Here is a 57224-nt window from a genome sequence, read left to right as displayed (position 1 = left end):
GCCGGCAGCCGGTGCAGCCCGCCACTGCTCGGATTCGAACGCGACGTCGGGCGCCCCGGTGTGTGCGAGAGCCGACAGATACCGCTCGTCGCCGAGCAATAGGGTGGGCGCGGCCGTGGCCAACTGGGCAGCCTGTTCGGCCGGGCTGAGACGCTGATTGATCAGGGTCAGGATGCGCCCACTGCGCGGCACCCCGTAATACAGCTGGGCATAGGCAGCGCTGTTGTCGGCGACCACGGCCACCCGGTCACCCGGGGCGGTACGGGCAGCCACCCAGCCTGCGACGCCGAGGGTCTGCCGGTCGAACTCGGAAAAGGTCGCGGTGGTGCCGTCGTCGGTCACCACGGCCGGGCGGTGGGGCGTCCCGGCGGCGGCCGCCGAAACCAGCTCGTGCAGAAGGCTCATGCCGGATCCCCCTGGGGCAGATCGAACCGGTCCAGGTAGCGGCGCACGAAATCCTGCGCCTGGGTATGCCCACGGCTGATCCCCAGCCCCTGCTCCAGCACCAGGATGCGGGCCAGGCTCGCCACGATCATCGACATCACCACGGGCGGGAACTCGTCGGTGTCGACCCCGTGCGCCTGTAGCGCCGAGGACATCGCGGCCTCCTCGAGATCGCGGAACCGATCGGCGTAGCCGGCGATCTCGCTGCGGATGGCCTTGCGGTGGTTGGCCAGCGCCATGAACTCCATCCACAGCGCCGCGCCCTGGGTGTTGTTGAGTTCCCACAGCGCATGCAGCGGGGAGTCCTCGGCGAAGGCCTCCTGCTGAGTGCTCAGGTTGGCCTCGGCGCCGGCCGCCAGGACCGCGATGAACAAGTCGTCCATGCTCGGGAAGTAATAGTGCACCAGTGCGGGTTTGACCCCGGCCTGAGCGGCCACCCGCCGCGACGTCGCCGCGGCGTACCCCTCCTCGAGCATGACCTGGGCGGTGGCCCGGATCAGCGCTCGGCGGGTGGTGCTCGGCGGACTCATCGCACCCTTGACCACGCGCGGCGGCGGCTGCTAGACATGGCCTGAGTGTAATTATTGGGCGATCGCCCAAAATCGGCGGAGGGTGGGCGATGACAGGACGGGTCGACGGCAAGGTCGCACTGATCACCGGAGCGGCCCGGGGACAGGGCCGCAGCCACGCGGTGCGGTTGGCGGCCGAGGGCGCCGACATCATCGCCGTGGACATCTGCGCAACCTTCGACCGGTCACCGGCATCGGGAGCGACGGCAGAGGATCTGGCCGAAACCGCCGATCTGGTGAAGAACCTCGGCCGGCGCATCGTCACCGCCGAGGTCGATGTACGCGATTTCGGCGCGCTCAAGGCCGCCGTCGACAGCGGCGTCGAGCAATTGGGCCGACTGGACATCATCGCCGCGAACGCGGGCATCGGCACCACCGGGGTGAAGCTGGACCGGATGGACGAGGACCTCTGGCAGGAGATGATCGACGTCAACCTCAGCGGTGCCTGGAAGACGGTGAAAGCCGGTGTGCCCCATATCCTCGCCGGTGGTCGGGGCGGGTCGATCATCCTGACCAGCTCGGTGGCCGGAACGAAGGCCTACCCGTTCACCGGGCATTACGTCGCGGCCAAACACGGTGTGGTGGGCTTGATGCGCAGCTTTGCCGTTGAACTGGGCCAACATTCGGTCCGGGTGAACTCGGTGCACCCCACCCATGTCAACAGCCCGATGCTGATGAATGACAAGACCTACCGAATGTTCCGGCCGGACCTTGAGAACCCGGGGCCGGACGATCTGGCGCCGATCTGCCAGACGTTCCACATGCTGCCGATCCCGTGGGTCACTCCCGAGGACATCAGCAATGCGGTTTTGTTCCTGGCGTCGGACGAAGCCCGCTACATCACCGGGGTCACCCTTCCCGTCGATGCCGGCAGCTGCCTGAAATGACCGTGTACTACGACCCCTATGACGTCGGGATCGTCGCCGATCCCTATCCGGTCTACGCCCGGCTACGCGACGAGGCACCGATCTACTACAACGAGCGCTACGACTTCTGGGCACTGTCCCGGCACGTGGACGTAGAGAAAGCACTGTCGGACTGGGAAACATTCTCCAACAGCCGAAGTGACATCCTCGAACTGGTCAAGTCCGACTTCGACATGCCGCCGGGCGTGATGATGTTCGAGGACCCGCCCATGCACAGTCTGCTGCGCGGACTGATGTCGCGGGTGTTCACTCCGCGGCGGATGGCTGAGATCGAGGATCAGATCCGGCAGTTCTGCGTGCGCTGCCTGGACCCGTTGGTCGGCTCGGGCGGATTCGACATCATCGCCGAACTGGCCTCGATGATGCCGATGCGGGTGATCGGAATGCTGCTCGGCATACCGGAATCCGAGCAGATCGGGGTCCGTGACGCCAACGACGCCAATCTGCGCACCAAACCGGGCGCACCGATGAAGGTGGTACAGGCCGACCGCATCGCCGACGGCCGGATCTACGCCGACTACGTCGAGTGGCGGGCCAACAACCCCTCCGACGACCTGATGACGGCCCTGCTGAACGTCGAGTTCACCGACGAGTTCGGGGTCACCCGCAAGCTTGAGCGCAAGGAAGTGCTGCACTACACCCAGGTGGTGGCGGGTGCGGGGAACGAGACCACCGGCCGGCTCATCGGCTGGCTGGCGAAGGTGCTCGCCGAGCATCCCGGCCAGCGTCGCGAGGTGGAGCGGGACCGGTCACTGCTGACCCGCGCGGTCGACGAGACGCTCCGCTTCGAACCCACCGGGCCGCACGTGGCACGTTGGGTGGCAAAGGATTTCGAATACGACGGCACCACGGTGCCCGCCGGCAGTGCGATGCTGCTGCTGTTCGGGGCGGCCAACCGTGATCCGCGCCGCTACCGCAACCCCGACACCTTCGACATCCACCGCGACAACATCAGCCACCTGACCTTCGGCAAGGGTCTGCACTACTGCCTGGGTGCCAATCTGGCACGGCTCGAAGGCCGAGTGGCCCTCGACGAACTGCTCAACCGTTTCCCCGAATGGGAGATCGACTACGACAGTGCGCAACTGGCACCGACCTCGACGGTGCGCGGCTGGGAGAAACTGCATCTCGTGGTTGGTTGACTGTGGTGAACTTGCTGCCGTGAGCATCTGGATCGGGCAGGCCCGGCGCAGCGTCAGCGGTGAGGTGGCCGCACCGCCGGAACAGGTCCGGGCGTTCTACGTCGACCTGGACCACATCTCGCAGGTGCACCCACTGGTGCAGTGGGTGCGCAGCACCTCCCGCGTGGACCTGGCCGACGGATACCGGCAGGACTATCAGGTGCGCGACCGAATCCCGTTGGGGCCGTTGAGTCTTCCGATAACGTATCGGGCCCGGCTGATCGTCCCCGCCGCCGGTGTGGTGACCGCACAGGCCAGACAGTTCCCGCAGGTGCGGCTGGACAGCCGGGTGGACTTCACGCCGATCGACACCGGCACGCGGATCACCGAAGAGCTGACCATCGCCGCGCCCAGGCCGTTGTTGGCGATCACCGTGGAGCAGGCGGTCGCCGCCCACGCCACGATGCTTGCCGCCATCGGGAAGTTGTTCGCGTCCTGAACTCCGGCCTACGGGGTGCTGACCGCCTCGGCGTGCTCGGTGGCCACCGACTTTGCCCATCGGTAGTCGGCTTTACCGGCGGGGGAGCGCACGATCTGCGGTGACCGGACGAACGCCTTGGGGATCTTGTAACGCGCGATCGCGCTCTCGCACACCTTCACGAGTTCCTCGTCGGTGGCCGAAGCGCCCTCGGCGAACTGCACCACCGCGACGACTTCACTGCCCCAACGCTCCGAGGGACGGCCGACCACCACCACGTCGTAGACGGCCGGGTGGGCGGCGATGGCCCGCTCGACTTCCTCGACGAAGATCTTCTCGCCGCCGGAATTGATGGTCACCGAATCGCGGCCCAACAACTGAATCCGTCCGTCTTCCAAGACGTTTGCGCGGTCGCCCGGAACCGACCAGCGCACCCCCTCGATAGTGGGGAAGGTGCGTGCGGTCTTCGCCTCGTCGCCCAGGTAACCCAGTGGGATCAGGTCCCGTCGAGCCAGCCAACCGCCGCCCTCACCGGGCCCGAGAACCCGGGACAGATCCTCGGCGACCACTCCGGTGTCGGACTGGGCGTTGAAGGTGGCGGCCTCGGATGCACTGCCCGCGGTGGAGAAGGTGCTCATCTGGGCGCCCGACTCCGATGCGCCGACGGCATCGAGCAGGGTCAGGTGCGGCAGCGCGGTCAGGATCCGCTCCCGCACGGTCGGCGACAGCGGCGCGCCACCGTTGGTGATCGTGAACAGGCCCGACAGGTCGTAGTCGCCCTTCTCGATCTCCTCGACCAGTGGCCGGGCGATCGCATCGCCGACCACCGGGATGCTCAGTACCCGTTCACGTGCGGCGAGCTGCAGCACGTTGTCGGGACGCATGCGCACCACATCGTCGGGGATGACGAGCTTGCCGCCCATGGTCACGGCGTTGTAGGCGGCCCACTGTGCGGCGCCGTGCATGAACGGCGGGATCATCAGCAGCGACAAACCGCCGCCTGCGTTGGCGGCCCGCTCGGCGAGTTCCTCGTACGAACCGATGAAGGTGTCGCTGCCGAACGGCCGGCCACCCATCGAGGACAGGAAGATGTCGTGCTGGCGCCACAGCACGCCCTTCGGCATGCCGGTGGTGCCGCCGGTGTAGAGGATGTACAGGTCATCGCCGGACGGTGTCGGCATCCCCGCCTGCGGCGCAGGCGTTTTCAGGATCGTCTCGTAGTCCACGGCACCCGGCAGAAGTTCGTTGCCGGACTCGTCGGCGACCTGGATGAGGACCTGCAGGTTCGGCAACTGGTCGCGGATCGCGGCCACCCGCGGCGCGAACTCGGCGTTGTAGATCACCGCGCGGGCGTTCGAATCGGTCAGCAGGTAGAGGAGTTCCTCTTCCACGTAGCGGTAGCTGACGTTGAACGGTGCCACCCGTGCGCGGTAGCTGCCGATCATCGACTCGAGGTACTCGTTGCCGTTGCGCAGGTAGATGCCGAGGTGGTCCTGACCCGATTCGTGCCCGGCCAGCGCGTCGCGCTCGGTGTGCGTGCCGAGGCCCGCCGAGACGAGGTAATGGGCGAAGCCGTCGACGCGGGCGTCGAACTCGCTGTAGGTCAACCGGCGGTCCCGCCACACCAGGAAGGTCTGGTCGCCGATGGCTTTCGCCACCGTCGAGAACACTGTGGACAGGTCGAACTTCACGTCAGCGCTCATGGCACTCCTGGTGTGCACGGATTCGGGCCCCACGACCATACATGGAGCACTTAGCTGTATGGCCGCGGGGATGTGACCCGCGCCTCAGACCGGGAAGAAGCCGTCTCCGGTCAGCACGCCCGGCTGCCACCCTTGCTCGCCGAGGCACAACATCGGCCGGCCGTCAGTCGACTGAGCCGCCTCTTGCGGCCCCGGGCACGGCGACCCGATCTCCTGCACGCCGTTCAGCGGATAGGCGTAGGTCCAGAAGCCGGTGTAAACCGGGGGCCACTGGTTGGGAATCCACTTGCACTGCATGGCCGTGCCGCCCGGGCCACGACCGAAGACGTTGCGTTCCCAGCTGAAGCACGGTGCGCCGTTGGAAGCCTCGTAGCTCATCCCAGGGACATCGGTCGGATAGTGCCCGGGATTGTCCGGATACATATTGCTGTTGTCGTCGGCAAGAGCACCCGGCGCCGCGGAAATCGCTGTTGCCAGTGCCGCCGCGGCGACTGCCGTCGTGGCGAAGAGTTCGCGAATCATGTCCCACCCTCAGCATTGCCGGCCGCCGGTCGAATCAGGCCGGGCAGTTCGTTGACTTTGGGCCAGAATCCTAGCCGGTCCCGAAGGTCGGCAGACGACATTTCGGTCCGTTGTTACTCGCCGGTATCGGCGTCGAGCACGCTGACCGCGATGCCGTAGGGCAGGAACCGGACCCGGCGGCCGGGATCGGTATTGCCGGCATTGGCCCGCAGGGCCTCGAGCTCGCTGGGGTACACCTGCTCGATATGGGCGCCACCGGCCTCGTCGACGGAGTAGATGGCCCATACCCCGTCGCCCTTCTCGCCTGTGGTCTCCGGCTCCGTTCTGGGCTGGGAGAACCGGGCGAACTCATCGAGCAGTCCCGCCCAACCGCCGGCCTGGCCGGGCCTCGCGATGAACTTGCTCAACCCGTCGAGGGCATCGCGCAACCCTTCGCCGGCCTCACGTGCGACGCGGTCGAAGTCCTCAGGGTCGAATCCGAACGGTCCACTGCCACTCATGGCGCTCTCCTCGGTGGTTGTGGGCAATCTCAAGGTGTCAAACACCAGTGTGCGCGCACGCGGCGGCGGGCGGGATGGTAAACGAACCATATGGCCTTCACACGGGACGATCTGCTAGCCACCGTCGAATTGTCACCGCAGGCAGCGGGTGCACACGACCGCCAAGGATGGGTGGGACTGTTCGCTGCGGGCGGACAGGTCGAGGACCCGGTGGGGTCCCAGCCGCATCGCGGACCCGCCGCAATAGAGCGGTTCTATGACACCTTCATCGCTCCGCGCGACATCACCTTCCACCGCGACGTCGACCTCGTCGCCGGCTCCACGGTGATCCGCGATCTCGAGCTCGAGGTCGTCATGAGCCCATCGGTCTCCATGCGGATTCCGGCCTACCTGAGGTATGCCGTCACGCCCGGCCCGGCCGGGCCGGAGATCGGCCAACTGCAGGCGTACTGGGAGCTGCCCACGATGATCGGACAGTTCGCCCGCGCCGGACTCGGCGCCGTGCCGGTCGGGCTGCGCCTGGCCGGGGCGTTGCTGCGCAATCAGGGACCTGCGGGCGCCGTGGGCTTCGCCAAGGGAATGGCCGGTGCCGGGCGGGCAGGCCGGCGGCTGGTCTCCGGGCTGCTCGACGATCTGTGCGCGGGCGACACGGTGGCGGTGCAACGGCGGCTGAACGCTGACACCGACATCTATTCCGATGACGACACCCCGCTGAGTACCTCCGCGTTGGTGGATCGCACCTCGGGTGCCTCCTGGCGCAAGCTCATCGCGTCGGGGCACAGCCTGGTGGCCGGGCTGGACCGCGACGGACGCCGGGCCGTACTGATCGCCGATCTCAGCAGCGGGCCGCTCGCTGTCGCCCGGTTGCGGTACTTCGCCGACGAGGCATGAACGACGCGACGTGAACGCGGATTACGGCCCGGCTTCACCATCGCCACACACCGGCGTGAGACCGTAGAAGGATCATGGCTGATCACGCTTACATCACCTACGAGGAATTCGGGCGCCGGTTCTTCGAAGTGGCGGTATCCGAGGACCGGGTCGGCGACGCGATCGGCTCGATCGCCGGCGACGCGTTCGAGATGGGTCCGATCGGCCAGGGGCCGGGCAAGATCGCCAAGGTCACCGCCCGGGTCAAGATCCAAAAGCCCCGGGTGAGCCGCATTGTGGGCGAAACCATCACGTTCTCCATCCGGATCCCCCTGGAGATCGACATGGTGATCGACCTACGCATCGACCGGCCCAAGTTCATGGTGTTCGGTGAGATCGCCCTGCGGGCGTCGGCGTTGGCCGCCGAGCCGCTCCTGCTGATCCTCGATGTCAAGAAGCCGCGGCCGTCCGACATCTCGATCCACGTCACCTCCACGTCGCTGCGCGCCGAGGTGTTGCGCATACTGGCGGGCGTCGACGCGGAGATCAAACGGTTCATCTCCGCGCACGTTGCCGGTGAGATCGACAGCCCGGCGTCGGAGCAGGCCAAGGTGATCGACGTCGCCAAGGAGCTCGATTCCGCCTGGGGCGGGATCTGACGGACACCGGGGCCGGCCGGCTGGGTGACGGCCCGTAGGATTCTTGCCATGCAGCGCACTGTGTTTCGGTCCGGTCGGGTGCTCGCCGCCGTGGCGGCGATGGGTGCCGCGGCGGCGATGGGTGCCACGCCGGCCCACGCCGATCCGATCGATCAGACCTTCGTCAACGCGCTGAGTCAGGCGGGCGTGGGCGCGGCGGATCCGGCCCAGGCCGTGGCACTCGGGCAGTCGGTGTGTCCGATGCTGGCCGAACCGGGCCAGAACGCCGCCGACGTGGCCGCCAAGGTCGCCGACACCGGCGGCATGTCCCTGGGGCCGGCCACGATGTTCACCGGGATCGCGATCTCCACGTTCTGTCCCGCGATGGTGGCCAGGGCCGGCGAAGGCAATCTGACCGGCGGGCCGGCCGACCTGGCCTGGTCGATCCTGGGCTTCGGTTAGGCGCTCAGACACATCAGGGCCGGCCGCCGGGCTGAACGACCCGTGCCTCCCGACTGGCCGCGAAGGTGACGCCACAGCCACGGCATGAGCATGTTCTGCGTCCACAGCACCTGTGAGTAGGCCCGGGACCGAAACGACTGGGTCTGGTCCGGGCCGGTTGCCAGGGCCCAATCATGGTTACTGTCAGGCAATCCGAGCGCTTCGGCGGCCGCGGCGGCGAACAGGCCGTGTCCCTTCGCCGACCCGTGGACCCGGTCCGGGCTCCAGGTTTCCGGTTCGCGCATCGAGGGGGCCGAGTACAGATCGACGAGGTGGAACCCGTACCGATCGGCTGCGTCGTTGATCACGTCGTTGATCCGGACCACCCGCTTCCCGAGTAGTCGGCCCACCGGCAGGATCTGGGTGATGTCAGGGAACGTCGTGGTGACGACGGTGGCACCGGTTGCTGCGAGCGCGCGGTACGCGGTGTCGAGGTCGCCCAGCGCGCGGGTGAACGAGCGCCCGGGTCGGGTCACGTCGTTCATGCCGATGCAGACGGTGACCAGATCGGGTCGCATCGACAACGCGGTGGGGAGTTGGGTGTTCAGCACGTCGCCGATGCGGTGACCGCGAACGGCAAGGTTGGCGTAGCCCAACCCCGGATAGAGCCCGTCGAGGCGGACCGCGAGGCGGTCCGCGAAGCCCATCAGGCCGACGCTGTCATCGCCATCCCACAGCCCTTCGGTCTGGCTGTCGCCGAGGGCGACATATCGGGTAAAACGTCGCACGTTGGCGACTCTAGCGCGGACCGGCCGGGCCGCTTCGCGCGGACACCAAGGAGGGGCGCCCGAAAAGGACGCCCCTCCTTGATGTTTCGAGATGTTTGGGCTTACTTCACATCTACGTAAACTGTCTTGTTGAGCACGGTCGTCTGCAAATCGCCGCCCGGGCTGCTGGAATCCGTCCGGCTGTAGGTCTGTCCCGGTCGCACGGCAACCACGGTGGCCTTGTCCAACGGGGTGGAACCGACGTGGTTGACGATCACCTTGTAGCCCTGAGCCTGCAATTGACTGATGGTCTGCTGGGCGTTGCCCGGGCCGGTCGGTGCCGCCTGGGCCGGTGCCGCCAGGCCGATCACCGCTGCGGCAGCCGCGCCTGCAAGTGCCGTGGCAAGTCCGATCCTCATCATCTTTGGTGCCTTCTTTCGCTCTTCTGTTGTTTCGCGTGTGATACCGACGTCGGCTGCCCGCCCCAGCGCCGTCGTCAGCTCCGTTTGAGTGTTACTCAATAGTTAACCGGGAGTTCACAATTTAAATTCCGGCTGGCCGAAGATGTTGACGAGTTGTGCGTCACACTTCGGAACTCGGCATCCGCGTAGCGTGCACGGAGTGGCCAAGCTGAGCGCAGGTGTCCTGTTGTACCGTCTCGCCGGGGCGGAGGTGGAGGTTCTGATCGCCCACCCGGGCGGGCCGTTCTGGGCCCGCAAGGATGCCGGGGCATGGTCGGTGCCCAAGGGGGAGTACGTCGACGGCGAGGACCCATGGTCGGCGGCGCAACGCGAGTTCACCGAGGAACTCGGCTCGCCCCCGCCCGCAGGCCCGCGCATCGACCTGGCCCCGGTGCGGCAGGCGGGAGGCAAGGTCGTCACCGCGTTCGCGGTGCGCGGGGACTTCGATCCCGCCACAGCCGTGAGCAACACGTTCAGCATCGAGCTGCCGAAAGGGTCGGGGCGGCTCGTCGAGTTCCCCGAAATCGACCGCGTCGCTTGGGTTTCGGTGGCGGTAGCCCGCATCAAGCTGCTCAGTGGACAGCGTCCCCTGTTGGACCAGCTGATGGCCGCACCCGAGCTGGCCGGCTACGGCGAAGGCGCCTCGGAGGACGGGTAGCGACTCAGAGGTCGAGCGTCAGCGGGTGCCCGGCCTCGGCCCGCGACACACAGGTGAGCAGATACCCGGCGTCGCGCTCCGGGTCCGTCAACAAGGTATCGCGGTGTTGCACGGTCCCGTCCGTTCCCGGCAGGGTCCGAATTCGGCAGGTGCCACAGAAACCCTGCTGACATGAGTACGGGGCACTCACCCCGGCCCGGACCAACGCGGCAAGTAGGGTCTCGTCGGCTCCCACCGTCACGGTGGCGCCGGTAGACGCGACAGTCACCGAGAACTCCGCACCGTCGACAACCGGTGGCGCCGCGAACCTTTCGAAATGCAATTCCACGTCGTCACGGCCGGCGAGCGCGGTCCGGATTCCCGTCAACATCGGGGCCGGACCGCAGGCGTACACCGTGGTGCCGTCGGGGCAGTCGCCGAGAAGGTCGTCGGCTCCGGGCAGCCCGTGGACGTCGTCGGTGCGGATCTCGATACGGTCGCCGAACCGGGCGAGCTCGTCCAGGAACGGCAGGCTGTCGCGACTGCGTCCGGCGTACACCATCGACCAGTCGACACCCAATCGCGCCGCCAACCCGAGCATCGGCAGGATCGGGGTGATGCCGATTCCGCCCGCGATGAAGCGGAAACGCTGGGTGGGTGACCCGTAGCCGGGCACCGTCAAGGCGAACGCATTGCGCGGACCGTGGGTGCACACCCGGCTGCCGACCTGCAGGCTGTCGTGTACCTCGACGGAACCTCCGCCGCCATCGGGTATGCGCCGCACCGCAATTCGATAGCTGTCGCGGACTGTGGGATCACCGCACAGTGAGTACTGCCGGACCCGTCCGCTGGCCAGATGCACGTCGATGTGCGCACCCGGGTACCACTGCGGCAGCGCGCCGCCGTCAGCCGCAGCCAGGGTCAGCGCGATGACATCCTGGTCATGGGCGACCACTTCCCGCCCGGTCACGGTCAATGTGATCGTGCGGTCCAGTTCAGGTGGCGGGCCCGATTTCCGTACGAGCCGCCCCACCGTCCAGATGGTGGCGATGGCGGCGCCGGCGGCGCCGAGCATCGGATCGTGCCGGAACCGGCCCGAGATGCTCGGTGGCAGCCGGCGGTAGCGCGACAGCAGGCTCGGCATACCGGGGCCCGTCACAGGTGGGCGGCCCGTGCCGCGGGTGAACTTGCCAGGTACGCGACCGCCTGGGCCGTCGACCCCATTTCCTCAGGCGAGAACCCGGGCCGGCAGTAGGCCAGGGTGTTGGAGCCGAACATCCGGGAGAACTTGGGCAGCAGCCCGAGCTTGGAATCGCGGATACGAATCTTGTTCATCTGCCACCAACCGATGTCGAGGGTCGGATCGCTCTTGACCATCGCCCAGCAGCCCCGCTGGAAGAACAGGTAGACCGCCGTCGCAGCGATCGACATCGCCCGCACCCGGCTGAAGTAGCTGTCCTGGAAGTACACCGCCACATCGTGGGCCACGCTGCGGTGCTCGACCTCTTCACTGCCGTGCCAGCGGAACAGATCGGTCATCGTCGGGTCGGCGTCGTAATCCTCCCAGGCGCAGTTCAGCACGAAGTCGCCCAACACCGCGGTGTAGTGCTCGATCGCGGCGATGAGCCACAGCCGGTCGCACAGGTGGGACAGCCTGCGGCGCGGATCGGGGGAGTCCGACGGCGCCAGCGTCCTGGTGAACACATGCTCCACCAGGGACAGCACCGGCTGGTAATCCACACCGTGAGTGGTCAGGAACTCGTCGAGCACCTGATCGTGCGTCTCGGCGTGGGTGGCTTCCTGACCGATGAAGCCACGCATGTCATCGGCGAGCTTGGGATCGCGCACATACGGCAGTGCCTCATTGAACGTCGCGACGAACCAGTGTTCGGCCACGGGCAACACCACGTTGAACAGATTCACCATCGACGAGGCCACGGGATGGCCCGGAATCCAGTGCAACGGGATGTCGTCGAGATCGAAGTGCACTTTGCGGGCCTGGATCTGTACCGGGCCCGGGTCGATCTCATTGTCGAACCGCAACGGACGCAACATCGAGAGCCTCCCTGGGATGAGTGGACTCTCAGCAGTGTACGGATTTAGGTGGGAACGGCGGTACCGGGTGGGGTCAGGCGGGGGGCGGAGTGCCCGCGCCAGGGGCGCCGGCGATCGGGACCACCGGAGTCGGCGTCACCGTGGTCACGCCATTGCTGCCGACTCTCGGGCCGCCGGGCACGGCCGAATCGGCGGACTGGTCGGCGGCGGCCGCGCTGCAGTCCAGCATCAAGATCATCTTGCCGCTGGAGTTGATCTTCTGGGAATCGACCAGGCATTCGGCCTGCGGCAGGGCACTGCCGAAGGAGCCGCCGAAGGTGGCCTTGACGCCCTGGCTCTTCAGGATCGCCAGAGCCTTCATGTACGGCTCGCCGACGACGTTGACCGAGGCCGAGCTCGGCTGTGAGGTGGCGGTGCCCGCGGCCATCAGGGCGATCGAACCGGCGGCAAGTAGACCGCCGCCGAGCGCAACAAGCTTCTTCACGTGAACTCCGTCAGTCGGGTGCGTTTGCGAACATATCGCAGCGGTGACGAATGTGAAACCGGAGCAGACGCCGGAAGTGTTACATCCCGGCCCCGTCCAGGTGTCCGGTGATCCCCGCCATCACCTTGCTCAACGCGGCCGCCCGCGGATCGGCGAACACGTCTTCGAGCAGCAGTCGTCGGCCGTCCGGACCGGCCAGCGGGATCCGCCAGTTCGGGTATTCGTCGGTGGTTCCCGGCTGATTCTGGGTCCGCAATTCGCCGACTGCGTCAGCAAGCGACAGCGCCAGCAGCTTCGACGGAGTTCGGGCCAGATACCGGTACAGCGCCGTCACGATCTGATCGGTATCCGGATCCGGTCCCAGGAGACCGACCCGGCGCAGCTCGTCGAGCCAGGCCGCCTGAGCGGCGCGGTCCGCGGCCGACTCCTGATCGGCAGGCCTGGTGAGCAGGCCGAGTTCCTCCCGCAACCGCACATGCTCGCCCGCCAGATAACCGGGCGTCGGCGGCAGGTCATGCGTGGTCACCGAGGACAGGCAGTACTCCCGCCAGCGTTCGGCAGGTAGGGGCTTTCCGGACTCGTCCGACTCGAACCACAGGATCGAAGTGCCGAACAACCCCCGCTCGCGCAGGTAATCACGCACCCACGGCTCAACCGTGCCCAGGTCCTCGCCGACCACGAGCGCGCCGGCCCGGTGCGCCTCGAGCGCGATGATGCCGATCATCGCGTCGTGGTCGTAGCGCACATAGGTGCCTTCGGTCGGTGCGGCGCCCTTCGGGATCCACCACAGCCGGAACATGCCGATGATGTGGTCGATGCGCACCCCGCCCGCGTGCCGGAGCGCCATCTCGACCAACGCCCGGAACGGCTCGTACGCCTGCTCGGCGAGCCGGTCCGGCCGCCACGGGGGCTGTGACCAATCCTGGCCGAGTTGGTTGAACTCGTCCGGTGGGGCACCGGCGGTTACCCCAAGGGCCAGGACATCCTGCAGGGCCCACGCGTCGGCACCGTCGGGATCGACGCCGACCGCGAGGTCGCTCATGACGCCCAGCGCCATCCCGGCCTGCACCGCCGTGGCCTGAGCCGCGGTGAGTTGGTCGTCGAGAACCCACTGCAGCCAGCGATGGAAATCGACGGCCTCCGGATGGGCCGCGGCGAACGCGGCGACCTCCGGGCTCGCCGGATGCTGCAGCGCGTGCGGCCAGGCATGCCAGTCGGCGCCGTACTGTTCGGCCAGCGCGCACCAGGTCGCGAACTCTTCCAAGCTGCGGCCCCGCCGGGCCCGGTAGGCGGTGTACGCCAGTTCCCGGCCGGCTGAGCGTTCAACCCGGTACACCTGTTCCAGCGCGGCGCGTTTGGCCTGCCAGGCCGCGTCGCGGTCAATCGTGGGGTGGCGGTCGGCGCGCTTGTTGACCGTGGTGCGCAGCCCCCGGAGGCGGCTGCGGTGACGGACCGCGGCGAATTCGGCGATGGCTTCCACGCGCAGGTAGAGCGGATTACCGAAGCGCCGCGAGGTGGGCAGATACGGGGAGGGCTCCATCGGCGCCGTGGGGGCGGCCGCGTGCAGCGGGTTGACGAGGATGAACCCGGCGCCGTGCTCGGCAGCCGACCACACGGCCAGATCGGTGAGGTCAGTGAGATCGCCGGTGCCCCAGGAGTTGTGCGAGCGGATGCTGTAGAGCTGGACGGCCAGGCCCCAGGCGCGCCGCTCACCCAGTCGGGTGGGCAGTCCCACGGTGGCGGGGGAGATCACCACTGGCGTCTCGGTGTGGAATTCGCCCTCCCGCAACCGCAGCCGGTGATAGCCCAGCGGCAGGTCGGCCGGCAGTGCGAACGTGGCCTCACCGATCAAACGGTCGCCGAGATCGTATGGGGGCCGGTTGTTCTCGAGTTGCCGCAGGCCGCCGCGTTCGGTGCCGTCCTCGAGCAGCAGCGTCAGCTCGACCGGATCCCCGTGTGTGACGTGGACCCAGAAACTCGACGGCACTCCTGCCCGGCCCAGCACGATCGGCGGCAGGGAGTGTTGCCAGTACTGCCGGTCGTGCGCCGCCAAGGCGTCCGCGCGCTCACGTTCGGTTCCGGCCTTCACGCCCAGCGCGTCCAGTACGGCGACCAGGGTGGACTCCGCGGCGGCGGTACGGCGACCGGTCCAGTCGTCGAACTCCGCGGCGACACCATAGCGGCGGGCCAACTCCAGCAGGGTCGACGACGGGGCCGATGACGAAGTGGTCATGGCGACAATCTTGATGCCCGGAACGCGATCGTGTCAGTCGACATCGCGGGCCAGCAGGTCATCCCAGGTGTCACGGCGCACGACCAGGCGGGCAGTTCCGTTGTGCGCGAACACAACCGGAACGCGTCGGGCGCCGTTGTACTGATTGGACATGGTGTAGCAGTACGCCCCGGTGACCGGTACCGCCAACAGGTCGCCGATCTTCGGTTCCCTCAGCGGTACGGCGTCGATGAGCTGATCGCCGGACTCGCAGTGTCTGCCGACGACGCTGACCGTGTCACCGCCGCCGACCCGGTCGGCGATGGTCGCCTCGAACCGCTGTCCGGTGAGCGACACCTCCAGGTTGTCGCCCATCCCGCCGTCCACCGCCACATGCGTGGTCGCTCCGCGTTTGACGGTGATGACGCGGTAGACCGTGCAGGCGCTGGCGGCGACCATGCTGCGGCCGGGTTCGACGATGATCCGGCTGTCGTGCGGCAACAGGGCGCGGGCCTGGGCCACCATCGCCTCGGCGTAGTCGTCCAGGCTGGGCGGGTGCTCGTCGTAGGTGTAGCGCACCCCGAGCCCGCCGCCGAGGTCGTAGACCTCGAATGTGCCCAGCGCGGCGATCGGCGCCACCGCCGCGGCCAGCTGCTCGACGTTGAGCAGCTGCGATCCGACGTGGGTGTGCACCCCGTCCAGTCGTAACCGCGGGCTGGCCTCGATGCGGGCGATCGCCGTCCGGGCATCCGCGGGCAGCAGGCCGAACTTCGAACCGGCGTGGCCGGTGGCCTGTGAGGCGTGCGTCGCGGCCTCGACGCCCGGAATCACGCGGACCAGACACGGCTGCCGGTACCCGGCGGGAACCAGGCGCTCCAGCCGGTCGATGTCGTCGAAGTTGTCGACCACCACCAGGCCCACGCCGTGCCCGACGGCCAGTGTCAGCTCCTCGTCGGTCTTGGCGTTACCGTGCAGCACCAGCCGGGCGGGGTCGGCGCCGGCCTTGATCGCCGACAGGATCTCGCCACCGCCCGCGACGTCGAGGTGCAGGCCTTCGGAGGCCATCACCCTCTGGACGGCGGTGCACGGGAAAGCCTTTGATGCGAACGCCACATCGCTGCGCGGCCAACGGCTGCGGAACGCCGCGAGGTAGTCCCGCGCCCGCTGCCGCAACGCGTCTTCGCTCACCACGATCGCCGGGGTGCCGAACTGCTCGGCGATCGCGTCCAGCCGGCAACCGCCGACCATCAGGGTGCCGTCGGCGTCGTGCTGTGTTCCCGGTGGGAAGAGCTGGATCAGATCGTCGGCGGCGGTGTCGCTGTGGATCGTCACCGGTTCAGCGTGCCACTGGCGGACTGCCCGCGAGCGCTGTTAGCCTGTCTGTAACGATCCTTACAGACAGGTCGACATGACGTCTCCAGCCACCAGAAGACAACAGCAGGGCGCGGATTCACGGGAGCAGATCCTCGAGGCCACCGAGCGACTGATCGCCACCCGCGGTTACGCCGCGACCTCGATCAGTGACATCCGCAAGGCGTGCGGGCTACCGGCCAGCTCCATCTACTGGCATTTCGGATCCAAGGACGGCGTCCTCGCCGCGGTGATGGCCCGCGGGGCCGAACGTTTCTTCGCGGCGATACCGAGCGAAGGCAGCATCGACGAAAGACTCTCGGTCCTGGCCGAACTGCAGTCGCAGCGCCCCGAATTCCTGCGGATCCTCTACCTGCTGTCCTTGGAACGCAGCGATGATCCGACGGTGACGCAGGTGGTGCGCCGCGTGCGTGACACCGCGATCGCGCGATTTTCCGATGCCGTCCGCCGCCTGTTGCCCGACGGCCTGCCGCCACACCGCGCAGAGCGGGTGGTTGCCGAACTCACCGCCTTCGCCGTCGCGCAGTCTGACGGGGTGTTCTTCGCCAACCACCTCGAACCCGACACCACCGACGTCGTGCGCATGTACCGGAGGCTGTGGCAAGCCGTCACCGCTCTGGTCCCGATACTCCTGGAGGACGAACAGTGACCGACAAGACCGCGATCATCACGGGTGCGAACACCGGGCTGGGATTCGAATGCGCACTGGCACTGCTGGAGTCCGATCCGGGGCGGCACGTGGTGCTGGCCGTGCGCGACGCCGAGCGTGGTGCGGACGCGGCGGCGCGGCTCGGGCATACCGGGCGCGCCACGGTCAGTGAACTCGATCTGGCCTCGCTGCGGTCGGTGCGCGACTTTGCCTGCAGATTGCCGAAATTGGACGTGCCGCCGGTGAACGCGTTGGTGTGCAACGCCGGGCTGCAGATGGTTGCGGGTTCGCAGACGACGGACGACGGCTACGAAATCACGTTCGGGGTCAACCATCTCGGTCACTTCGCTCTGGTACAGCATCTACTCGAGCACTTGACCACACCGGCACGGATCGTGGTGGTCGGCAGCGGCACCCACGATCCGGACAAGTTCACCGGTATGCCGGCGCCCCGCTACACCTCGGCCGACGACCTGCTCAGCCCTCCGCCGGGCGGACTCACCGGCGAAGAGGGCCGGCGTCGCTACACCACCTCCAAACTGTGCAACCTGTTGTTCAGCTATGAGTTGGACCGGCGGCTGGGCCACGGTGCCCGCGGAATCACGGTCAACGCCTTCGATCCGGGCCTGATGCCGGGCTCGGGGCTGGCCAGGGATTACCCGGGCGTTCAGCGAATGGCCTGGCGTCTGTTCATGCCTGCCCTGCGGGTACTGCCCAACGTCAACAGCACTCGACGCTCCGGAGCCAACCTCGCCGCGCTGGTGGCCGGCCCGGACCTCGACGGCGTCACCGGGGCGTACTTCGAGGGGAGTCGCCGGATCCGGTCCTCGCGTGATTCCTACGACGCGGCCAAGGCCGCCGACCTGTGGCAGGTCAGTGAACGGCTGGTATCGGCGGTCGGCTGACCCGTCAGCCGCGCAGTAGTGTCGGCTCAGTGGTATCCGACTTACGCCGGGCCCGCATCGCGGTGGGAGCTTTGTTTCTGACCAACGGTGCGATCTTCGCCAATCTCCTGCCGCGCTATCCGGAGATCAAGACCGACCTTCACCTGAGCAATGCGGTGTACGGGGCGGCTGTCGCCTCGTTCTCCGGCGGCGCGCTGGTCGCAGGATTGACTGCGGCGACACTGATTCGACGGTTTCGCAGCGCACGGGTGGCGGTCATCGGCACCGTGGCGCTGGCCGCCTTCGTGGTCCTGGCCGGCCTGGCGAACACACCGCTGCTGTTGGCCACCGCGTTGTTCCTGGCCGGGGCCTGCGATTCGGTGGTCGACGTCGCGCAGAACGCGCACGGGCTGCGGCTGCAGCGCGAACACGGCCGGTCGATCATCAACTCACTGCACGCGGTGTGGGCGGCCGGGGCGATCCTCGGCGGGCTCACCGGTGCCGGTGCAATCGCCCTGGGAATCCCGCGCGCCGTCCATCTCTCGGTGATCGCCGTGCTGTTGAGCGCGGTGGCCGTGGCCGCCTACGGCTACCTGTTGCCCGGACCCGACCACGACGATCATCCGGCAGCGCACGCCCCGGCCGGGACGGGGGCGGGGCCGCGGGTGTACCTGATCCTGCTGGCCCTGGTGCTGATCGCCATCGCAGGCGCCACGGTCGAGGACGCCGGAAGTTCCTGGGCCACCCTGTATCTGCGCGACAGCCTGCACACACCACCGGCTTTGGCGGTCTTCGGGTACATCGCGCTGGTCGGGTTCATGTTCGTCGGAAGGCTGATCGGCGACCGGCTGGTCGACAGATTCGGCGAGGCCACCGTGACACGGGTGGGCGGACTCATCGCCGCTGCCGGAATGGGGACCGCGCTGGCCTTCCCGAGCATCGCCACCACGATCGCCGGTTTCGCGGTGGCGGGCCTGGGGGTGGCCACCCTGGTGCCGGCCGCGATGCACGGCGCCGATCAGCTGCCGGGGCTGCGACCCGGGACCGGGCTGACCGTGGTCACCTGGCTCATGCGGGTGGGGTTCTTCGGTGCGCCACTGCTGGTCGGGCTCGTCGCCGACGCCGCCGGTTTGCGGGTCGGCCTCTTGGTCGTTCCGCTGGCCGGGATGGTCGCCGCCCTGCTGGCCGGGGTGCTGCCGGGACGGCCGTCGTCAGGGCGCCGTTCCGGGGCCGATGCCGGCCAGCTCGATCGTGAACACACCCGACACGATTAGGGCGATACCGAGCATCATCACCGGGGTCAGCGGTTCTCTGAACAGGAACTTCGCGATGACGGCGACCAGCGCGACCCCGCATGCGGTCCAGATGCCGTAGGCGATGCCCACGGGCACACCCAACGACAGGGCCAGCCACAGCAGATAGAACGACGTCACGTACCCCGCGATCACCGGCGCGATCCAGACCTTGCGGCGGAACCCGTCCGACGCGCGCAGCCCGAGCGTGGCGAACACCTCGACCAGGATCGCCCCGGTCAGGGCCAGCCACATCATGACTCGGCCTGACGCGGGTGCGACCCCAGTTCGACCAGCAGCACCCCGGCGATGATCAGACCGATACCGGCCACGATCGGCCAGGTGAACGGATCGCCGAACAACACCGCGGCCAGCGCGGCCGTCGCCGCGGTACCCAGCGCACCCCAGATGCCGTAGGCGACGCCGACGGGCATGCCCGCCCGCAGCACGAGGGTCAGCAACACGAATGCGGCCAGATAGCCGCACACCACCAGCGCCAGCCACCCCGGATGGTCCTGAGACGCACGCAGCGACAGCGTGGCGGTGACCTCGGTGATGACGGCCGCGATCAACAACGCCCACTTCCGCACCGGACAAACCTATCCGAGCCCACGTCGGTGGGTGAGTACCGTGGGGGAGTTCGCCCACGCTTCACCGAGGAGTCCGCATGACCGAGCCGACACACGCCCGGACCAGGGCTGAGCCGGTCGTAGAGACCGGGCACGGCCCGGTTCGCGGGACCGACGACGGAACGGTCAAGCAATGGCTCGGTATTCGCTACGCCGCCGCGCCGGTCGGCGAGTTGAGGTGGCGGTCACCGCAGCCGCCCCCGCGCCGGCAGGACATCGCCGACGCGACGGGGGCAGCCCCGGTATGCCCGCAGATCACCGACCCGCGGCTACCGCTGGACCTGGGCGGCCGCCAGGGTGAGGACAGTCTGGTGCTCAACGTCTGGGCGCCGGCAGGAACCGAGGCGGGCGACGCCAAGCCCGTCATGGTCTGGGTCCACGGCGGTGCCTATGTCCTCGGCTCGGGGAGCCAGCCGCTCTACAACGGGGCGGTCCTTGCCTCCGAGGGCGACGCCGTGGTGGTCACCGTCAACTACCGGCTCGGCCCGTTCGGTTTCCTGGACCTGTCCGAATTCAACGGGCAGCCGGGTGCCAACGGGCTGCGTTTCGACACCAACCTCGGCCTGCGCGATGTGCTGCTCGCACTGCAGTGGGTACGCGACAACATCGCCGCCTTCGGCGGTGACCCACAACGGGTGACCCTGTTCGGCGAGTCGGCCGGCGGTGGGATCGTCACCACCCTGCTGGCCAGCCCGGCCGCCGAAGGGTTGTTCAGCGCGGCGATCGCGCAGAGTTCCCCGGCGACATCGGTGTACGACGCTGAACGATCACGTGCCGTTGCCGCCCAGTTCCTGGAGCGCCTGGGCGTCGAACGCGACGAGGTCGGGAAATTGTCCGGGGCGCCGGTGCCCGCCATCCTGGCGGCGGCCAAGGAGGTGTTCGACGCGGTCCCGACCCAGACACCCGGCCTGCTGGCATTCGCACCGATCGTCGACGGCGACGTGGTTCCGGACTATCCGGTCGTGGCGGCCAGGGCTGGGCGCACCCATCCGGTGCCGCTGATCATCGGAACCAATGAGCACGAGGCCACGGTGTTCCGCTGGATGAAATCACCGCTGATGCCGATCACCCCCGGCGCACTGCGATCGATGTTCGCTGCGATCGCCGCCGAGCAACCCGGCCTGCAACTGCCGACCGAAGCCCAGATCACGTCGGCCTATGCGGGATTGCGGCCCAAGGCGATCGGGCTGGGTATGGCGCGCGATATCGGATTCCGCATGCCGACACTGTGGTTCGCCGAAGGTCACAGTGCCGTCGCCCCGGTGCACCTGTACCGCTTCGACTACACCACGCCGATGTTGAGACTGCTGCGACTCGGCGCCGCCCATGCGACCGAGCTGCCCTACGTCTGGGGCAATCTCGTTGCCGGACCGAAGGATCCGACATTCAAGCTGGGTGGGCTCAAGCATGGACGTGCGGTGTCGGGGCGGCTGCGCCGCCGGTGGGTCAACTTCGCGGCGACCGGGCAACCCTCGGGAGCGCCGGGGGAGCCGGTATGGCGGCCATATCGCCGCGATGACCGCGCCACGCTGCTCATCGACAAACAGGACAAGACCATCGCCGACCTGGACCGTGATCTGCACGCGGCCTGGGGCAGCCAGGTACTCAATTTCCGCTGACCCGAAGATGCTGACATGGACATGATCCGGTCCGTCCTGGACTTTCTGCCCCCGCCGATGCGGGATCCGGTTTTCTTCGCGATCCCGTTCTTCCTGGTGTTGTTGACCGTGGAATGGGTTGCCGCGCGTCGCCTGGAGCACATCGAACCTCAACGGGAACCCGCAGGCGCGTTCAGCACCCGTGACGCGTGGGCGAGTATCTCGATGGGGTTGGTGTCCATCCTCACCACGGCCGGATGGAAACTGCTGGCGCTGTTGGGTTATGCCGCCATCTACGCGTACCTGGCGCCGTGGCACCTACCCGGGGACCGGTGGTACACCTGGGTGATCGCGATTGTCGGGGTGGACCTGCTGTTCTACAGCTACCACCGGATTGCGCACCGGGTGCGGGTGATCTGGGCGACGCATCAGGCCCACCACTCAAGTGAGTACTACAACTTCGCCACCGCGCTGCGCCAGAAATGGAACAACAGCGGTGAGATTCTCGCCTGGATTCCGTTGCCCCTGCTCGGCATCCCGCCGTGGCTGGTGTTCGCGAGCTGGTCTATCAGTTCTGGGTTCACACCGAGCGGGTCGGAAAGTTGTGGCGGCCAATCGAATTCATCTTCAACACGCCGTCTCATCATCGTGTGCACCATGGGCGGGATCAGCTGTATCTGGACCGCAACTACGGCGGCATCCTCATCGTCTGGGACCGGATGTTCGGCACCTTCCAGCCGGAGGTGTTCCGCCCGCACTACGGGCTGACCAAGCCGGTGAGCACCTTCAACATCTGGAAGCTGCAGACCCACGAATACGTGGCGATCGCCCGCGACGTGCGTCGGGCCCGCCGTCTGCGTGACAGGCTGGGCTACGTGTTCGGCCCACCGGGCTGGCAGCCCGTCGAGTCTGCCGAGTCCCAGCCGGTCGGATGACCCGTGTGGCCCCGGCCGCCGACGGTACGGCCAGAATCATTGGCCGGCAGAGGAATTGACGCGAGTTACTATTCTCTCGAACCCGGCCGATCATGCGGCCGAGCCTCGCTGCGCGACACGCCGTGCGCGGCCGATTCGCGGCTTCTGCCCTGGAGATTCCCAGCGTTTCCCAGTGTTTGCGCGACGTTTGAATTCGAGCCGAGCCGAATAGCACCAAAGCAATCTTGAAATCAGTAAGGTCGACAGAACCCGGGTGCTACAACCCGGATCACGGCCACGAAAGGGGCATTGCGTGGGAGACACACTGACCGAAGGACAGAAGCTGGAGAAGGGGGGGTCACTCACCTCCAACAACGGCGCGTACACGCTGACGTTGCAGGATGACGGCAACCTCGTGTTGGAGGCACGTGGCCAAGCGGTCTGGTCGACTTCCACCAACGGCCAGGATGTGCAGCGGGCGGAGGTGCAGACCGACGGCAACTTCGTGCTGTACACGTCCGAAAAGCCGGTGTGGCACACCGACACCAAGGGCAAGAAGGACGTCAAGCTGGTTCTCCAGGACGACCGCAACCTGGTGCTGTACGCCGCGGACGGGCCCGCTTGGAACTCTGAGACCGCAACCTCCGAGCCGCCGCCACCGGCGCCCGAGGCTGCCGCGCCCGAGGTTGAGGTTGCCCCGGCCGCTGTCGAGGAGCCGGTCGCCGCACCCGAGCCGGCTGCGCCGCCGCCACCCCCGCCGGCACCCGAGCCGCGCACCTACACGGTGGTCTCCGGTGACACCCTGTGGGCGATCGCCGAGCGCTTCTACGGCGATGGCAACCGCTACCAGCAGATCGCCGATGCCAGTGGCATCGCCAATCCCGACCTGATTCACCCCGGCCAGGTCTTGACGATTCCTTGACCTGAACAGACGCACGGCCCGGACCAGCTGGTCCGGGCCGTCGTTGTTTCTGCCATTGGATCTCAAGGGATGTGGGTACCCCCGGTAACAAAGTTGCCGCCCGACCGATATTGATGTCGGTAGGGTGACGTTCACCACGTCCGTACAGCGAGGGAGGCCGGCCGTGAAGAGATGGCTAGGTGGGGTGGTGCGGGCGCTGGCCGGGGTTCCGGTGGCGGGGTTGCTGGTGTATCCGGCACCGGTGGCAGTCGCCGCGGGTTCGCTGGTGTACCCGGGTATGGAAGTCCGGCAGGGCACGAATGTCTGCACGCTGGGCTACGTGGATCCGATCAGCCGCGTCGCGTTCACGGCGGGCCACTGCCGGGGAAGTGGGCCGGTGGACGACCGGGACGGCAACTTCATCGGGCACCTGGGTTCCTTCCAGGACAACACACCCGACGGCGCCACCGTCGACACCAATCACATGATTTCCGATTGGGAGACCATCCAATTGGCGGGCGACGTCGCGGTGAACAACATTCTGCCGGGTGGGCGGATGCTGGTGGAGGATCCGTCGGCGATGCCGACGCCGGGTGCGCCCGTCTGTCACTTCGGTGTGGTCACGGGGGAGAGTTGCGGCACCATCGAGGCCGTCAACAACGGGTGGTTCACCATGGCCAACGGCGTGGTCAGTCAGAAGGGCGATTCCGGTGGCCCCGTGTACATGGTGATGCCCGATGGCCGTGCCGCGATCGTCGGCATGTTCAACAGCACGTGGGGCAACTACCCGGCCGCGGTGTCCTGGCAGAATGCGAGTGGGCAGGCCCGCGGTGGCGGGTCGCCTGCCGGTGAGGTCTCGAATCTGGTCGGGCAGCCCTGACCGGTGTGAACGGACGCCGGTGGGGTGCGGCGTGCGCTCGGAGTTGCGCTAACTAGAACACGTTCTAGCCAACCCGGCGGGTGGGCGATATTCTCATGGCGATGCTTAATCAGACACCTGTCCAGATCGCCTGGGTTACCGCTGATCTGGACGCCACCGAACAGGCCCTGACCGCCCTGCTGGGGGCACGACGGTGGGTGCGTATGCCCGCGGTGCATTTCAGCCCCGAGACCTGCCTCCACCACGGCCGGCCCGCCGATTTCGTGGCCGACATCTCACTGAGCTACGCGGGTGACACCCAACTGGAACTGATCGCGCCGGTCAGCGGCGAGAGCATCTACACCGAATTCCTGGAACGGCACGGAGCAGGCCTGCACCACATCTGCGTCGAGGCGGCCGACCCGGAGGCATTCGAGGCGCGACTGCGCGACGCCGAAGGCGACGCGACGCCGGTGGTGTGTCAGGGCGAGATGCCCGGGGGAATGAGATTCGCCTACCTGTCGGCCGCCGGCGCCGGGGTGCCGTATCTGGAGATCGCTTACATCCCGCCCGAGATCCGGGCGTTCTTCGAGTATGTGAAACAGGAGCAGCAGTGAAGGAAATCCCCGAACTCGTCGAGGCCTCCGAGGTCGTCGCCGTCGAATCCTGGTCCGACGAATTCGATGTCGTGGTGGTCGGATTCGGCATCGCCGGAGGCTGTGCGGCGGTCAGCGCTGCCGCCAACGGTGCCCGGGTTCTGGTGTTGGAGAAGGCTGCCGCGGCCGGTGGCACCACCGCGATGGCCGGTGGGCACTTCTATCTCGGCGGCGGCACCGCGGTGCAGGAGGCCACCGGGCACCCCGACACCGCCGAGGAGATGTACAAGTACCTGGTCGCCGTCTCGCGCGAACCCGATCTGGACAAGATCCGCGCCTACAGCGACGGCAGCGTCGAACATTTCAATTGGCTTGAGGCACTGGGCTTCCAGTTCGAGCGCAGCTTCTACCCGGGCAAGGTGGTGGTCCCGCCGGGCACCGAGGGGCTGTCCTACACCGGCAACGAGAAGGTGTGGCCGTTCACCGAGCAGGCCACGCCGGCGCCCCGCGGTCACTCGGTCCCCGTGCCCGGCGAGCTGGGCGGCGCGGCGATGGTGATCGATCTCCTGCTGAAACGCGCTGAGACGCTGGGTGTCACGATCCGCTACGAGGTCGGGGCGACCAATCTGATCGTCGACGGTAGTACGGATGACCGCGCTGTGGTCGGGGTGAAGTGGAAGCACTTCGGCGAAACCGGGTGCGTCAAAGCGAAATCGGTCATCATCACCGCCGGCGGATTCGCGATGAACCCCGAGATGGTCGCCGAATACACCCCGGCGCTCGGCAAGAAGCGTCGCACCAAACATCACGGCGAGGTGGAGCCCTACATCCTGGGCAACCCCAACGACGACGGCCTGGGCATCCGGATGGGCGTCGCGGCAGGCGGCGTGGCCAACGGCATGGACCAGTTGTTCATCACCGCCGCGGCCTACCCTCCGGAGATCCTGTTGACCGGCGTGATCGTCAACAACCAGGGGCAGCGCTTCGTCACCGAGGACTCCTACCATTCGCGTACCTCGGCGTTCGTGCTGCAGCAGCCCGATCAACAGGCATACCTGATCGTCGACGAAGCCCACATGGAGATGCCGGCCCTGCCGCTCATCCAGTTCATCGACGGCTACGAGACGATCGCCGAAGTCGAAGAAGCACTGGGCATCCCGGCCGGGAACCTGGCCGCGACGCTGGACCGCTACAACAAGAACGCGGCCAACGGCGAGGATCCCGACTTCCACAAACAACCCGACTACATCGCCGCGCAGAGCACCGGCCCGTACGCGGCGTTCGACCTGTCGCTCGGCGTCGCCATGTACTCGGGCTTCACCATGGGCGGGCTGACGGTGTCCATCGACGGCGAGGTGCTGCGTGAGGACGGCAGCGTGATCACGGGCCTCTACGCGGCAGGGGCCTGCGCGTCCAACATCGCCCAGGACGGCCTGGGCTACGCCAGCGGCGTGCAGCTCGGTGAAGGATCGTTCTTCGGGCGCCGCGCCGGTACGCACGCCGCGGCGCGTTAGGCCGGTTCCCCGACCAGACTGAGCTCCCAGCGGCCGTCGCCCAGCAGTTCCAGGCGACGGTCGTGGAGCCGGTTGACGCTGTCCCGATGGCTGATGCTGACGACGATGCAGTCGGGTAGTTCGGTGCGCAGGGTCGAGTACAACGCGTACTGCTGACCGGCATCGAGCGCCGAGGTGGCCTCGTCGAGGAAGACGGCCGACGGTTTGGCCAGCAGAATCCGGGCGAACGCGATCCGCTGCTGTTCACCCGGAGACAGCACCTTCCCCCAATCGGCCTCCTCGTCCAGGCGGGCAGTCAGATTTCCCAGGGCGACCGTGTTGAGCGCGGCCCGCATCTCGTCGTCGCCGTAGGTACCCGTAGGTGCGGGATAACAGGCCACCGTGCGGAGATCGCCCAGCGGGGCATAGGGGAGTTGGGACAGGAACATCACCTCACCCTGCTCGGGATAACGCACGGTCCCGGATCCGTACGGCCACAGGCGTGCCAGGCTTCGCAGCAGTGTCGTCTTCCCGGTGCCGGACGGCCCGGTGATGACCAACGAATCACCCGGTGCCAATTGCATGTCGAGGTCGTGCAGCAGCAGATCGCCGTCGGGTGACCGCACCTCGACATCCTCGAGTTCGACTCCGCCGTTGGCGCTCACCCCGATATCCAATCGTGGTAGCGCCCTTGCCTGTTCGTTGGCGGCGACGAGCCCGTCGAGGCGAATGATCGCGGCCCGGTATCCGGCGAATGCGTCGTACACCGAGCGGAAGAAGCTCAACGAACTCTGCACCCGGTTGAAGGCACTCGCCGACTGCAGGACGTCGCCGTAGGTGAGCTGACCCGCGAACAACCGTGGTGCCTGAATGATCAGCGGAAGCGGATCGATGATCTGGTTGATGGATCGGTTCCAGCCGAGGAACGCCACGCCCCGCAGGACAAGTCGCCGGTAATTTGCGATGACCTCGGCGAACCGATCCGCCAGCGTGCCACGTTCGGTGCGTTCGCCGTGATAGAAGCCGACCGCTTCGGCGCCGTCGCGGACACGCACGAGTGCGTACCGGAAAGCGGCGTTGGTCAGCGAGTTACGGAAAGTCAGCCGGATCATCGGCCTGCCGATCCAGATCGCCACGACCGTCGTGACCGCCACCCACACCAGCGCGATCCAGAACAATGCCTTCGGCACCGTCACGCCCAGAAACGTCAAGGGGCCGGCCAGATTCCACAGGATCGGCGTGAACGCCACGACCGAGACGATCGAGTAGACCGATCCGAACAACAGCGTCTGCGCGGTGGCGACAGTCGGTGTGTTGGTTTCTGGTCCGGTGCCGGTGGTGAAGACGTCGATGTCCTGCTGGATACGCTGATCCGGATTGTCGATCGGAGTACCGCCGAAGCCGCCGATGAATCTGCCGCGGTAGTAGGCCCGTTGGTCCAGCCAGTCGCCGGTGAGCCGGTGGGTGAGCCAGACACGCCAACGAACGATGAAGTACTGCATCAGATACAGATCGAGCAAGGTGCGGGTGATGTCGGTGATCACCAACAGCCCGAAGATCAGGATCGAATGCCAGAAACCGTCGATTCCCGAGCGGCGCACCGCTTCATTGCCCGAACCGGCGCCGGAGAACGCCACCTGCAGCGCCGTGGTCTGGTCGTTGACGTAGTAGCTGAACAGCACGTCCATGCGCACCGAGAACATCACCGACAGGAGCAGCACACCCAGCAGTCCCCACACCGGAATGCTTTCGCGGCCAAGGAAATAACCGCCGGTGACCCGCCAGAACTGGCGGCCCCACGTGGTGATACGCGCCAGCACGGCCAAGGCGAACACCAGAGCCACCGCACCGATCGCCCAGGCCTTGGCGACCCACCACAGCGAAGCCAGGATCTCGTTGCCCCAGTCCAGGGACTGGGTGAACATATCCATACCCCGGCAAGTTACCGGGAACTCACCGCTACGGTTGCTTGATCAGGCCGGCCTCGTCGTCCTCGATTTCGCCCAGAGTCCAATGCCCGCCGCCGTGCAGCTGCAGATGCTGTTCGTGGTGCTGGCCCACGGTGTTGCGGTGGGTGACGCTGACCAGGATGGTCTCGGGCAGCTCGGACCGCACCAGCGCGTACATCGTGTACTCCAGGCCCTCGTCGAGCGCGGAGGTCGCCTCGTCCAGGAACACCGCCCGTGGCCGGGTCAGCAGGATCCGGGCGAAGGCGATGCGCTGCTGCTCGCCGGGGGAGAGCACCTTGGCCCAGTCGGCCACCTCTGCCAGTCGTTTCGAGCACTGCGGCAGTGACACCTTCTGCAACGCCGCGTGCAGTTCCTCGTCCGGGATGCTTCCCGGCTCGGCGGGGTAGGACACCACGGCGCGCAGGTCACCGAGGGGCACATAGGGCATCTGGGACAGGAACATCGTCTCGTTGGTGGCGACCGGATAGCGGAACGTCCCGGTGGCATACGGCCAGAGTTGGGCCAGGCTGCGCAGCAGTGTCGTCTTTCCGGCGCCGGACTTGCCGGTCACGATCAGCGTGTCACCGCAATCCAGCCGCAGATCCAGATTGTCGACCAGCGGTTCCCCGGCCGGGGTGCGCACCTCGACGGCCTCGAGCTCGACCAGGCAGTCCTTGCTCGGCTCGACCGTCAACTCGGGTAGGTCACGGGCCTGTTCGTTGGCAATCACCAGGCCGTGCAGACGCATGATCGACGCCCGCCACCCGGCGAACGCGTCGTAAGAGTTACGGAAGAACGACAGGGAATCCTGGATGTTGTTGAACGCCGAGATCGTCTGATTCACCGCACCCAGTTTGATCTCGCCGGTGAACAGTCGAGGGGCCTGCAGCACCCAGGGCAGCGGGACGATGATCTGGCTGATCGACAGGTTCCAGCCGTAGAACTTGACCGAGCGGTTGATGAACCGGCGGTAGTTGTTCACCACCGGCTCGAAGCGCTCACGCAGCTGGAGTCGTTCGGCGACCTCGCCGCGGTAGAACGCCACCGCCTCGGCGGCGTCGCGCAACCGCACCAGCGCATAACGGAACGCGGCGTTGTACTTCTCGTTGTTGAAGGTCAACTTGATCAGCGGATGGCCGATCCAGAACGCCACGATGCTGGCCAGCAGTACGTAGAACAGTCCGATCACGAACATCGCGCGCGGAATGGTGAAGCCGAACATCGTGAGGTTCCCGGACAGGTTCCACAGAATCACGGCGAACGAAATGACCGACACCACCGCATCGATCGCACCGAACAGCAGCGTGCTCTTGCTGAAGTAGTTGGGGTTGTTCGGCATCGGCCCCACGCCCGCGGTGAAGATGTCGATGTCGGACTGGATACGTTGATCGGGGTTGTCGATCGTGTCGTCGATGAACCGGGTGCGGTAGTAGGCCTTTTCGCTCAACCAGTCGCCGGTGAGCTGATCCGTCAGCCAGGCACGCCAGGCCAGCATGAACCGCTGCATGATGAACAGGTCGAGCATGATCCGGGCCACATAGATGACGGCCAGGACGCAGAAGATGCCCAGCGCCACCCAGAACCCGTGGATCCCCGACTGTTTGATGGCCTCGTCGTTGGCGGCCAGGCCCTGCACGGCGACCTGCGCACCGCTCATCATGTCGTTGCCCTGATAGCTGAACAGCACCGTGAGCCGCACGCCGGTGACCACCGACAGCAGAATCGTGCCCAGCCACAGCCAGACCTTCCCCGACCCGGGGCCGACGAAGTACGCGCCGGTGATGCGCCAGAACTGTCGTCCCCAATGGGTCAACGTGCCGACGGTTATCAGCACGGCCAGCGTGCAGATCGCGGCGATGACCCAGGCGATGGCGATCCACTGCAAGGAGGCGACCAGCTCACTGCCCCAGTCCAGTGTCGGGGTGAACATGTCCATGCGGGCAAAGTACCCCGACGAACTGTAGGCGGGCTCGTCCGAGCCGGTTCGGCGTCGCGCCCGGGGTCACGCTCGGGAGCAGTCGGCGCGTCCGCGTACCGTGAACATGTGCCGAAGACGTCCAGCGCCAAACCGGGCCGCTTGAGCAGCAAATTCTGGAAGCTACTGGGGGCCAGTACCGAGCGGAACGAGGCCCGGTCGCTCTCAGAGGTCAAGGGTGCAGCCGAGTTCGAAGACAAGGCTGCCAAACTCGACGACGAGCAGCTCACCAAGGCTGCCAAGCTGCTCGAGCTGGAGGACCTGGCCGCATCGGCCGACATGCCGCAGTTCCTGGCGCTTGCCCGCGAAGCCGCCGACCGGACCACTGGCCTCCGTCCTTTTGATGTGCAGCTGCTCGGGGCGCTGCGCATGCTCGCCGGGGACATCGTCGAGATGGCCACCGGTGAGGGCAAGACCCTGTCCGGGGCGATCGCGGCAGCCGGCTACGCCATCGGCGGCCGGCACGTGCACGTCATCACCATCAACGACTATCTGGCCAAGCGCGACGCGGAATGGATGGGCCCGCTGCTGGAGGCGCTCGGCCTGACCGTCGGCTGGATCACCGAGGATTCGACAGCCGAAGAACGCCGCGCCGCCTACGAGTGCGACGTCACCTATGCATCGGTCAACGAGATCGGCTTCGATGTCCTGCGTGATCAGCTGGTCACCGATGTTGCCGATCTGGTGTCACCCAATCCCGATGTCGCACTCATCGACGAGGCCGACTCGGTCCTGGTCGACGAGGCGCTGGTGCCGCTGGTGCTGGCCGGCACCAGCCACCGCGAGCAGCCCCGCGTCGAGATCATCCGGATGGTCGGCGACCTGACCGCCGGAACGGACTTCGACACCGACGACGACAACCGCAACGTGCATCTCACCGAGGCCGGTGCCCGCAAGCTGGAGACTCGCCTGGGCAATATCGACCTGTACTCGGAGGAGCACGTCGCCACCACGCTCACCGAGGTCAACGTCGCGCTGCACGCGCATGTGCTGCTGCAGCGCGATGTGCACTACATCGTCCGCGACGGCGCGGTGCACCTGATCAACGCGTCCCGTGGACGCATCGCCTCGCTGCAGCGCTGGCCGGACGGCCTGCAGGCCGCCGTCGAGGCCAAGGAAGGCATCGAGACCACCGAGACCGGTGAAGTCCTCGACACCATCACGGTGCAGGCGCTGGTCAACCGCTATCCGACGGTGTGCGGCATGACCGGTACCGCGCTGGCCGCAGGCGAGCAGCTGCGCCAGTTCTACAAGCTCGGGGTGTCGCCGATTCCGCCGAACAAGCCCAACGTCCGCGAGGACGAGACGGACCGGGTGTACCTCACCGAGGCTGCCAAGAACCACGCCATCGTCGAGCACATCGCCGAGGTGCACGAGACCGGTCAGCCGGTGCTCGTCGGCACCCACGACGTGGCCGAGTCCGAAGACCTGCACCGCAGGCTGGTCAAGGCCGGTGTCCCCGCCGTCGTGCTCAACGCCAAGAACGATGCCGAAGAGGCCTCCGTGATCGCTGAGGCAGGCAAGCTGGGCTCGGTCACGGTGTCGACCCAGATGGCCGGTCGCGGCACCGACATACGGCTCGGCGGATCCGATGCCGGTGACGACTCGCCAGACAAGGAGAAGGTCGCCGACCTCGGCGGGCTGCACGTGGTCGGCACCGGCCGGCACCACACCGAACGCCTGGACAACCAGTTGCGCGGGCGGGCCGGACGCCAGGGCGACCCCGGCTCGACGGTGTTCTTCTCCAGCTGGGAGGACGAGGTGGTGGCCGCCCACCTCGACGACACCAAGTTGCCGGTAGAAACCGACGAGGACGGCCGGGTCACCGCCCCCAGGGCGGCCGGTCTGCTCGACCACGCGCAACGGGTCGCCGAGGGCAGGCTGCTCGACGTGCACGCCAACACCTGGCGCTACAACCAGCTGATCGCCCAGCAGCGCGCGATCATCGTGGAGCGTCGCGAAACCCTGCTGCGCACCGATACCGCACGCCAGGAGCTCGAGGTCCGTTCACCGGAGCGGTATGCGAAGTTGGCCGAGGGGCTGGGTGAGGATGCCGAGGAGAAGCTGACCAAGATCTGCCGGTTGATCATGCTGTACCACCTCGACCGTGGTTGGTGCGACCATCTGGCGTTCCTCGCCGACATCCGCGAGAGCATCCACCTGCGGGCGCTGGGCCGGCAGAACCCGCTCGACGAGTTCCACCGGATGGCCGTCGACGCGTTCGCCTCGCTGGCCGCCGACGCCATCGAAGCCGCCCAGCAGACCTTCGACACCGCGGAGGACATCGAGGACGAGCCCGGTATCGATCTGTCCAAGCTGGCGCGGCCGACGTCGACGTGGACATACATGGTCCACGACAATCCGCTCAACGACGACACCATGTCGGCGCTGAGCCTGCCGGGTGTGTTCCGCTAGGTTTTAGGCATGGATCACGCGCCTGCTCCTGAGGGCAGAAGCGCTACGAGTCGGGCCGCGCCCCGGTCGGATCGGGTGCTGACCGTGCCCAACGCGCTCAGTGCGCTGCGCCTCGTGTTGGTGCCCGTTTTCCTCTGGCTGCTGTTCGGTGCGCACGCCAACGGGTGGGCCGTTGCGATCCTGATGTTCAGCGGCTTCTCCGACTGGGCTGACGGCAAGATCGCGCGGCTGGTCGACAACCAGTCGTCGCGGCTCGGAGAGCTGCTCGACCCACTCGTCGACCGGATCTACATGGTCACCGTTCCGGTCGCCCTGGCGCTGTACGGCGTGGTCCCGTGGTGGTTGGTGCTGACCCTCCTCGGCCGCGATGTGGTGCTCGCCGCCACGCTGCCGCTCTTGCGCCGCCGGGGACTGACCGCGCTGCCGGTGACGTATCTGGGCAAGGCCGCCACCTTCGCGTTGATGTCGGCCTTCCCGTGGGTGCTGCTCGGTCAGTGGGACGCGACGTGGAGTCGGGTCGCACTGGCCTGCGGGTGGGCCTTCCTGCTGTGGGGTGTGGCCCTCTACCTGTGGTCGGCCGTGCTGTACCTGGTTCAGGTGGGCATGGTGGTGCGACAACTCCCCGTAAAACGGGCATGAGCACCCTGGGCGGTTACGAGTCGGGGGCCGGGCTCAATGACCATGAGGCCCACGCGCCCAAGCGGATCCCGCTGCCCTCACTGCTGCGGTCGCTGCTCTCGGAGCACCTCGACCCCGGCTATGCCGCGGCCGCTGCGGCGCGTGAGGCCGGTGACCGGCCGCCCCGGCGGGTCCGGGATTTCGGGTGGTTGGTGGTCGGCGCGGGGGCGATCGCCACGGTGTTCGCGGTGGCTGCCGGCCAGGCCCAGACGGCGGCGCCGGCCGCCCGGGAAGCCCAGCACACCCTGGCCGGGCGGGTGCGCGCGGCTCAGATCGGTGCCGACGAGGCCAGTTCCCAGCGCGATGCACTGGTCGATCAGGTGGACGCCGAGCGGCGCAGCCGGCTCGGTATGGACGAGAACGGCCAGCATCTACTCGGCAGTCTGGACACGGCCAACATCGAAGCGGCCGCCATCCCGATGATCGGGCCCGGGCTGACCGTGACGGTCACGGACCCCGGCCTGTCCAAGGACCTGAGTGACGTGTCCAAACAACGGGTCGCCGGCGGCCAGCAGATCATCCTCGACCGGGACCTCCAGTTGGTGGTGAACTCGCTGTGGGCCAGTGGCGCAGAGGCGGTTTCGGTGGGTGGCGTGCGGGTCGGCGCGGGCGTCACGATCAGGCAGGCCGGTGGTGGAATTCTGGTCGACAATCAGCCGATCACCAGTCCGTATGCCATTGTGGCCATCGGACCACCGAAGGGGATGGCCGATGCCTTCGACCGCACTCCGGGTCTGCAGCGGTTGCGGCTGTTGGAGACTTCCTACGGGGTAGGGGTGAATGTGAGTGCGGGTGACGGTCTGACCGTGCCCGCGGTGTCCGTGCGAGATGTCAACTTCGCCAAACAGATTGGATAGGCCTGACGTGCACAGGATGGACCGTTAGATGATCGGGATCGTCGCACTGGTTGTCGGAATCGTGCTCGGGTTGGTGTTCCACCCCAGCGTTCCCGACTTCGTCGAGCCGTACCTGCCGATCGCCGTGGTTGCGGCATTGGATGCGGTGTTCGGCGGGTTGCGTGCCTACCTGGAGCGCATATTCGACGCCAAGGTGTTCGTGGTCTCGTTCGTGTTCAACGTGTTGGTGGCGGCGTTGATCGTGTACGTCGGTGATCAGCTGGGTGTCGGTACCCAGCTGTCGACGGCGATCATCGTGGTGCTCGGCATCCGGATCTTCGGCAACGCGGCCGCACTGCGGCGCAGGTTGTTCGGCGCCTGACATGAGCGAAGCGGAGCCCCCACCCCAGGACGAGCCGGACCAACCGGACCAAACGGCTGAAACGGCTGAGCCGGACCAGCCCGACACGCAGTCCGAGCCCAAGCCCGAACATCACGCAGAGCAGCATGCCGAGCACCACGGCCGCCATGAGATGCCGGCCGATGTCTCGCCGCGCCGGTTCCGGAATCTGCGGATCGTGCGCCGTGGCCGTGCGCAGTTGGTGTTCGGCGCACTGGGCGTGTTGTTGTGCATCCTGCTGGGCATGGCGATCGTCACGCAGGTTCGCCAGAACGAGTCGGGGGATTCGCTGGAGACCGCGCGTCCGGCGGATCTGCTGGTGCTCCTGGACTCTCTGCAGCAACGTGAGGGCTCGCTCAACACGGAGGTGGCCGACCTGCAGCGGACCCTGCAGCAGCTGCAGGCGTCGGGCAGCAGTGATCAGGCCGCAATCGAGAATGCCCAAGCCCGGCTGGAGGCGCTGTCCATCCAGATCGGGACGGTGGCCGCCACGGGTCCGGGAGTGACGCTCACCATAGAAGACAATGCGCCCGGGGTGCCCGCCGAGACCATGCTCGATGTGATCAACGAGTTGCGCGCGGCGGGCGCCGAGGCCATCGAGATCCGCAGCGGCGACCAGCAGTCCGCGGTGCGGGTCGGCATCGACACCTGGATCATGGGCACCCCCGGGGCACTGACCGTCGACGAGGTGACCCTTCGGCCACCGTATTCGGTTCTGGCCATAGGGGACCCGCCGACACTGGCGGCGGCGATGAACATTCCCGGCGGGGCAATGGACAGCGTCAAGCGTGTCGGCGGCACGATGGTGATACAACAAGCCGAGCGTGTCGACGTCACCGCCTTGCGACAACCGAAACCACGCCAATACGCTCAGCCCGTCAAGTGAGCATCAAATGAGCACAGCAACCAACTCCCCGAACTATTTAGGAGCGCCGTGAGCGAGATCCCAGCCGACCTGTACTACACCTCGGAGCACGAGTGGGTGTTGCGCACCGGTGACGACACGGTGCGCGTCGGCATCACCGATTATGCGCAGTCCGCCCTCGGCGATGTGGTGTTCGTCCAGCTGCCTGACGTCGGCGCCGACCTGGCCGCCGGAGACGCGTTCGGCGAGGTCGAGTCCACCAAATCGGTGTCGGATCTCTACGCCCCCGTCGCGGCGAAAGTCGTTGCGGTCAACGGTGATCTGGACGGCAGCCCTCAGCTGGTCAACTCCGACCCCTACGGCGAAGGCTGGCTGGTCGATCTGCGGCTCGAGGACGGGACGCTCGAGGGCGCCCTGGCCGGTTTGCTCGACGCGGACGGCTACCGCGCCGCTGTGACCGAGTGAGGGATTGTTAGGGTTTCGAAGGCCGGTCGCCAAGACCGGTTCGGCTGTACCCGGCGCGCAGATATCTTCCCCATCGGATCCGGCGGTGGTGGACACAACGATGCCTGATGCGCGGTACGGTCGACGTGAGACCGACGATGGGCTGGGGCCGCGCCGGCCAACGCCACAGCAGCCAGTGAGGAGCAGCGGGTGACGGAAAAGGACAGCAATTTGGGGGCCGACCAGTCGGAAGACGTGACGGTGGAAACCACATCGGTTTTTCGCGCGGACTTTTTGAACGAACTGGATGCGCCCGCAACGGCTGGTTCCGAAGGCGCCGTTTCCGGCGTCGAGGGCCTGCCCGCGGGTTCGGCATTGCTCGTCGTCAAGCGTGGACCGAACGCCGGATCGCGTTTCCTGCTCGATCAGCCGACCACGTCGGCGGGGCGTCACCCGGACAGCGACATCTTTCTCGATGACGTGACGGTGAGCCGTCGACACGCCGAGTTCCGGTTGGAGAGCGGCGAGTTCCAGGTTGTCGATGTCGGCAGCCTCAACGGTACGTACGTCAACCGCGAACCGGTCGATTCGGCCGTACTCGCCAACGGCGACGAGGTGCAGATCGGGAAGTTCCGCCTGGTGTTCCTCACCGGCCCTCGATCTGACGACGACAGCGGCCCGACCAGCTAGCCGATGACTGCCCCCGACAGACCTGCGCTGGCCGGGATGTCGATCGGCGCAGTGCTGGACCTGCTGCGGGGCGACTTTCCGGACGTCAGCATCTCCAAGATCCGGTTCCTCGAGGCCGAGGGACTGGTCACACCGCAGCGCACCGCGTCGGGGTACCGGCGGTTCACTGCGTACGACTGTGCGCGGTTGAGGTTCATCCTCACCGCCCAGCGTGACCAGTATCTGCCGTTGAAAGTGATCAAGGCTCAGCTGGACGCCCAGCCGGACGGTGAGTTGCCGCAGGCCGGATCGGTCTACGCGGTGCCCCGTCTGGTGGGGGTGTCCGACGGTGGCGACCACGGAGGCGACGGGGTGGACGGCACCGCCGGCATATCTGGGGTGGCGCCGACGCAGGTCCGGCTGTCCCGTGAAGATCTGTTGACCCGGTCGGGCATCGACGAGGAGATGCTCGGGGCGTTGGTCCGCAACGGCATCATCACGCCCGGGCCCGCCGGGTTCTTCGACGAACATTCCGTGGTCATCGCCCAGTGTGCGCGGGCCCTGGGCGACTACGGCGTCGAGCCCAGGCATCTGCGGGCGTTTCGGTCCGCGGCAGACCGCCAATCCGACCTGATCGCCCAGATCGCCGGCCCGGTGGGCAAGGCGAGCAAGGCCGGTGCGCGCGATCGGGCCGACGATCTGGCCCGTGAAGTGGCCGCCCTGGCGATCACCCTCCACACGTCACTGATCAAGTCCGCCGTGCGCGACGTTCTGGATCGCTGAGGACTAGACTCGTTTTGACGGCCAGCTCGTCTAAGTCGGGACCCCTGAGGCGAACTGGCGAAGGACGAAGATTCGACGAAACGGCACGGCGGTGCGGAGGGCAGGCACAGATGGCTGAGGTTCGCGTGGTCGGCATTCGGGTGGAGCAGCCGCAGAACCAGCCCGTGTTGCTGTTGCGGGAATCCAACGGTGACCGGTACCTACCGATCTGGATCGGCCAGTCGGAGGCCGCCGCGATCGCCCTGGAGCAACAGGGTGTCGAGCCCGCCCGGCCGCTCACTCACGACCTGATCCGAGATGTCATTGCCGCCCTTGGGCATTCGCTCAAAGAGGTGCGGATCGTCGATCTGCAGGAAGGCACGTTCTACGCCGACCTGATCTTCGACCGCGACATCACGGTGTCGGCCAGGCCTTCGGACTCGGTGGCGATCGCTCTGCGCGTCGGCGTGCCGATCTACGTCGAGGAGGCGGTGCTGGCCGAGGCCGGCCTGCTGATTCCCGACGAGAACGACGAAGAGGCGACCGGCACCGTCCGTGAGGACGAGGTCGAGAAGTTCAAGGAGTTCCTCGACAGCGTTTCGCCGGACGACTTCAAGGCGACATGACCGCCGCCCGCGCCTGGCAGGTCACGGATACGTCTCAACTGGGCATACCGGTGTCGACACGCGGCGCGGGAGTTATTCACCCGGGAAATCGGGCGCCATACTTTCTTCACAGCGAGCAATCAGGGCTCGGCGGGAAGCGTATGCTCGACACATTCGAGCTCGCAGCAAACCGCCGCGGAAGAGATGGCTGCGGTGCAGGACATGGCACTACGGTGCGGGCGAGTTCGATCGGCGAGAGGATTCACAGTGGGTGACACGCCACGGCAGGAAGAGCTGGATCTGGCGACCGGGAGCGGCGCGGAGCCGCCTGTCAGGCCGGCTGGCGAACCCGTGCAGGGTGGTCTGTTCCCCGATGATTCGGTACCTGACGAACTCGTCGGCTATCGCGGTCCCAGCGCCTGCCAGATCGCCGGCATCACCTACCGGCAGCTCGATTACTGGGCGCGCACCTCGCTGGTGGTCCCGTCCATCCGGGGTGCGGCAGGTTCGGGCAGCCAACGCCTCTACTCGTTCAAGGACGTGCTGGTCCTCAAGATCGTCAAGCGGTTGCTGGACACCGGTATCTCGTTGCACAACATCCGGGTTGCCGTAGACCACCTGCGCCAGCGTGGCGTGCAGGATCTGGCCAACATCACCCTGTTCTCCGACGGCACCACCGTCTACGAATGCACCTCGGCCGAAGAGGTCGTCGACCTGCTGCAGGGCGGTCAGGGCGTGTTCGGCATCGCGGTATCGGGCGCCATGCGTGAGTTGACCGGCACCATCGCCGACTTCCCGGGCGAGCGGGCCGACGGTGGCGAGTCCATCCCCTCACCCGAGGATGAGCTGGCCTCGCGGCGCAAAAGCCGCGACCGCAAAATCGGCTGAGCTTCCCTCTCGAACAGACACCTAGGTTCCCCTCAACCGGCGTTGAGGGGAACGTTCGTGTCTGTTCGCGAACACCGGTGCGCGGCCGGTAGAATTGCCGACGCATCGCCCTCGTGCGGGAGAGCTTCGTGACAGCCAGCCACGGACGCCGAAGGAGCAATACCTCTCCGTCAACCTCTCAGGCACCCAGGACCGCGCCAGGCCCCGATGCCTCTGGAAAGTGGTGCCCGCTGGGCACCCGCCCATGGGGAAAAGTCCTGTACCGGGGCTGAATCTCTCAGGCGCCCGGACCGGGTCGACGACAGAGGGAGAGGGACGCCTACGACGTGTCAGCACGTCTGCGCCTCAGGAGAGTGCCGTGTCCGACCAGCATCAATCGCGTTTCGCCGATCGTCATATCGGTCCGGACGCCGCCGCCGTTGCCACCATGCTCGACGTCATCGGCGTGGCATCGCTCGACGCCCTCGCCGCGAAGGCGCTGCCGGCAGGCATTCTCGACGCGCTGGCCTCCGACGGGGTAGCCCCGGGCCTGGAGGGTCTGCCCGCGCCCGCCACCGAAGAGCAGTCGCTGGCCGAGCTGCGTGCGTTGGCGGACTCCAACACGACCGCGGTCTCGATGATCGGCCAGGGCTACTTCGACACCTTCACGCCCGCCGTGCTGCGGCGCAACATTCTTGAGAACCCCGCCTGGTACACCGCCTACACCCCGTACCAGCCCGAGATCAGCCAGGGCCGGCTCGAGGTGCTGCTGAACTTCCAGACCATGGTGTCGGACCTGACCGGACTCGAGGTGGCCAACGCCTCGATGCTCGACGAAGGGACCGCCGCGGCCGAGGCCATGACCCTGATGCACCGCGCGACCAAATCCAAGACGAACCGACTGCTGGTCGACACCGATGTGTACGCGCAGACCGCGGCCGTGCTGGCCACCCGCGCGCAGCCGCTCGGCATCGAGATCGTCACCACGGACCTCCGCCAGGGGCTCCCTGCCGGCGAGTTCTTCGGCGTCATCGTCCAGCTGCCGGGAGCGAGTGGCCGCGTCGACGACTGGACGGGGTTGATCAGCGAAGCCCATGAGCGTGGCGCACTGGTGGCCGTCGGTGCCGACCTGCTGGCGATGACGGTGACCAACCCGCCCGGCGAGATCGGGGCTGACGTCGCGTTCGGGACCAGCCAACGGTTCGGTGTGCCGATGGGATTCGGTGGTCCGCACGCCGGCTATCTGGCGGTGCACGCCAAGCATGCCCGGCAGTTGCCGGGCCGGTTGGTCGGTGTCTCCGTCGACGCGGATGGGTCGCCGGCCTACCGCCTGGCGCTGCAGACCCGTGAGCAGCACATCCGCCGGGACAAGGCGACAAGCAACATCTGTACCGCGCAGGTGCTGTTGGCCGTGATGGCTGCGACGTACGCCAGCTACCACGGCGCCGAAGGATTGACCGCGATCGCCCGCCGCGTGCACGGCCATGCCGCCGCGATCGCGGGCGCACTCGGCGATGCGCTGGTGCACGACAAGTACTTCGACACCGTGCTGGCCCGGGTCCCCGGACGCGCCGACGCGGTGATCGCGGCCGCCAAGGCCAAGGGAATCAACCTGTGGCGCGTCGACGCCGACCACGTGTCGGTGTCGTGTGACGAGGTCACCACCGACGAGCATGTGGCCGCGGTCCTGGAGGCGTTCGAGGTGGCGCCCGTCGATACGGCGGATGCCGCCGGCTCGGGTGCGGCCACCCGTACCTCGGAGTTCCTGACGCATCCGGCATTCAACTCCTACCGCACCGAGACGGAGATGATGCGCTACCTCCGGATGTTGGCGGACAAGGATATTGCCCTGGACCGCAGCATGATCCCACTGGGCTCCTGCACGATGAAGCTCAATGCGGCCGCCGAGATGGAGCCGATCACCTGGCCGGAGTTCGGCCGTCAGCACCCGTTCGCACCGGCATCGGACAACCCGGGCCTGCGCAAGCTGATCGCCGATCTGCAGGACTGGCTCACCGGGATCACCGGCTATGACCAGATTTCGTTGCAGCCCAACGCCGGTTCCCAGGGGGAGTACGCCGGGCTACTGGCGATCAAGGCCTATCACGACTCGCGTGGCGACACCGACCGTGATCTCTGCCTGATCCCGTCGAGCGCGCACGGCACCAACGCCGCCTCGGCCGCACTGGCCGGAATGCGCGTCGTGGTGGTGGCCTGCCGCGAGAACGGCGACGTCGACCTCGACGACCTGCGCGCGAAAATCGCCGAACATGCGGATCGTGTTGCGGCGCTGATGATCACCTACCCGTCGACGCACGGTGTGTACGAGCATGACGTCGCCGACATCTGCGCGGCGGTCCACGACGTGGGTGGACAGGTCTACGTGGACGGCGCAAACCTCAACGCGCTGGTCGGGTTGGCCCGACCGGGCCGCTTCGGTGGTGACGTCAGCCATCTGAACCTGCACAAGACGTTCTGCATCCCGCACGGTGGCGGCGGCCCCGGTGTCGGACCGGTTGCGGTCCGCGCTCATCTGGCGCCGTTCCTGCCCGGCCATCCGCTGGCCGACGAGCTGCCCGACGAGCACACCGTCTCGTCCGCGCCCTACGGGTCCGCGTCGATCCTGCCGATCACCTGGGCCTACATCCGGATGATGGGTGCTGAGGGCCTGCGGGCAGCGACCCTGACCGCGATCGCGTCCGCCAACTATGTGGCCCGCCGCCTCGACGAGTACTACCCGGTGCTCTACACCGGGGAGAACGGCATGGTCGCCCACGAGTGCATCCTCGATCTGCGCGGGATCACCAAGGACACCGGCGTGACCGTGGACGATGTGGCGAAGCGACTGGCGGACTACGGTTTCCATGCGCCGACCATGAGTTTCCCGGTGGCCGGCACGTTGATGGTCGAGCCGACCGAGAGCGAGAGTCTGGCCGAGGTCGACGCGTTCTGCGACGCGATGATCGCCATCCGGGCCGAGATCGACCGGGTCGGTTCAGGGGAGTGGTCGGTTGACGACAACCCGTTGCGTGGTGCCCCGCACACCGCCGAGTGCCTGCTGGTGGCCGACTGGGATCACCCGTACACCCGCGAGCAGGCCGCCTACCCGTTGGGCAAGGGGTTCCGTCCCAAGGTGTGGCCGCCGGTGCGTCGTATCGACGGCGCCTACGGCGACCGGAACCTGGTGTGTTCCTGCCCGCCGGTCGAGGCGTTCGCCTGACGCCGAACAGTCGGAGCGCCCGCCGCTATCGTGCGGCGGTGCGCTCCCACACCAGCGTGTTACCGATCAGCCCAGCATGGTGTTGACGGCGCTGGCCAGTTCGGGTGAGGCCGAGCTGGAGAGATGTTGGTAGGTGCCGCTACTGGCCTGCGCGACGGCCTCCCACGTGGCCCGGTCCGGGCCACTGCCGAAGTCGATCACGTTGACCGCGATCGGACGGGTGGGGTCGAATGCGCCGCGGATGAAATCCTGCAGCCCGGCCCCATCCAGACTCTGATCGGTGTGCGGTCCGGTGGTGATCAGCAGGATCGAATTGCTCTGGCCCTCACGATATTTCGACAGTGCTTCGCTGTAGAGCATTCGGAGCGTGGTGAACGACACCGCGCCCCCACCCGAGGCTGACTGCTCGTCGAGCGTCGAGACCAGCGCATCGGAGCGACGCTGCCCATTGACCGGCTCGGCCAACGGCCCGGTCGAAACCTCCGAGCGCCCCTCGGTGCCGTCGAAGGTCCAGAGGCCGACTGCGGCGGTATCGGGCAGTGCCTTGAGCCGGCTGTCGAGCGCAGCCACGACGTTGGCCAACCGTGACTTGCCGCCCTCCTCGTTCGGCATCGACTGGTCGAGCATGATCGTGACCGCAGGGTTTCCCGACGGTGTGGCGGTGGCGTTGGCCAGTGAGACCCGCATGGCGTTGTCACCGACCGACAACGGCGCGGGGAGCTGGCCGAAAGCCGTGACATCGCTGGACGGCGGCGTCGTCCCCTCGGCACGGAACCCCGCCTTGGCCAGCTCTGCGAGCTGCTCGGGCTTGCGCAGATAGCGGGCGAACTCGCTGGCTGCGGTGATCTGTTCCTTCTCCAGCCAGTCCCCGGCCAGCAGAACCGTCGGATAGTCGGCGGTGGCGGTGGGACCCGGCGGCAGCCAGCCGGCCAACGACGACTTGACCTTGTCGACCGACGTGGCCCGCAGGAACAGCTGCTGCTCGGTGGTGGCCACGGCGTGCACCGGAGCGGTCGCCGCATCGGAGGCGTTGAGCAACGCGTCCAGGGCGGTGCCCAGCTCGGAGTCATCGAGTTTGGGCTGCCCGTGGAACAGGCTGCTCACGCCGCTCATACCGGAGGTAGCCGGCGCGCCCGACGGAGCTGTCGCCGCGGCGACGGCCTCGGCGGCGAGTGGGGCGGCATCGCCATTGCTGTGGGTCGGCAGCGCCAGTTTGAGCGTGCCCCACCCGGGCAGTTTGAGCGCATTCATCGCGGCCGGGCTGCCCTGAAGTTGCGGCAGAGTGGCCCAGGTCTGTTGTGCCAGTGCATCCTTGAGCTGCGGGCGGACCGCCAGCAGGACCGGTGACGTGACCAGGGATCGGCTGTCGCTGACAGTCTTGGCGCCCGCGGTCGCCTCCAGTCGCGCCTCGGCGATGCCGCTGGCCGGAATCCACAGCGCCGGGCGGTCACCGAGCTCGCTGGGCCACGTGTTGGCGAAACCACTGACCACACGGTCGGATTCCGCGGACTGCACGCGTACCTTGACGCAGCGGTCACCGACCGGGCTGACCGACTCGTTGTACGCGTTGGCCAGTCCCTCGATGTGTGTCGAGATCGTCGGGTCGGCGATGACGGCGACGCCGAGTTCGCCGTCGACGCAGCGTGCGGCGGCAGCGTCGCTGCGCCCGGCGAGGACGCCGCCGACGAACTTCCACAGGATCACCGCGCCGACCACCGCCACCACGGTGACCAGCGCGACGATCACACTGACGCTGACACCGCGTCGGCCGGACTGCACTGCGCGATGGCTGCCCGTCCACTCACCGCCGTCCCAATCCCCGCCGTGCTGGCGGCCGGACGGGCCGGACGGCGGCGGCGGTTCGCCCACCGCGCCGAACTGGGCGGTCGGCTGATCGTCCGCATACTCCGCGTCGTAGTCGTCGGAGTACTTGTCGCGGTATCCGTCGACGTACTCGTCGTCGTACGCCTCTTCCTCGGCGTAATCCGCTTCGTCGTAGTCGGCGTACTCCGAATCCTGATAGTCCGATTCGTAGTCGTCGTCCCCGTCGGCGTACTGGGGCGCGCGGTAATCGGGCTCGGCCCGGTACCCGCGGTCGTCCCGATAGTCGGGCTCGCCCTGGTACGCAGGCGCATCCCGGTAGCCGCGATCGGGCTGCCGCCCGGGCGCGTCGAATTCGTCTCCGGCGTACCGTGACTGCTCGTCGCGGGGACGTTCGTAATCGTCCCGGTAACCGGAGTCCCCGGCGTGCCCGTGGTCGGGCTCGTCGGGTGCATCCTCAGGGTCGGGAATGCTGTGCCTGCCCATTCCTAACCCCTGTACGTCTCGCGCCGACTAGTCATCCGGACCCGCCGAAGTCTAATCACTTCCCGGCGGTGCTCGCTTTGAACTCGCGGCGGCGCCGGTGCAGGATCGGCTCGGTGTAGCCGTTGGGCTGCTGGGCTCCGGCCAGGATCAGCTCCTGTGCCGCGCCGAACGCGATGCTGGCATCCGGGTTGGGCGCCATCGGCAGGTAGTCGGGATCCCCGGCGTTCTGCTCGTCGACGACTGCGGCCATCCGGCGCAGGCTGGCCTTGACGTCCTCTTCGGTGATGACGCCGTGACGCAGCCAGTTGGCCAGCAGCTGGCTGGAGATCCGCAGGGTGGCGCGGTCTTCCATCAGCGCGATGTTGTGGATGTCGGGCACCTTCGAGCAGCCGACGCCGGCGTCGATCCAGCGGACCACGTAGCCCAGGATCGATTGGCAGTTGTTGTCCACCTCTTCGTGGATCTCCTCGGGTGACCAGGTCAGCGAGGAGTCCGCCAGCGGGATCGTCAGCAGCTCTTCGATCGTGGCGCGCTTCTTGCCGGTCAGCTCCTTCTGCACGGCCTCGACGTCCACCTGGTGGTAGTGCATCGCGTGCAGGGTGGCCGCGGTCGGTGAGGGCACCCACGCCGTGGTGGCGCCGGCCTTCGGCTGACCGATCTTCTGCTCGACCATGTCGGCCATCAGATCGGTCATGGCCCACATGCCCTTGCCGATCTGGGCCTTACCGGCCAGGCCGGTGGCCAGACCGACGTCGACGTTGTTGTCCTCGTAGGCCTTGATCCACGGCTGGGCCTTCATGGCGCCCTTGCGGATCATCGGACCGGCCTCCATCGAGGTGTGGATCTCATCGCCGGTGCGGTCCAGGAAGCCGGTGTTGATGAACACCACGCGGTCCGCGGCGGCCTTGATGCTGGCCTTCAGGTTGACCGTGGTGCGGCGTTCCTCGTCCATGATGCCGACCTTGAGGGTGCCTCCCGGCAGGCCGAGCACGTCTTCGACGCGGCCGAACAGCTCGCAGGTGAAGGCGACCTCGTCGGGTCCGTGCATCTTGGGCTTCACGATGTAGACGGAGCCGGTGCGGCTGTTCTTCAGCGGACCGTTGGCCCCGTCGTTGTCGGCGGAGTCCTTCAAGCCGTGCATGGCGATCAGGCCGGTGAACAGCGCGTCCTGGATGCCCTCGGGGATCTCGTTCCCGTCGGCATCCACGATCGCGTCGTTGGTCATCAGGTGCCCGACGTTGCGCACGAACAGCAGGCTGCGTCCGGGCAGGCTGAGCTCGCCCTCGCCGTCCGGGGTGGTGAAGGTGCGGTCGGGGTTGAGGACGCGCGTGAAGGACTTACCGCCCTTGCTGACCTCTTCGGCCAGGTCGCCGCGGTTCAGGCCCAGCCAGTTGCGGTAACCGAGCACCTTGTCGTCGGCGTCGACGGCGGCCACAGAGTCCTCGAAGTCCATGATCGTGGTGATCGCGGATTCCAGCACGACGTCCTTGATGCCCGCAGCGTCGGTCGAGCCGATGGGGGAGTCGGGGTCGATCAGGATCTCGATGTGCAGGCCGTGGTTGGCCAGCAGCACCGACCACTGGGGCTGGCCCAGCTCACCGGTGTAGCCGACGAACTGCTCGGGCGTGGCCAGACCGGAGGACAGACCGTCGCCGTACTCGACGAGCAACTGGCCGTCATCGATCTTCAGGCCGGTGGCCTCGGCCCAGGTGCCCGCGGCCAGCGGGACGGCCTCGTCCAGGAAATTGCGCGCGTACGCGATCACCTTGTCGCCGCGGATCCGGTTGTAGCCCGAGCCCTTGTCGGCGCCGTCTTCCTCGCTGATGACGTCGGTGCCGTACAGCGCGTCGTACAGCGAGCCCCAGCGCGCGTTGGCGGCGTTGAGCGCGAAGCGGGCGTTGAGGATGGGCACCACGAGCTGCGGGCCCGAGGTCGAGGTGATCTCGTCGTCGACGCCGGAGGTGGTGATGGTGAAGTCGGCGGGCTCGGGCAGCAGGTAGCCGATATCGGTGAGGAACTGCTTGTAGGCCTCGGGGTCGACCGGCTCGAGCACGTGAGCGCGGTGCCACTTGTCGATCTGCGCCTGCAGATCGTCGCGACGGGCCAGCAGGTCCTGGTTCTTCGGGGTGAGGTCAGCGACGACCTTGTCCACGCCGGACCAGAAGCTGTCCGGGTCGACGCCGGTGCCCGGCAGTGCCTCGTTCGTGATGAAGTCGTGCAGCACCTGTGCGACGCGCAGGTTTCCGACAGTCACGCGATTGGTCATGCGCGTTTCCTCCCTCGGCTCGAGGCACCGTGCGGTGCCTGCCGTTTATCCAGCTTACCCATTGGTAACGTCGGCCTTTCAGCCGTCCGGCCTGGTGAGCAACAGCTCACACCGGTTTGCCAGAGTGACCCGCAACGGAGCCGCCCGCTCGGCGATGCGCTGCTGGGCCCTGACGTATTCGGCACGCCCGGCCGGTGTTTCGATGGCGATCGGCTCGAAACCATAGCGCCTCAAGTCGTATGGGCTGGCACACATGTCGAGTGCCCGCGCGTCGGCCGCCAGATCGAGTGCGTCCATCACCAATTCCGACGGCATCAGCGGGCCCAGTTTGTACGCCCATTTGTAGGTGTCCATGGCGGCGTGGATACAACCGGGCTGCTCGGCGTCGATCTGTTGTTCCCGGCTCAGCTGCCGGTCATTGCGGGGAACGGCGGCGTCGGTGAAAAACCGGAATGCGTCAAAATGGCTGCACCGTAACGGCATCGACTCGACGACGGCGTCCGTTCCGGCGGTGCCCAGGCGCAGCGGAACCTGGTCGTGGCGTAGTTGGGGGGCCCGATAGACCATGGCCCACTCGTGCAGTCCGAAGCAGTTCATCCGGGGTGCCCGCGTCGCGGTCGCGCGCATCAACCGGGCCACGAATCGGACCGTCTCGATGCGGGAGCGCAGGTAGTCGTCCCGCACCGTGACGCCGTGCGGGTGCGGGCCGTAACCGGTGCGGCGCAGATACGCGCCGCACCCGTCGCCGGCGAGTACCACCCCGAAACCCGGATGCCATTGACGTAGCTGGCGGGGGCGAAGGCTGTAGTAGGTGAACAGGAAATCCCATACCGGGTGCGGCTCACCGGCGTGTCGGCGGCGTACGTGCGGTGTGAGGAATTCGTCGACGCGGCGCCGGTGTGATTCTGCTCGTGCAGCCCAGTCCGGGGCCGCCAGAACCTGCTCGGCTTCGGCGGCACCCGGAAGAAGGGTCAGTCGGGCCGCGTCAGACCCAGCATGTCCTTCCATGTCTCCTCCACCAGGTGGCCCGTCGCCGCCCGTCGCCGCCGTGCGGCTCGAGCCTACCTGTGGCAATACCGGCTCAGCCGTGTGCGCCGGTGGTCACCACCAGGCGGCCGGTGGTCTGCCGGGCCTGCATCTTCTCCAATTGCGCAGGCAGGTCCGACCAGGCCACCTCGGCGCCGACGACGGTACGGATCGCGCCGGTGCGCAGCATCTCGAGCAGTTTGACGTGGGCGTCGAGGCCCTCGGAGCGGGCGGGCCAGTTGAACCCGAGAGTGCGCCGGACCGCGAGCGGGTCGTTCACGTAGACCAGGCACACCCCGCATACGTCGAAGTTGCCATAGGCGATCGGCCGCGGCGAGATGTAATCGCCGTCTTCGAGCGTGATGTCCTCCGCCCAGCCGGCCATCAGATGACGCCCGTTCAGGCCCATGCACCGGAAGGTATCCGCTGTCACGCTTCCCCCGACCGCGTCGAACGCGACGTCCACCCCGCGGCCGTAGGTGAGCTCCATGACCTGCTCGACCCAGTCGCCGTTGCGGTAGTTGATGGCGTGGTCGGCCCCGAGCTGTCGACAGAACTCGACCTTCTCGTCGCTGCCTGCGGTCGCGATCACGCGGGCACCGAGCGCCTTGCCGAGCACCAGGGCACCCGAGCCGGTGCCGCCCGCCGCGGCGTGCACCAGCAATGTCTGGCCGGGTTGCAGCCGGCCACGCTCCCGCAGCGCGAACCAGCCCAGGTGGAACGGGTAGTGCAGCGCGGCGCCGTCGACGTCGCTGACCCACTCGGGCAGCTCCAACACGGTCGCGGCATCGACGATGGCATAGGAGGCATACCCACCGAACGCCATCGACGGGATGCCCACGATGCGTCTGCCGACCAGGTGCTCGGCGCCGAGCCCGGCGCTCTCGACAACGCCCACGGCCTCCATGCCGGGGACGAACGGGGGCTGCAGGGGCATGGTCGCGTACCGACCCTGGATGACGTCGATGTCGTTGAAGTTCAGGCAGAATGCGCGCACCGCGACGCGGACCTCGCCGGGGCCCGGTGCGCGCACCTCGACGGTCTGGCGTTCGAGCACCTTGGCCGGGTCGCCGAGGGCGGTGGCCACCCACGCTTCGGCCGAAATCGGTTTGGCTGCAGTATCGCTCACTGTTTCTCCATTTCAGGGTTGTGGTGAAGGGTCGCCGCGGGCGCGACGGTTACCGGGATGCCGTTGAGCGCACCGTTGCCGGAGGGCTCATCGATGAATGTCGGTGGCGACAAGATGTTGGTGTTGACGCCGGGGGAGGCGTTGGCGACTCGTAGCCGGGTGCCCGCTTTCGCGTGGCCCCAGCCGTGCGGCATCGAGACCACTCCCGGCTTGATGTCGTCGGTGACCTCCGCGGGAACGTCGATGCTGCCGCCCACCGACGTGACCGTCACGACGTCACCGCTGCGGACCCCGCGGCTGTCGGCATCGACGGAATGAATCTGCAAGGTGCACCGGCTCTTGCCCTTCATGAGCGGCGGCATGTTGTGCAGCCACGAATTGTTCGACCGCAGGTGCCGGCGGCTGACCAGCACGAGATCGTCGGGTGCGCGGGTGATCCGTGCGGCCAGCCGCGGCAGGTCGTCGGTCAGGTATTCGGGGGCCATTCGGATCTTGGTGTCGGCTGTCCGGAGCACTTCGGCGATCCGGGGCACCATGGGCCCGAAGTTGATGCCGTTGGGTTGCGCTTTGAGCTTCTCGAGGGTCACCCCGTCCGGGTTCTCCCCGTACCGATCGCCGAACGGGCCGGTGCGCAGGGTCAGGTCCAGCATCCGTTCGGGCCCGCCGCCCTGGTACTGCGCGCGCAGGGCGGCGCCGTCGAGCCCCTGGGTGAATGCCATGTAGTCGAAGAACCCGTCGTCGATCGCTGCGACGTCGACGTCCTCGGCCGGCGTGCCGGTACACAGCCCGGTCAGGCGGATGAGGATCTCCCACTCCTCGGGCCGATCGGGGTCCTCGGGAAAGAACACGGGCGGCGAGTAGTTCGCGAAGCTGTTGATGGCGAACCCCAGCAGCAGGTCGTCGTGATGGGGCTGCTCCAGTGGGGACAGGCCCGGCAGGATCACGTCCGCGTGCCGGGTGGTCTCGTTCAGGAAGATGTCCACCGAGATCATCGCTTCGAGGCCGGGCAGCGCATCGTCGAGCCGGTGCCCGCCCGGGGTGGACAGCACCGGATTGCCGGCGACCGTGATCAGTGCCTTGATCTGGCCGTCACCGGGTGTCGCGATTTCCTCGGCGAGACAGGACACCGGGGCCTGGCCCAGTACTTCCTTCGCACCGCGCACCCTCGTGTGCCACCGCCCGAACCCGGCCGCGCCGTCCTCAAGGCCGGGCAGTGTCCCGGTGGTGAGCGTCCAGACGGCCGGACGCGGGAACATCGCGCCGCCTGGCGTGTCGAGATTTCCGGTGAGGATGTTCACCACGTCGACCAGCCAGCTGGCGAGGCTGCCGAATTCCTGGTTGCACAACCCGATTCGGCCGTAGACGACCGCCCGCGGAGTGGCGGCGAGTTCGCGGGCCAGTTCCCGGATGCGGGCCGCGTCTATGCCGCACACCTCTGAGACCCGCTCGGGGGTCCATTCGTCGGCGATGTCGCGCAGCCGGTCCATACCGTCGAGGTAGGTCGTGAGATGCCCGGTGCGCACCAGGTCCTCGTCGAACAAGACGTGCGTGACGGCCATCAGGAGGGCGGCGTCGGTGCCCGGCGTGATCGGCAACCATTCGTCGGCCCGCGCCGCGGTCGCGGTTCGGACGGGATCGACCACGATGACCTTGCCGCGTTTGCGGATCGCGTCGATGAGCCCGCCGACGTTGGGGGCCGACATCATCGAGCCCTGGGAGGCGGCCGGGTTGGCGCCCATGATGACGAACAGGTCGGTGCGCTCGAGATCGGGGATCGGGAAGCTCCACCAACTGCCGTACATGAGGTGCGACGACAGGTTCTTGGGCCACTGGTCGACGGTTCCCGGCGAGTAGGTGGACGGGATACCGGACATTCCCATCAGCACCCCGGCGTAGCGGCTGAGCGAAAACGTATGTCCCAGTGGGTTTCCGGTGTACGCCGTAACGGCGCCGATGCCGTACTTCGCGATGACGGGTGCCAGCAGTTCGGTGCAGCGGCGGAACGCCTCGTCCCAGCTCACCTCGTGCCAGGTTCCGTCGATCTTGATCATCGGTTGCCGGATCCGGTCGGGGTCCTCGTGCAGTGACCCCAGTGAGGCGCCCTTCGGGCAGATATGACCGCGGCTCCAGGCGTCGTCCGGGTTGCCCTTGACGCGGGTGACCCGGCCTCCCTCGACGTGAACTTCCAAGCCGCACATGGCTTCGCACAGTGGGCAGCCGTGCAGATGCCGGCCGTCCTGCCCGCGGGCTGCGAGTGGCAGTAGTGATCCCATCGTGTTCGCACCTCCCTGACGTTTGTTGTTACACGATGTAACAACAAATATGGCAGCATGGCAATAGGCGGTAGCGCCGCCGGCGGTCCACGGTGTGCCAGACTCGGCTGACCGGTCCGGTGACGTCAGGAGGCAGCGTGGAGGCACGTTCGGCCGGTACTCGCCATCGGCGGCAGGGTTCGCGTCCCGACCCCACGATCGACGAGGCCGTACTGAGCACCACCCGCCGGTTACTGGTCCAGCGCGGATACGCGGCGACGTCCATCGACCTGATCGCCAGCACGGCCGGCGTCAGCCGGCCCACGATTTACCGCAGGTGGAAGACCAAGGCGCTCCTGGTCCATGAGGCGGTGTTCCCGGATCTGGACCCGGTAGCGCCGAGTGACGACATCGCCACCGAGATCACCCGGCTGTGCCGCGGCGCGTTCCTGATGTTCTGCGATCCCGCTGTGCGGGAGTCGATTCCAGGACTGTTGACCGATCTGCGCGCGGACTCCGACATCCGCCGGCTGATGACGGACCGACTCGATGCCGCGGCGCGCACCCAACTCGGCTCACTCGTGGCCGACGCCGCCTCGAAGGGGCGAACGCGCCGGCAGGTCAACATCGACACCATCATGGATGCGATCGGCGGAGCGGCCCTGTACGCCGTGTGTGTACGCGGGATCGGCGATACGGAGCAGGACGTCGACCGTGCGGCCACGGATCTGGCCGACCTGATCCTCCGAGGCCTGCTCGATCAACCCGAGGGCTAGGCCGGCCGGTCAGATGCGGTGCGTGCCGTCGCGAACCGTTCCGACCAGATCCTCGACCAGGTCTTCCAGGGCGACCATCGCGGTGACGGTCCCGGACACCTCTCCGTGAGGCCCGTCGCCCGCACCGTCATGCCGCTCGAGCTCCTCGCCGTGCTCATTCGCTTCGACCACCAATGCGAGGTGACTGTTGCTGCGTCGCATCCGGGACAGCGCGTCGGGCAGCGGCAGCGAGGCCGGGACTCGCGGCAAGGGCCGCACCATCGTCACGTCCAGTACCGCATCGGGGTCGCTGATCTTCGGCAGGACATCCTTGATGTGCAGGTATCCGATGACCGTCCCCGACGTATCGGTCACGGGGAAGCGGGAGTAGCCGGTCTCGGAGAGGGCCTGCTCGACCGCACCCACAGTCGGCCCGCTGCCTTCGGCGGCAACGGGTATCGCGTGAATTTCGTTCAACGGCATCGCGACGTCGTTGACCGTGCGGCTGCGGGTTTGCAGGGCCCGCGTCAGGCGACCGTGCTCCTCGGTGTCGAGCAGGCCTTCGGACACCGATTCGGCGATCATCTCCGAGAGCTCGACGGTCGACACGGCCGAGGCCAGCTCGTCGACCGGTTCGACTCGGAATGCGCGCAGGGTGGCGTTGGCGCACCAGTTGTAGAAGGCGATGAACGGCCGGGCCGCGCGGATGTACACCAGGTACGGCGGGACCAACAGCATCGCCGCAGTCTCGGGCCCCGCGATGGCGATGTTCTTCGGCACCATCTCGCCGAGCAGCACGTGCAGGGTCACCACGATGGCCAGGGCGATGAAGAACGAGACCGTATGTAGCACGGTGTCGGACACGCCGATCAGCGCGAAGGGTTTCTCCAGCAGATGGGCGACGGCGGGTTCGCCGACCCGGCCGAGCAGGATCGAGCAGATCGTGATGCCCAGCTGGGAGCCGGCCAGCATCAGCGACAGGTGTTCGCCGGCCCGGATGACGGTCACAGCGCTGTGCTTGCCCTGCTCGGCGAGTGCCTGCAGCCGGTCTCGGCGGGCCGAGATCAGCGCGAACTCGGCCGCCACGAAGAACGCGTTGGCGGCCAGCAGCAGCACGGTCAGCAGCACGCCGAGGATGTCACCCATGGTCGTTCTCCCGGTTGCCGAGTCTGGTCAGCTCGAGCAGATCGATCCGGCGCCCGTCCATCCGCACCACCGTGGCCAGCCATCGAGTCGGTTTGTCCGGATCACCGTCCGGGTCGAACGCGGTGAGCTCCACGGCTTCGCCGGTCTCCGGTATGTGGCCGAGCTGCTGCAGGACCAGCCCGCCGATGGTCTCGTATTCGCCCTCGGGAGCACGGAATCCCGTGCCGGTCGCGACCTCGTCGATGCGCAGGAGCCCGGACACCTGCCAGCCGGCCCCGGCCTGCACCACGTCGGGGGTCGCATCGTCATGCTCGTCACGCACGTCGCCGACGATCTCCTCGATGAGGTCCTCGACAGTCACCATGCCGGCGGTGCCGCCGTACTCGTCGACCACCAGTGCGGTCTGCAACCCGTTGGCCCGTATCTGGGTCATCACGGCATCGCCGTCGAGGGTGGACGGCACCGTCGCCACCGGCAGCGCCAGCGCGGCCAGCCGGGTCCGGTCCCGGTCTTCGCGCGGTACCGAGAACACCTGCTTGACGTGGACGACGCCGATCGTCTCGTCGAGGTCGCCCTCGACGATGGGGAACCGCGAATACCCGGTGCGGATCGCGGTGGACATCAGGTCGGTCACCGAATCGCCGGCGTCGAGTACCTCGATCTTGGAGCGCGGAGTCATCAGTTCCTCGGCGGTGCGCTCACCGAACTGCAGTGAGCGGTGCACCAGCAATGCGGTGGTGGGATCGAGCGACCCGCTGCGGGCCGAATTCCGGACCAGCGACGCCAGTTCCTGGGCCGAGCGCGCCGAGCGCAGTTCCTCGGCGGGCTCGACGCCGAGGCGGCGCACGATCCAGTTCGCAGTGCCGTTGGTCAACCGGATGACCGGGGTGAACAACATCGAGAACAGCAGCTGGAACGGTGCAGCCGCGCGCGCCGTCGGGACCGGGCGGGCCACGGCCAGGTTCTTGGGCACGAGCTCGCCGAACACCATCGACAGCGACGTAGCGATGAGTATCGCCAGGAACAGAGACAGACCGCCGGCGAATCTGGCGGGAATGCCGATGGCATCCAGGCCGGGGCGGATCAGTCCCCCGACCACGGGTTCGGCCAGGTAACCGGTGGCCAGTGTGGTGATCGAGATGCCGACCTGGGCGCCGGAGAGCTGGAACGACAGGGTGCGGTGCGCGCGGCGGACCAGTTGGTCGCGGCGGTCGCCGGTACGGGCGTTGGCCTCGACCGTGCTGCGCTCCAGCGCGGTCAGCGCGAACTCGGCGGCCACGAATACCGCGGTGCCGAGGGTGAGTAGGACGATCGCCAGGATCGACAGCAACGAGAAAACCACGTCGGTAGAGCCGCCCATCAGATCCTCACCAGGCGTACGCCGGGCCCGGGGCCCGGCCGACTAGGAGAGGGGTCGTCAGCTTCGGCGCTCAGAAGCGACTGGTGTTCCACCCCGAAGGCCGGTTCAGAACCGGAGGCCTCGGTGGGTGCCTGCGGCACGTGAACCCTTTCGTTCGATCTGACGCTGTAGGCGACCCGGGCAATGCCCGACCGTCCACGCGTTACTCAGAACCTCAATAGTATCGCGGTCACCATCCGGTCGGCAGCGGATGACCCTCGGCGAAACCGGCGGCCGATTGCACGCCCAGCACGACCTTCTCGTGCAGTTCGGTGATGTTGCTGGCCCCGACATAGGTGCAGGTGCTGCGCACCCCGGAAGTGATGTGGTCGAGCAGGTCCTCGACTCCGCCGCGCCCCGGATCGAGGCTCATCCGCGAGGAGGAGATGCCTTCCTCGAACAGAGCCTTGCGGGCGCGGTCGAACTGGCTGTCCCCGGCGGTACGGGCGGCCACCGCACGTTTGGAGGCCATGCCGTAGCTCTCCTTGTACGGCCGTTCCGCCCGGTCGTGCAGCAGGTCGCCGGGGGATTCATAAGTTCCGGCGAACCACGAGCCGATCATCACGTTGGCGGCGCCGGCGGCCAGCGCCAGCGCCACGTCCCGCGGGTGCCGCACCCCGCCGTCCGCCCACACATGGGCACCGAGTTCCTTTGCCGCAGCAGAACATTCGACGACGGCCGAGAACTGCGGGCGCCCCACGCCGGTCATCATCCGGGTGGTGCACATCGCGCCGGGGCCCACCCCGACCTTGACGATCGAGGCGCCGGCTTCGATGAGGTCGCGGGTGCCCTCGGCGGAGACCACGTTGCCCGCCGCCAGCGGCAGGCCGAGGTCCAGCGATGCCACCGACTTGATGGCGTCGAGCATCTTGAGTTGATGCCCGTGTGCGGTGTCGATGACCAGCAGGTCCACCCCGGCCTCGGCGAGTGCGCGGGCCTTGGCGCCGACATCGCCGTTGATCCCGACGGCCGCGGCGACCCGCAGCCGTCCGGCGGCGTCGACGGCCGGGGTGTAGATACCTGCGCGCACCGCTCCGGTACGGGTCAGAACCCCGGCCAGGGAGCCGTCCGCCGCGGTGAGCACCGCGAGATCGATCGGAGCGTGCTCGAGGAGGTCGAACACCAGTCTCGGATCGGTGCCCACCGGGGCGGTGACGAAGTCCGACACCGCGACGTCACGGATGCGGGCGAACCGATCCACGCCGGCGCAGCTCGCCTCGGTCACCAGACCGATCGGGCGTCCCTCGAACACCGCCACCGCCGCGCCGTGGGCACGCTTGTGCAGCAGCGCCACGGCGTCGGACACCGAGTCGTCGGGGCCCAGCGTCACCGGTGTGTCCACGACGAGGTCGCGGCTCTTGATGAACTTCACGGTTTCGGCCACCACGGTGCTCGGCAGGTCCTGCGGCAGCACCACGATGCCGCCGCGACGCGCGATGGTCTCGGCCATCCGCCGGCCCGCCACCGCCGTCATGTTCGCCACCACCACCGGGATGGTGGTGCCGGACCCGTCGTTGGTGGACAGATCGACGTCGAACCGCGATGCCACATCCGACCGGCCGGGGACGACGAAGACGTCGTTGTAGGTCAGGTCGTACGGCGGGGTGTGCCCCGGAAGAAACCTCACATCAACGAATCTACTCAGGCAGGGACTTCGCTGCGGTCGCCGCTCCAGAGGGTGTGGAACTTCTGGCCGGGCTCGGCGTCGGTACGCCCGTAGGTGTGCGCGCCGAAGAAATCGCGCAGGCCCTGGGTCAGTGCGGCAGGCAGCCGCTCGGTGCGCAGCGCGTCGTAGTACGACAGCGACGAGGCGAAGCCCGGGACGGGAATCCCCAACTCGGTGGCCTTGATCACGACCCGCCGCCAACTGTCGATGCCGGCCTCGACTGCGTCGCGGAAGTACGGCGCGGCGATCAGGGTGGCCAGGTCGGCATCGTCGTCGTACGCCTCCTTGATCCGGTTGAGGAACTTCGCCCGGATGATGCAGCCGCCGCGCCAGATGGTGGCCATATCGCCCAGGGTGATGTCCCACCCGTACTCGGCCGAGCCGGCCTGGATCTGATTGAAGCCCTGGGCGTAGGCGATGATCTTCGAGGCGTACAGCGCCTTGCTGACATCGTCGATGAATTGTGCTGATTCAGAAGGCTTGTCGCCGAGCTCGCCGGACGCCAGTCCGGTCGTCGCCTTGCGCTGGGCGACCGAACCCGACAGCGCGCGGGCGAACACGGCCTCGGCGATGCCGGTGACGGGAACCCCGAGGTCCAGGGCGGACTTCACGGTCCAGCGCCCGGTGCCTTTCTGCTCGGCCTCATCGACGATCACGTCCACCAGCGGCTTGCCGGTCTTGGTGTCCACCTGGCGCAGCACCTCGGCGGTGATCTCCACCAGGTAGCTGTCCAGGTCGCCCTTGTTCCACTCGGTGAACACGTCGGCGATCTGTGCCGCCTCCAGGCCGAGGCCGTCGCGCAGCAGCTGGTAGGCCTCGCCGATCAGCTGCATGTCGGAGTACTCGATGCCGTTGTGCACCATTTTCACGAAGTGTCCGGCCCCGTCCGGGCCGATGTGGGTGCAGCACGGCACGCCATCGACGTGGGCGGAGATCTCCTCCAGCAGCGGGCCGAGGGACTTGTACGACTCGGCGGGGCCGCCGGGCATGATCGACGGGCCGTTGAGCGCGCCTTCCTCGCCGCCGGAGATGCCGGCGCCGACGAAGTGCAGGCCGCGCTCGCGGATCGTCTTCTCGCGGCGGATGGTGTCGGTGTAGAGGGCGTTGCCGCCGTCGATGATGATATCGCCGGGCTCCATGGCCTCGGCCAGCTCGTTGATGACGGCATCGGTCGGATCGCCGGCCTTGACCATGATGATCACGCGGCGTGGTTTCTCCAGGGCGTCAAGGAATTCCGCGATCGTCTCACTGCGCACGAACTTGCCCTCGGAGCCATGCTCGGCCAACAGCGCATCGGTTTTGGCGATCGACCGGTTGTGCAGGGCGACGGTGTAGCCGTGGTGGGCGAAGTTGCGAGCGAGATTGGAGCCCATCACGGCCAAGCCGGTGACCCCGATCTGCGCCGTGCCGGAAGTGCTGGTCTTGCTCATGCAGCAGCCTTTCGTTGTTTTGTTGTGTCAGAACGCCTGTTGGACAGGGGTTTATCCCAGTCCGGCGAACAGGCGGTGAAGCTCGGTGAGCCAGGGGACGGCAACGGCAACAGTAGGCACCACCAGCACGGCGGCCGCGGCCAGATAGG

53 protein-coding genes, 1 pseudogene and 1 riboswitch (2 of these 55 cut by a window edge) are annotated in these 57224 nt (G+C 67.3%); of the genes and pseudogenes, 28 read left to right on the top strand and 26 right to left on the bottom strand.

Annotated elements, in window-relative coordinates:
- Both AB0I14_RS26875 and AB0I14_RS26870 read right to left on the bottom strand, forming a co-directional pair.
- Positions 1-405: the start of an AMP-binding protein gene (locus tag AB0I14_RS26875; RefSeq protein ID WP_358028323.1), read on the bottom strand. It extends 1104 nt beyond the left edge of the window; the window shows 405 of its 1509 coding nt (coding positions 1-405); its start codon is at positions 403-405; its stop codon lies off the left edge, out of view.
- On the bottom strand, positions 402-974 hold the full coding sequence (locus AB0I14_RS26870; protein ID WP_358028321.1) for a TetR/AcrR family transcriptional regulator: 573 nt from the start codon (positions 972-974) through the stop codon (positions 402-404). The genes AB0I14_RS26875 and AB0I14_RS26870 overlap by 4 nt, the downstream gene beginning before the upstream one ends.
- A gap of 89 nt (positions 975-1063) precedes the next feature.
- Here AB0I14_RS26870 and AB0I14_RS26865 point away from each other — a divergent pair, with 89 nt between their 5' ends.
- The 3 genes from AB0I14_RS26865 to AB0I14_RS26855 are packed head-to-tail and all read left to right on the top strand — an operon-like array spanning position 1064 to position 3559.
- Positions 1064-1900, top strand: coding sequence for a mycofactocin-coupled SDR family oxidoreductase (locus AB0I14_RS26865; RefSeq protein WP_358028319.1), 837 nt, complete (start codon positions 1064-1066; stop codon positions 1898-1900).
- Positions 1897-3081 carry a cytochrome P450 gene (locus AB0I14_RS26860; protein ID WP_358028317.1) on the top strand — a complete coding sequence of 395 codons (1185 nt, stop codon included), beginning with the start codon at positions 1897-1899 and terminating at the stop codon, positions 3079-3081. The genes AB0I14_RS26865 and AB0I14_RS26860 overlap by 4 nt, the downstream gene beginning before the upstream one ends.
- 19 nt (positions 3082-3100) lie before the next feature.
- Positions 3101-3559 (top strand): SRPBCC family protein, encoded by a 459-nt coding sequence (locus tag AB0I14_RS26855; protein ID WP_358028315.1) that lies wholly within the window; start codon positions 3101-3103, stop codon positions 3557-3559.
- An 8-nt stretch (positions 3560-3567) separates the two neighbouring features.
- Here AB0I14_RS26855 and AB0I14_RS26850 read toward each other — a convergent pair whose 3' ends face one another.
- From AB0I14_RS26850 to AB0I14_RS26840, 3 genes are all read right to left on the bottom strand, one after another.
- Complete coding sequence (locus tag AB0I14_RS26850; RefSeq protein WP_358028313.1) at positions 3568-5241, bottom strand: acyl-CoA synthetase; 1674 nt, start codon at positions 5239-5241, stop codon at positions 3568-3570.
- Positions 5242-5325: 84 nt separating this feature from the next.
- Positions 5326-5763: a hypothetical protein gene (locus tag AB0I14_RS26845; protein WP_358028311.1), complete on the bottom strand. Its 438-nt coding sequence runs from the start codon at positions 5761-5763 to the stop codon at positions 5326-5328.
- Positions 5764-5876: 113 nt separating this feature from the next.
- Positions 5877-6263 (bottom strand): hypothetical protein, encoded by a 387-nt coding sequence (locus AB0I14_RS26840; protein ID WP_358028309.1) that lies wholly within the window; start codon positions 6261-6263, stop codon positions 5877-5879.
- A gap of 90 nt (positions 6264-6353) precedes the next feature.
- On the opposite strand from AB0I14_RS26840, the gene AB0I14_RS26835 reads away from it, so the two are divergent.
- From AB0I14_RS26835 to AB0I14_RS26825, 3 genes are all read left to right on the top strand, one after another.
- Positions 6354-7154: a ketosteroid isomerase family protein gene (locus AB0I14_RS26835; RefSeq protein ID WP_358028307.1), complete on the top strand. Its 801-nt coding sequence runs from the start codon at positions 6354-6356 to the stop codon at positions 7152-7154.
- Positions 7155-7228: 74 nt separating this feature from the next.
- Entirely contained in the window at positions 7229-7792 is a 564-nt protein-coding gene (locus AB0I14_RS26830; RefSeq protein WP_358028304.1) for a hypothetical protein, read from the top strand.
- 48 nt (positions 7793-7840) lie between these two features.
- Entirely contained in the window at positions 7841-8233 is a 393-nt protein-coding gene (locus tag AB0I14_RS26825) for a DUF732 domain-containing protein (protein ID WP_358028302.1), read from the top strand.
- On the opposite strand, the gene AB0I14_RS26820 is transcribed toward AB0I14_RS26825, so the two are convergent.
- Positions 8230-9000 (bottom strand): SGNH/GDSL hydrolase family protein, encoded by a 771-nt coding sequence (locus AB0I14_RS26820; RefSeq protein WP_358028299.1) that lies wholly within the window; start codon positions 8998-9000, stop codon positions 8230-8232. The genes AB0I14_RS26825 and AB0I14_RS26820 overlap by 4 nt on opposite strands.
- 101 nt (positions 9001-9101) lie before the next feature.
- Positions 9102-9401: a hypothetical protein gene (locus AB0I14_RS26815; RefSeq protein ID WP_358028296.1), complete on the bottom strand. Its 300-nt coding sequence runs from the start codon at positions 9399-9401 to the stop codon at positions 9102-9104.
- Positions 9402-9600: 199 nt separating this feature from the next.
- Between AB0I14_RS26815 and AB0I14_RS26810 the strand changes: the two genes are divergently transcribed.
- Positions 9601-10098 carry an NUDIX domain-containing protein gene (locus AB0I14_RS26810; RefSeq protein WP_358028293.1) on the top strand — a complete coding sequence of 166 codons (498 nt, stop codon included), beginning with the start codon at positions 9601-9603 and terminating at the stop codon, positions 10096-10098.
- A gap of 4 nt (positions 10099-10102) precedes the next feature.
- Here AB0I14_RS26810 and AB0I14_RS26805 read toward each other — a convergent pair whose 3' ends face one another.
- The 5 genes from AB0I14_RS26805 to lysA all read right to left on the bottom strand — a co-directional run bounded on the left by AB0I14_RS26805 (position 10103) and on the right by lysA (position 16160).
- Positions 10103-11221 (bottom strand): PDR/VanB family oxidoreductase, encoded by a 1119-nt coding sequence (locus AB0I14_RS26805; RefSeq protein WP_358028291.1) that lies wholly within the window; start codon positions 11219-11221, stop codon positions 10103-10105.
- Positions 11222-11232: 11 nt separating this feature from the next.
- On the bottom strand, positions 11233-12132 hold the full coding sequence (locus AB0I14_RS26800; protein WP_358028288.1) for a metal-dependent hydrolase: 900 nt from the start codon (positions 12130-12132) through the stop codon (positions 11233-11235).
- 73 nt (positions 12133-12205) lie between these two features.
- On the bottom strand, positions 12206-12616 hold the full coding sequence (locus AB0I14_RS26795) for a hypothetical protein (protein ID WP_358028286.1): 411 nt from the start codon (positions 12614-12616) through the stop codon (positions 12206-12208).
- A 79-nt stretch (positions 12617-12695) separates the two neighbouring features.
- The gene (gene malQ / locus AB0I14_RS26790; RefSeq protein ID WP_358028284.1) at positions 12696-14849 is read right to left on the bottom strand and encodes a 4-alpha-glucanotransferase; all 2154 of its coding nucleotides are present in this window, start codon (positions 14847-14849) and stop codon (positions 12696-12698) included.
- 33 nt (positions 14850-14882) lie between these two features.
- Positions 14883-16160, bottom strand: coding sequence for a diaminopimelate decarboxylase (gene lysA / locus AB0I14_RS26785; protein WP_358028281.1), 1278 nt, complete (start codon positions 16158-16160; stop codon positions 14883-14885).
- A gap of 76 nt (positions 16161-16236) precedes the next feature.
- Here lysA and AB0I14_RS26780 point away from each other — a divergent pair, with 76 nt between their 5' ends.
- From AB0I14_RS26780 to AB0I14_RS26770, 3 genes are read left to right on the top strand one after another with little or no spacing between them, the layout of a single operon-like run.
- Positions 16237-16848, top strand: a complete 612-nt coding sequence (locus tag AB0I14_RS26780) for a helix-turn-helix domain-containing protein (protein WP_358028278.1) — start codon at positions 16237-16239, stop codon at positions 16846-16848.
- On the top strand, positions 16845-17753 hold the full coding sequence (locus AB0I14_RS26775) for an SDR family NAD(P)-dependent oxidoreductase (RefSeq protein ID WP_358028275.1): 909 nt from the start codon (positions 16845-16847) through the stop codon (positions 17751-17753). Before AB0I14_RS26780 ends, AB0I14_RS26775 begins: the two co-directional genes overlap by 4 nt.
- 29 nt (positions 17754-17782) lie before the next feature.
- Positions 17783-19006, top strand: coding sequence for an MFS transporter (locus AB0I14_RS26770; RefSeq protein ID WP_358028272.1), 1224 nt, complete (start codon positions 17783-17785; stop codon positions 19004-19006).
- Here AB0I14_RS26770 and AB0I14_RS26765 read toward each other — a convergent pair.
- Together AB0I14_RS26765 and AB0I14_RS26760 are read right to left on the bottom strand one after the other, a co-directional pair.
- Positions 18944-19279: a multidrug efflux SMR transporter gene (locus tag AB0I14_RS26765; RefSeq protein ID WP_358028499.1), complete on the bottom strand. Its 336-nt coding sequence runs from the start codon at positions 19277-19279 to the stop codon at positions 18944-18946. The genes AB0I14_RS26770 and AB0I14_RS26765 overlap by 63 nt on opposite strands.
- Positions 19279-19614, bottom strand: a complete 336-nt coding sequence (locus AB0I14_RS26760) for an SMR family transporter (protein ID WP_358028269.1) — start codon at positions 19612-19614, stop codon at positions 19279-19281. The genes AB0I14_RS26765 and AB0I14_RS26760 overlap by 1 nt, the downstream gene beginning before the upstream one ends.
- A 77-nt stretch (positions 19615-19691) precedes the next feature.
- Here AB0I14_RS26760 and AB0I14_RS26755 point away from each other — a divergent pair, with 77 nt between their 5' ends.
- The 6 genes and pseudogenes from AB0I14_RS26755 to AB0I14_RS26730 all read left to right on the top strand — a co-directional run bounded on the left by AB0I14_RS26755 (position 19692) and on the right by AB0I14_RS26730 (position 26035).
- A complete protein-coding gene (locus AB0I14_RS26755; protein WP_358028266.1) occupies positions 19692-21272 on the top strand; it encodes a carboxylesterase/lipase family protein in 1581 nt (526 codons plus the stop codon).
- Positions 21273-21287: 15 nt separating this feature from the next.
- Positions 21288-22186, top strand: a pseudogene (locus AB0I14_RS26750) (sterol desaturase family protein).
- Positions 22187-22478: 292 nt separating this feature from the next.
- A complete protein-coding gene (locus AB0I14_RS26745; protein WP_166905038.1) occupies positions 22479-23087 on the top strand; it encodes a LysM peptidoglycan-binding domain-containing protein in 609 nt (202 codons plus the stop codon).
- A 211-nt stretch (positions 23088-23298) separates the two neighbouring features.
- Entirely contained in the window at positions 23299-23946 is a 648-nt protein-coding gene (locus tag AB0I14_RS26740) for a hypothetical protein (RefSeq protein ID WP_358028496.1), read from the top strand.
- Between the two features lie 101 nt (positions 23947-24047).
- Positions 24048-24542: a VOC family protein gene (locus AB0I14_RS26735; protein ID WP_358028263.1), complete on the top strand. Its 495-nt coding sequence runs from the start codon at positions 24048-24050 to the stop codon at positions 24540-24542.
- On the top strand, positions 24539-26035 hold the full coding sequence (locus tag AB0I14_RS26730; protein WP_358028260.1) for an FAD-binding protein: 1497 nt from the start codon (positions 24539-24541) through the stop codon (positions 26033-26035). Before AB0I14_RS26735 ends, AB0I14_RS26730 begins: the two co-directional genes overlap by 4 nt.
- Here the strand turns inward: AB0I14_RS26730 and AB0I14_RS26725 are convergent.
- Together AB0I14_RS26725 and AB0I14_RS26720 are read right to left on the bottom strand one after the other, a co-directional pair.
- The gene (locus AB0I14_RS26725; protein WP_358028257.1) at positions 26032-27945 is read right to left on the bottom strand and encodes an ABC transporter ATP-binding protein/permease; all 1914 of its coding nucleotides are present in this window, start codon (positions 27943-27945) and stop codon (positions 26032-26034) included. The two genes, AB0I14_RS26730 and AB0I14_RS26725, sit on opposite strands and share 4 nt — an antisense overlap.
- 28 nt (positions 27946-27973) lie before the next feature.
- Complete coding sequence (locus tag AB0I14_RS26720; protein WP_358028255.1) at positions 27974-29899, bottom strand: ABC transporter ATP-binding protein/permease; 1926 nt, start codon at positions 29897-29899, stop codon at positions 27974-27976.
- A gap of 108 nt (positions 29900-30007) precedes the next feature.
- Here AB0I14_RS26720 and secA2 point away from each other — a divergent pair, with 108 nt between their 5' ends.
- From secA2 to gcvP, 11 genes are all read left to right on the top strand, one after another.
- Positions 30008-32353 (top strand): accessory Sec system translocase SecA2, encoded by a 2346-nt coding sequence (secA2, locus tag AB0I14_RS26715; protein WP_358028252.1) that lies wholly within the window; start codon positions 30008-30010, stop codon positions 32351-32353.
- Positions 32354-32362: 9 nt separating this feature from the next.
- On the top strand, positions 32363-32992 hold the full coding sequence (locus AB0I14_RS26710) for a CDP-alcohol phosphatidyltransferase family protein (protein ID WP_358028249.1): 630 nt from the start codon (positions 32363-32365) through the stop codon (positions 32990-32992).
- Positions 32989-33888, top strand: coding sequence for a DUF881 domain-containing protein (locus AB0I14_RS26705; protein WP_358028247.1), 900 nt, complete (start codon positions 32989-32991; stop codon positions 33886-33888). The genes AB0I14_RS26710 and AB0I14_RS26705 overlap by 4 nt, the downstream gene beginning before the upstream one ends.
- 28 nt (positions 33889-33916) lie before the next feature.
- Entirely contained in the window at positions 33917-34249 is a 333-nt protein-coding gene (locus tag AB0I14_RS26700; protein ID WP_036449743.1) for a DUF1290 domain-containing protein, read from the top strand.
- A gap of 151 nt (positions 34250-34400) precedes the next feature.
- Complete coding sequence (locus AB0I14_RS26695) at positions 34401-35153, top strand: DUF881 domain-containing protein (protein ID WP_358028494.1); 753 nt, start codon at positions 34401-34403, stop codon at positions 35151-35153.
- A gap of 48 nt (positions 35154-35201) precedes the next feature.
- Complete coding sequence (gcvH, locus tag AB0I14_RS26690; protein WP_358028243.1) at positions 35202-35597, top strand: glycine cleavage system protein GcvH; 396 nt, start codon at positions 35202-35204, stop codon at positions 35595-35597.
- A gap of 189 nt (positions 35598-35786) precedes the next feature.
- Positions 35787-36266, top strand: a complete 480-nt coding sequence (gene garA, locus AB0I14_RS26685; protein WP_358028240.1) for a glycogen accumulation regulator GarA — start codon at positions 35787-35789, stop codon at positions 36264-36266.
- A gap of 3 nt (positions 36267-36269) precedes the next feature.
- Positions 36270-37028, top strand: coding sequence for a MerR family transcriptional regulator (locus AB0I14_RS26680; RefSeq protein ID WP_358028238.1), 759 nt, complete (start codon positions 36270-36272; stop codon positions 37026-37028).
- A gap of 110 nt (positions 37029-37138) precedes the next feature.
- Positions 37139-37633 carry a bifunctional nuclease family protein gene (locus tag AB0I14_RS26675; protein WP_064885652.1) on the top strand — a complete coding sequence of 165 codons (495 nt, stop codon included), beginning with the start codon at positions 37139-37141 and terminating at the stop codon, positions 37631-37633.
- Positions 37634-37879: 246 nt separating this feature from the next.
- On the top strand, positions 37880-38500 hold the full coding sequence (locus AB0I14_RS26670) for a MerR family transcriptional regulator (protein ID WP_358028234.1): 621 nt from the start codon (positions 37880-37882) through the stop codon (positions 38498-38500).
- A gap of 106 nt (positions 38501-38606) precedes the next feature.
- A riboswitch (glycine riboswitch) is annotated at positions 38607-38705 on the top strand.
- Between the two features lie 153 nt (positions 38706-38858).
- Complete coding sequence (gene gcvP, locus AB0I14_RS26665; protein ID WP_358028231.1) at positions 38859-41699, top strand: aminomethyl-transferring glycine dehydrogenase; 2841 nt, start codon at positions 38859-38861, stop codon at positions 41697-41699.
- A gap of 66 nt (positions 41700-41765) precedes the next feature.
- Here gcvP and AB0I14_RS26660 read toward each other — a convergent pair whose 3' ends face one another.
- From AB0I14_RS26660 to AB0I14_RS26640, 5 genes are all read right to left on the bottom strand, one after another.
- The gene (locus tag AB0I14_RS26660; RefSeq protein WP_358028228.1) at positions 41766-44006 is read right to left on the bottom strand and encodes a substrate-binding domain-containing protein; all 2241 of its coding nucleotides are present in this window, start codon (positions 44004-44006) and stop codon (positions 41766-41768) included.
- 55 nt (positions 44007-44061) lie between these two features.
- Complete coding sequence (locus AB0I14_RS26655; protein WP_358028226.1) at positions 44062-46272, bottom strand: malate synthase G; 2211 nt, start codon at positions 46270-46272, stop codon at positions 44062-44064.
- Positions 46273-46350: 78 nt separating this feature from the next.
- Positions 46351-47280, bottom strand: coding sequence for a 3-methyladenine DNA glycosylase (locus tag AB0I14_RS26650; protein ID WP_358028223.1), 930 nt, complete (start codon positions 47278-47280; stop codon positions 46351-46353).
- 73 nt (positions 47281-47353) lie between these two features.
- Complete coding sequence (locus AB0I14_RS26645) at positions 47354-48427, bottom strand: zinc-binding dehydrogenase (RefSeq protein WP_358028220.1); 1074 nt, start codon at positions 48425-48427, stop codon at positions 47354-47356.
- Positions 48424-50700, bottom strand: a complete 2277-nt coding sequence (locus tag AB0I14_RS26640) for a molybdopterin-dependent oxidoreductase (protein ID WP_358028218.1) — start codon at positions 50698-50700, stop codon at positions 48424-48426. Before AB0I14_RS26640 ends, AB0I14_RS26645 begins: the two co-directional genes overlap by 4 nt.
- A 137-nt stretch (positions 50701-50837) precedes the next feature.
- Here AB0I14_RS26640 and AB0I14_RS26635 point away from each other — a divergent pair, with 137 nt between their 5' ends.
- Entirely contained in the window at positions 50838-51455 is a 618-nt protein-coding gene (locus AB0I14_RS26635) for a helix-turn-helix domain-containing protein (protein ID WP_358028215.1), read from the top strand.
- 9 nt (positions 51456-51464) lie between these two features.
- Here the strand turns inward: AB0I14_RS26635 and AB0I14_RS26630 are convergent, their stop codons facing one another.
- The 5 genes from AB0I14_RS26630 to AB0I14_RS26610 form a co-directional block, all read right to left on the bottom strand.
- A complete protein-coding gene (locus AB0I14_RS26630) occupies positions 51465-52580 on the bottom strand; it encodes a hemolysin family protein (protein WP_358028213.1) in 1116 nt (371 codons plus the stop codon).
- The gene (locus AB0I14_RS26625; protein ID WP_358028210.1) at positions 52573-53940 is read right to left on the bottom strand and encodes a hemolysin family protein; all 1368 of its coding nucleotides are present in this window, start codon (positions 53938-53940) and stop codon (positions 52573-52575) included. Before AB0I14_RS26625 ends, AB0I14_RS26630 begins: the two co-directional genes overlap by 8 nt.
- A gap of 229 nt (positions 53941-54169) precedes the next feature.
- Positions 54170-55606 (bottom strand): GuaB1 family IMP dehydrogenase-related protein, encoded by a 1437-nt coding sequence (locus AB0I14_RS26620; protein WP_358028207.1) that lies wholly within the window; start codon positions 55604-55606, stop codon positions 54170-54172.
- A 14-nt stretch (positions 55607-55620) separates the two neighbouring features.
- Positions 55621-57075, bottom strand: a complete 1455-nt coding sequence (gene gndA, locus AB0I14_RS26615; RefSeq protein ID WP_358028205.1) for an NADP-dependent phosphogluconate dehydrogenase — start codon at positions 57073-57075, stop codon at positions 55621-55623.
- Between the two features lie 51 nt (positions 57076-57126).
- Positions 57127-57224, bottom strand: the final stretch of a protein-coding gene (locus AB0I14_RS26610) for a M56 family metallopeptidase (protein WP_358028203.1). 874 nt of this gene lie beyond the right edge of the window; only the last 98 of its 972 coding nucleotides appear in the window; the start codon falls outside the window, past its right edge; it ends in the stop codon at positions 57127-57129.

This window comes from Mycobacterium sp. NPDC050441 (assembly GCF_040655355.1).
Taxonomy (GTDB): domain Bacteria; phylum Actinomycetota; class Actinomycetes; order Mycobacteriales; family Mycobacteriaceae; genus Mycobacterium.
The sequence above is the reverse complement of the archived record's forward strand: the minus strand, read 5'-3'. Positions and strand labels throughout refer to the sequence as shown.

What these genes read in the sequence shown, in the direction of transcription:
- AB0I14_RS26870 (WP_358028321.1), bottom strand. Translation starts at nt 974, where the DNA reads ATGAGTCCGCCGAGCACCACCCGCCGAGCGCTGATCCGGGCCACCGCC.
- AB0I14_RS26865 (WP_358028319.1), top strand. Translation starts at nt 1,064, where the DNA reads ATGACAGGACGGGTCGACGGCAAGGTCGCACTGATCACCGGAGCGGCC.
- AB0I14_RS26860 (WP_358028317.1), top strand. Translation starts at nt 1,897, where the DNA reads ATGACCGTGTACTACGACCCCTATGACGTCGGGATCGTCGCCGATCCC.
- AB0I14_RS26850 (WP_358028313.1), bottom strand. Translation starts at nt 5,241, where the DNA reads ATGAGCGCTGACGTGAAGTTCGACCTGTCCACAGTGTTCTCGACGGTG.
- AB0I14_RS26845 (WP_358028311.1), bottom strand. Translation starts at nt 5,763, where the DNA reads ATGATTCGCGAACTCTTCGCCACGACGGCAGTCGCCGCGGCGGCACTG.
- AB0I14_RS26840 (WP_358028309.1), bottom strand. Translation starts at nt 6,263, where the DNA reads ATGAGTGGCAGTGGACCGTTCGGATTCGACCCTGAGGACTTCGACCGC.
- AB0I14_RS26835 (WP_358028307.1), top strand. Translation starts at nt 6,354, where the DNA reads ATGGCCTTCACACGGGACGATCTGCTAGCCACCGTCGAATTGTCACCG.
- AB0I14_RS26830 (WP_358028304.1), top strand. Translation starts at nt 7,229, where the DNA reads ATGGCTGATCACGCTTACATCACCTACGAGGAATTCGGGCGCCGGTTC.
- AB0I14_RS26825 (WP_358028302.1), top strand. Translation starts at nt 7,841, where the DNA reads ATGCAGCGCACTGTGTTTCGGTCCGGTCGGGTGCTCGCCGCCGTGGCG.
- AB0I14_RS26815 (WP_358028296.1), bottom strand. Translation starts at nt 9,401, where the DNA reads ATGATGAGGATCGGACTTGCCACGGCACTTGCAGGCGCGGCTGCCGCA.
- AB0I14_RS26805 (WP_358028291.1), bottom strand. Translation starts at nt 11,221, where the DNA reads ATGCCGAGCCTGCTGTCGCGCTACCGCCGGCTGCCACCGAGCATCTCG.
- AB0I14_RS26800 (WP_358028288.1), bottom strand. Translation starts at nt 12,132, where the DNA reads ATGTTGCGTCCGTTGCGGTTCGACAATGAGATCGACCCGGGCCCGGTA.
- malQ (WP_358028284.1), bottom strand. Translation starts at nt 14,849, where the DNA reads ATGACCACTTCGTCATCGGCCCCGTCGTCGACCCTGCTGGAGTTGGCC.
- AB0I14_RS26780 (WP_358028278.1), top strand. Translation starts at nt 16,237, where the DNA reads ATGACGTCTCCAGCCACCAGAAGACAACAGCAGGGCGCGGATTCACGG.
- AB0I14_RS26765 (WP_358028499.1), bottom strand. Translation starts at nt 19,279, where the DNA reads ATGTGGCTGGCCCTGACCGGGGCGATCCTGGTCGAGGTGTTCGCCACG.
- AB0I14_RS26755 (WP_358028266.1), top strand. Translation starts at nt 19,692, where the DNA reads ATGACCGAGCCGACACACGCCCGGACCAGGGCTGAGCCGGTCGTAGAG.
- AB0I14_RS26735 (WP_358028263.1), top strand. Translation starts at nt 24,048, where the DNA reads ATGCTTAATCAGACACCTGTCCAGATCGCCTGGGTTACCGCTGATCTG.
- AB0I14_RS26725 (WP_358028257.1), bottom strand. Translation starts at nt 27,945, where the DNA reads ATGGATATGTTCACCCAGTCCCTGGACTGGGGCAACGAGATCCTGGCT.
- AB0I14_RS26720 (WP_358028255.1), bottom strand. Translation starts at nt 29,899, where the DNA reads ATGGACATGTTCACCCCGACACTGGACTGGGGCAGTGAGCTGGTCGCC.
- AB0I14_RS26710 (WP_358028249.1), top strand. Translation starts at nt 32,363, where the DNA reads ATGGATCACGCGCCTGCTCCTGAGGGCAGAAGCGCTACGAGTCGGGCC.
- AB0I14_RS26705 (WP_358028247.1), top strand. Translation starts at nt 32,989, where the DNA reads ATGAGCACCCTGGGCGGTTACGAGTCGGGGGCCGGGCTCAATGACCAT.
- AB0I14_RS26700 (WP_036449743.1), top strand. Translation starts at nt 33,917, where the DNA reads ATGATCGGGATCGTCGCACTGGTTGTCGGAATCGTGCTCGGGTTGGTG.
- AB0I14_RS26695 (WP_358028494.1), top strand. Translation starts at nt 34,401, where the DNA reads ATGCCGGCCGATGTCTCGCCGCGCCGGTTCCGGAATCTGCGGATCGTG.
- AB0I14_RS26680 (WP_358028238.1), top strand. Translation starts at nt 36,270, where the DNA reads ATGACTGCCCCCGACAGACCTGCGCTGGCCGGGATGTCGATCGGCGCA.
- AB0I14_RS26675 (WP_064885652.1), top strand. Translation starts at nt 37,139, where the DNA reads ATGGCTGAGGTTCGCGTGGTCGGCATTCGGGTGGAGCAGCCGCAGAAC.
- AB0I14_RS26660 (WP_358028228.1), bottom strand. Translation starts at nt 44,006, where the DNA reads ATGGGCAGGCACAGCATTCCCGACCCTGAGGATGCACCCGACGAGCCC.
- AB0I14_RS26655 (WP_358028226.1), bottom strand. Translation starts at nt 46,272, where the DNA reads ATGACCAATCGCGTGACTGTCGGAAACCTGCGCGTCGCACAGGTGCTG.
- AB0I14_RS26650 (WP_358028223.1), bottom strand. Translation starts at nt 47,280, where the DNA reads ATGGAAGGACATGCTGGGTCTGACGCGGCCCGACTGACCCTTCTTCCG.
- AB0I14_RS26640 (WP_358028218.1), bottom strand. Translation starts at nt 50,700, where the DNA reads ATGGGATCACTACTGCCACTCGCAGCCCGCGGGCAGGACGGCCGGCAT.
- AB0I14_RS26630 (WP_358028213.1), bottom strand. Translation starts at nt 52,580, where the DNA reads ATGGGTGACATCCTCGGCGTGCTGCTGACCGTGCTGCTGCTGGCCGCC.
- AB0I14_RS26625 (WP_358028210.1), bottom strand. Translation starts at nt 53,940, where the DNA reads ATGGGCGGCTCTACCGACGTGGTTTTCTCGTTGCTGTCGATCCTGGCG.
- gndA (WP_358028205.1), bottom strand. Translation starts at nt 57,075, where the DNA reads ATGAGCAAGACCAGCACTTCCGGCACGGCGCAGATCGGGGTCACCGGC.